The organism is Streptomyces sp. NPDC029164, from assembly GCF_055563995.1.
This window is the reverse complement of sequence record NZ_JBVHWW010000001.1, coordinates 363,171-417,778: the sequence shown is the minus strand read 5'-3', so window position 1 is coordinate 417,778 and position 54,608 is coordinate 363,171. Positions and strand designations below refer to the sequence as shown.

Below are 54,608 nucleotides of genomic sequence, written 5' to 3'. Positions count from 1 at the left end.
CCAGTACCTCGGTGGTGGTGCCGGACCGGGTCAGGGCGACGACCCGGTCGTAGCGGCGGTGGCGGGGGAACTCCGAGGCGGCGAAGGCGTCGGTCTCTCCCTGCCCGGCCTCCTCGCGCAGGACGGCGGCCGCCTGGGCCATGAAGTACGAGGTCCCGCACCCGACGATCGCGGTACGCTCCCCCGGCTGCGGCAGCACCGCCCGCTGGGCCGGGGCCAGTTCGGCGGCCCGCTCCCAGCATGCGGGCTGTGTGCCCAATTCGTACGCGACGTGACTCATACAGGCTCCCTCGTGCGACAGGCGGGTCTGAATGCGTTTTCCTGCAAGGTATCGGGCGGTTTCACGCAACTTCAAGCATCCACGGGGTGATCGACTGAGTTAGTGTCGCCGGGTGGGCCGGTGGCGACCGAGGGAACTCACCGGCGGGCGTCGTGGAACGAATGTCGCAGGAAAGACCGAAGGGGGCGGCCGATGACGCGCAAGGAGCGCTGGCAGACACTGCTGGACCTGCTCGTGGAGCGGGGTGAGCTGGAGGTGGAGCCGGCGGCGGAGGCCCTCGGAGTGTCGGCCGCGACCATCCGCCGCGACCTCGATCAGCTCGCCGAGCAGCAACTGCTGGTCCGCACGCGCGGCGGGGCCGTGCTGCACGGGGTCTCGTACGAACTCCCGCTGCGCTACCGGACCTCGCGCCGCGCCGCCGAGAAGCGCCGGATCAGCGAGGCGGTGGCGGCCCTGGTCGCCCCGGGCGAGGTGATCGGCCTGACGGGCGGCACCACGACCACCGAGGTGGCGCGGGCCCTGGCCGGCCGCCCGGACCTGGCCCAGGGCTCGCCGGCGCTCACGGTGGTGACGAACGCCCTCAACATCGCGGGCGAGCTGGTGATCCGACCACAGTTCAAGATCGTGCTGACGGGGGGTGTCGCCCGCCCCCAGTCCTACGAGCTCACGGGCCCCCTCGCCGAGCAGGTGCTCGGCCAACTCGCCGTGGACACCGCGGTGCTCGGCGTGGACGGATTCGACCCGGCGGACGGCGCGGCGACCCGGCACGAGGACGAGGCCTCGGTCAACCGCCTGCTGTGCGAGCGGGCCCGCCGGGTGGTCATCGCGGCCGACTCCAGCAAGCTGGGCGTGCGTGCCTTCGCCCGCATCTGCGCGACCGCGCAGGTGAACGTACTGGTGACGGACACCGGCATCCCGGCGGAGGTGGCGGCCCGCTTCACGGCGGCGGGGGTGGAGGTCGTCCGGGTCTGAGGCCCCCGGCCGGCCGCGGCCGGGGGCCTTGCTCCACCCGCTCCCGGGGCGCTAGGGCTGGGGGCTCACCGCCACCCACTGGGACTGCGGGGTCATGCCCTGTGCCGGCGCGGGACAGATGACAGTGGAGCCGTTGGACGCGCAGTGCAGGGTGTGGACCGTTCCGGCCGTGGTGATGATCTTGTAGAACACGTCGCTGCCTTGGGAGTCCACCGAGATGTCGCACACGGGGGAAGCCGTCGGGTATCCCGTGATGGCGCTCAGGTTGGTCCAGCCCGGGGTGTTGCCCGGACCCGACACGATGTTCGGGCTGTCCGGGGCGCTGTTGGTGGCGGCCCGCCTGCCGGCGTACGGCACTCCGTTCACCAGTGCGGCGAGGAACTGCTCGTTGCCGTTCGACTTTGTCGAGTCGACGCCTGTGCCGCACGCCGTGGTGGTCGCTGTCGCGGTGACCGTGGCCGTGGCCGTGGCGGTCACCGTCGCCGTGGCCGTCGGGTAGGCGGTGACCGTCCTCGTCACCGTGACGGACGGTCTGGCCTTCGGGGTCTTGCACTTCCGGTTCTGGTGATGGTCATCGTCGTAGTCGTCGTCGCAGTGCGGATCGGCGGCGTACGTCGTGCCGGTGCCGGACTGGCTGGTCGCGGCGGCGGCCACCGCCACCGCGGGGGTTCCCACCGCGACGGTCACCGCTGCCGCGATCGCGACAAGTCTGCGGATCCCCTTCAGCCCGCCGCGGGGCGTCGGCCCGTCCTGCGGGGTCGCGCTGTGCTCAGGATTCATGCGAGTGCTCCTGCCCTCGGACATCCCCGGGGCGTTCCCCGGGTCTGAACGTGAGCGTGACCCGTACGGACAGCGACACCGCCTACCGGCCCGCCGGACACGCGCGCAGGCCAGCACATCGGCCCAACGGCGACCGTCCGAAGGCGTGCCCCTCAGTGACCCGGCACCCGTTCCGCCTCCCGGACCAGGGCGGCCAGGACCGGGGCGATCAGGGGATGGGTCTCGGCGCCGCGGCGGGTGGCGGCGAAGACCCGGCGAGTGGCGGCCGGGCCGGTGACCGGGCGGACCTGGACCTCCTTGAGGTCCATGCCCCGCAGCGCCGAACGGGGTACGAGGGCCACGCCGGCCCCGGCGCCCACGAGCGCGGTCACGGCGCGGAAGTCGTCGGAGGAGTGGACGAACCGGGGCTGGAAGCCCGCCAGTTCGCAGGCGAGCAGCGTCACGTCGTGGCACGGGTTGCCGGGGTACTGGCCCACCCAGTCCGCGTCGGACAGGTCCGCCAGCGACACCGCGGGCGGGTCGGCCAGCGGGTGCCCGGCGGGCAGCACCGCGTCGAAGGGCTCCGCGTACAGCGGGAGGACCGACAGCCGGGCGTCGTCCGCCCCCGGGCCGCCCCGGTACTCGACCGCCAGGGCCACGTCCGCCTCGCCGTCCAGCAGCAGCGGCAGGCTCTGGTCGCCCTCCGCGTCACGGACCCGCAGCCGGATGCCCGGCCGCTCCAGCGCGAGCCGGGCGATGGCCGGGGCCAGGACCTCCGCGATCCCCGTCGCGAAGGCGGCCACGGTGACCTCGCCCGCCGAGCCGCCCGCGTACGCCGCGAGTTCGGCCTCCGCCCGCTCCAGCTGTGCCAGCACCTCGTGGGCGTGGCCGAGGAGGATCTCACCTGCCGCGGTGAGCCGTACGCCCCGGCCGCTGCGGGTGAGCAGCGCGTGGCCGGTCTCCTGTTCCAGCGCCGCGAGCTGCTGGGAGACGGCCGAGGGGGTGAGGTACAGGGCTGCGGCCGCGGCGGTCACCGTACGGTGGTCCGCCACGGCCCGCAGGATGCGCAGCCGGCGGGGGTCGATCACCCCTCCATTGTCGCAGGCCACGCAGGGCCCCTCGGCCGCTCGGGCCTCGCGGATCCCTCGGGCCTCGCGGGCCTCTCGCGCCTCTCGGGCCTCTCGGGCCGGTCCGGCCTTGCAAGTCGCTGAGGCCCATCAGGCCACTCGGACCTCTCCGGCACCTCAGGCCACGCAGGCACCTCAGGCCGGTCAGGTCGCTCAGGCCACGCAGGCCGGTCAGGCCGCTCAGGCCACGCAGGCCACGCAGGCCGCTCAGGCCGGTCAGGCCGGTCAGGCCGCTCAGGCCACGCAGGCCACGCAGGCCGCTCAGGCCGGTCAGGCCGGTCAGGCCGCTCAGGCCGCTCAGGCCGCTCAGGCCTTCTCGGCCGCCAGCGCCGCACGCGCGTCGGCGAACGCGGCCACCGCGCGCTCCACGTCGGCCGTCGAGTGGGCCGCCGAGAGCTGGACGCGGATGCGTGCCGCGCCCATCGGCACCACCGGGTAGGAGAAGCCGATCACGTAGACCCCGCGCTCCAGGAGCAGCTCCGCCATCCGGCCCGCCTCGGCCGCGTCGCCGATCATCACGGGGGCGATGGCGTGGTCGCCGGGGAGGATCTCGAAGCCGGCCTCGGTCATCTTCGTGCGGAAGAGCGCGGTGTTGGCGGCGAGCTGCTCGCGCAGGTCGCCGGCGGACTCCAGCAGGTCGAGGACCTTGAGGGAGGCCGCGGCGATGACCGGGGCGAGGGAGTTGGAGAAGAGGTACGGGCGCGAGCGCTGGCGCAGCAGCTCCACGATCTCGGCGCGGGCCGCGACGTAGCCGCCGGAGGCGCCGCCGAGGGCCTTGCCGAGGGTGCCGGTGATGATGTCGACCCGGTCCATGACGCCGTGCAGCTCGGGGGTGCCGCGGCCGCCGGGGCCGACGAAGCCGACGGCGTGCGAGTCGTCGACCATCACCATGGCGTCGTAGCGCTCCGCCAGGTCGCAGATCTCGGCGAGCGGGGCGAGGTAGCCGTCCATGGAGAAGACGCCGTCGGTGACGACCAGCTTGCGGCGGGCGCCGCCCTCGGTGGCTTCCTTGAGGCGGGCTTCGAGCTCGGCCATGTCGCGGTTGGCGTAGCGGAAGCGCTTGGCCTTGCTCAGCCGGATGCCGTCGATGATGGAGGCGTGGTTGAGGGCGTCGGAGATGACCGCGTCCTCGGCGCCGAGGAGGGTCTCGAAGACTCCGCCGTTGGCGTCGAAGCAGGAGGAATAGAGGATCGTGTCCTCCTGGCCGAGGAAGGCCGACAGCCGCGCCTCCAGCTCCTTGTGCACCTCCTGCGTGCCGCAGATGAAGCGGACGGAGGCCATGCCGTAGCCCCAGCGGTCCAGCGCGTCCTTCGCGGCGGTGACGACCTCGGGGTGGTCGGCCAGCCCCAGGTAGTTGTTGGCGCAGAAGTTGAGGACCTCTCCGGGGGTGCCGCCCGCGGTGACGGCGACCGCGGCGTTCTGCGGGGTGCCGATGACGCGCTCGGGCTTGTGCAGGCCGGCGGCGCGGATCTCGTCGAGGGTGGTGCGGAGGTCCTCGCGGACGGTCTCGAACATGTGCGGTTCTCCTTGTGCGGCGGAGGGCGGCGAGGGGACGAGGAAGGGGGGCCGGGCCCCGCGGAGGTGGAGGTCCCCCTGGACGGAGTCTGGGGGAGAGAGGGTGCGGGGCCCGGCCGGAGGGAGATGGTTCAGGGGCCGGAGGGCGGTTACGCCGTCCAGTCCAGGATGATCTTGCCGCTGCGGGCGGTCGACGCCTCGTCGAAGGCGGCCTCGAAGTCGCGGTGCGAATAGCGGCCGGTGATCACGGGGCTGAGGTCGAGCCCGCCCTCCAGCAGCACGGTCATCGCGTACCAGGTCTCGAACATCTCACGGCCGTAGATGCCCTTGATCGTGATCATCGAGGTGACGACCTTCGCCCAGTCCACCGGGAACTCCTGCGCGGGCAGGCCCAGCATGGCGATCTTGCCGCCGTGCGTCATGTTGTCGATCATGTCGCGCATCGCCTCGGCGCGGCCGGACATCTCCAGGCCGACGTCGAAGCCCTCGCGCAGGCCGAGCCGCGTCTGCGCCTCGGCGATCGAGGACTCGGCGACGTTCACCGCGAGCGTGGCGCCCGCCTTGCGGGCGATCTCCAGCCGCTCGGGGCTGACGTCCGTGATGACCACGTTGCGGGCGCCGGCGTGCTTGGCGACGGCCGCCGCCATGATCCCGATCGGGCCGGCGCCGGTGATCAGCACGTCCTCGCCGACCATCGGGAAGGACAGGGCCGTGTGCACGGCGTTGCCGAAGGGGTCGAAGATCGCCGCCACGTCCAGGTCGACGACGGTTCGGTGGACCCACACGTTCTGCGCGGGCAGCACCACGTACTCGGCGAAGGCACCGTCGCGCCCGACGCCGAGTCCGATCGTGCTGCGGCACAGGTGACGGCGGCCGGCCAGACAGTTGCGGCACTTGCCGCACACCAGGTGGCCCTCGCCGCTGACGAGCGCGCCGATCTCGATGTCGCGGACGTCCGCGCCGAGCGCCGCGACCTCGCCGACGAACTCGTGGCCGAGGACGAGGGGGGTCTTGACCGCGCCCTGCGCCCAGCCGTCCCAGGCCCGGATGTGGAGGTCCGTTCCGCAGATGCCGGTGCGCAGCACCTTGATCAGCACGTCGCCGGGGCCGTACTCGGGCTCGGGGACGTCCATCAGCCACAGTCCGGGCTCGGCCTTGTGCTTGACGAGTGCCTTCATGGGGTGGCTCCAGGCATGCGGAAGGGGGCGCCGCGGGCGTGCGGGCCCGGACGGCGTCGGTGACGGGCACCAATCTGCCGATCGGCGCGGTGATCAGTCCATCGAGACTTTCTTAAGCGGGTCGACAGCGCAGCTTCACGCCTATGCTCCTCAGGTGACGGGGCAGGGTCCCGCGCCGGTACAGGTGCGGGGAAAAGGGGAGGTGAGGGGCGTGCCGAGTCTGCGCAGCAGGGCGCTGTCGGCGGCGCTGATCGCGGCGGGACGCCGAAGACGGTTCGGGAGCGCCGAGGCGGTACGGACCCGGGTGGCGGAGTCCGCCCGCCGGCCGGCCTCGCATCTGCCGCCGCGTTCGCTGGGGCGGGTCGCTGACATCTCGCGGACCTTCGTCGGGGCCTGGCCGGTGTACGACGTCTCCCCGCTCGGGAGGGAGCCCGCGGCGCAGGTGCTGTACGTGCACGGCGGCGGGTACATCAACGAACTGGTCCGCCCGCACTGGGCGCTGATCCGGACCCTGGTCACGCAGGCGCGGGCGCGGGTCGTCGTACCGGCGTACATCCTCGCGCCGCGCGGTACCGCCGACCGGACCGTCCCGGTCGCCGCCGACCTGCTGAGCGGCCTGATCGCGGGCGGCGGTGGCGGCGGGACGGTGCTGATCGGGGACTCGGCGGGGGCGGGGCTGGCGCTGGCGGCCGCGCAGCGGCTGCGCGACCGCACCGGGGCGCAGCCCTCCCGGATCGTGCTGATCTCGCCCTGGCTGGACGTGACGATGAGCCATCCGGACCAGGCGGCCATCGAGGCGGCCGATCCGATGCTGGCCCGCTCGGGGCTGCGGGAGGCCGGCCGGCTGTACGCGGGGACCCTGGCCGCCGACGATCCCCGGGTGAGCCCGCTGCACGGGGGCTTCGCGGGGCTGGCGCCGCTGACGGTGTTCACCGGGACCCGGGACGTGCTGACCACGGACAGCCGGGAGCTGCTGCGCCGGGCGCGCGCGGACGGGGCCGAGGTGGATTTCCACGAGGCCGAGGGGCTGCCGCACAGCTACCCGCTGCTTCCGGTGCCGGAGGGGCGGGCGGCGCGCGACCGGATCGTCGAGCTGATCAGGGCGACGGCGGAGCTGTGACCTGTCCGTCCCGACCTGTTCGTCCTGACCTGTCCGCCCACGCCGGGGCGCCCTACGACGGGGTGCCCTACGCCGTGCAGGTCATCAGTGAGCTGATCGGCCAGGACCGGTACCCCGTCCAGTACGCCTCGTCGCGTACGGCGTCGGCGGGCGGGGTCCGGTTCGGCTGCCAGCCGACGGTGACGAAGCCCGCCTCGACGGCCGCTTCGGCGAGGTCGGCGTGGGCCCATTCGCGGAACTCGAAGGGCACCGGCGGCTCGGTCAGGAAGTGCGCCTTCAGCAGCGGCGCGTCGCCGTCCGGGATCCGGTCGAGGATGCGGACCCCGTACGGCGACCAGTCCACGCGCGGGAACGCCCCCGCGTTGGGCACGATGGCCAGCAGCCGCCCGCCGGCGCGCAGGTTGGCGCGGACGGACCGGAACATCGCGTGCAGGGACCTGCGGTCGGGCGCGTAGCTGAACACGTACGCGGCGGTGGCCAGGTCGAAGGGGCCGAGCTGGGGAAGGCCGGCGGCGTCGGCGACGTGGTACTCGACGTCCGGCCGGTCCTTCGTGGCCTCGTGCTCGCGGGCCAGCCGGATCATCTCTTCCGAGACGTCCACGCCGACGGTCCGGCGGGCCCCGCCGCGGGCCAGCAGCCGGGTGTTGTAGCCGTATCCGCAGGCCAGGTCGAGGGCGTCGAGCCCGCGCACCCCGCCGAGCGCGTCGAGGGCTCCGTGCAGCGTGTAGGTGTCGGCCGCCGAGAAGGCCGCCGTGGTCTTCGACTCCGCGTAGCGCTCGCCGATGGTGTCGTACTGGAACCGCATGCTCTGCCTTCCGGGGGCCTGCCGCAGGTGGGACGCGTGGGACGCGTGCGTATCGTCCCCCGCGGTGCGGCCGGGGGCGGGCCGTACACCCGTACGTCCCCCGGACGAGGGAGGCGGTCGGCCTATCGCGGCTCCCGGTCCGGCGGCGGCACCAGCTCGCGGGCGCAGGCGCGCAGCCAGGCGTGCGCCGGGTCGGCGTCGTGGCGCGGGTGCCGGGCCATGCCGAAGGGCAGCGGCGGCAGGTCGAGCGGTATCTCGAAGGCTGGTCTCGCGCTTCCACGGGAACCCGCAGGATCCGGCTCAGGTCGCCGCCTTCACCGACGCGATGGGGGGCCGCGCTGCGCACGGTGGCGGTGGTGCTGTTGTGCGCGTCGGCCGCGGTGGTGACCGGATACCGGGCGGGGCGGCGCGGGGGCGGCCGGGATGCAGTGGCCGCCGCCGAGGGCGCATCCTGACTGTGTGATCGCGAGAGCGGACGGCGGCGGCGTCCCGGCCCCTGACGCCATGACTCAGGCACTCGCCCGGGCGACCGTGAGCGCCGTGCAGGCCGTGGGTGGGTACGCGGGCGGGGTCTACATGCGCTCGCCCACCGCCGGCCTCCTGCTGCTGGCGGTGTTCATGGGACTGCCGCTGCCCCTGTTCCGCCCGTGGTGGCGGATCCAGGTGAACCGCCCGTACCCGCCCGCCGAGGCCTACCGCACCGGGCAGGCCGTGCATCTGGCCGACGCGGAGTCGGCGGTGGGCCGGTTCCCTCAGCTCGTGGCCAGCCTGCCGTTCCCCTTCGCCTCGCTGTACGAGCCGGTGACCGCCGGATCGCAGCGGTTCGGCGTGCTGCTGGTGCTGCGCCCGGCGACCCCCGGCATCCCGGTCGGGGCCGCCGACCGGGAACGGTTGCGGGAGGCCGCGGACCGGCTGGCCCGGGACCTCGCGGAGCTTGCCGCCGCCGGGACGCCCGTGGCGTGGGAGGGCGACCCGGTGGCGGTGCCGACGCCGCCGCCCGACACCGGGTCCGCCGGCGCCCGCGCGGCCCTGGACCGGCTCGCGCTGGCGGTGCTCTCCCTGGACCGGCAGGGCCGGATCGGTTTCGTCAACAGGGCGGCCGAGGTCCTGCTCGGCCTCGCCGGCCCCCAGCTGTACGGGAAGGTGCTGTGGGAGGCTCTGCCGTGGCTGGGGCACCACGCCTACGACGACCACTTCCGGGCCGTCTTCATGTCCGGCGAGCCGGCGCACTTCCCGGCCCGTCGCGGCCGCCACCCGCCCGGGGAGTGGCTGTCGGTGGACCTGAACCCGGCTCCCGACGGTGTGACCCTGACGCTCGGCAGCGCCGAGAAGCCCGCCTACGCACCCACCTCGGCGGTCGGGCCGGACGCGGGCCTGGGTTCGCCCGTCGACCCGACCTCCGCGCTGTACCGGCCGGTGGCCCTCGCCATCGCGCTGTCGGAGGCGGTCACGGCCCGGCAGGTGTCGGCGGTGGTCACCGAGGAGCTGCTGCCGGCCTTCGGCGGCCGCCAGCTGGCGATCTACCTGCTCGACGAGCGGCACCTGTACCTCGCCTGGGAGACCGGTTTCCCACGGGGCTTCCTCAACCGGTTCGACGGGGTCTCGCTCGATGTGCGGCTGCCGGGCGTGGAGACGCTGACCACGGGCCGGCCGATGTTCTTCGAGTCGATGGAACATCTCGCCGCCGCCTATCCCGGCATTCCGCTCGACGCCGACGTCGGCGCCCGCGCCTTCCTGCCGCTGATCGCCTCCGGCCGGCCGGTCGGCTCGTGCATCCTGGGCTTCGACTCCCCCCGCGGCTTCAGCTCGGAGGAGCGTACGGTCCTCACGGCGCTGGCCGGCCTGATCGCCCAGGCCCTGGCGCGGGCCCGGCGCTACGACAGCGAGGCGGCCCTCGCGCGCGGGCTCCAGGCGGCCCTGCTGCCGCACCGGCTGCCGGTGCGCGAGAACGTGGACACGGTCGGCCGCTACCTCGCGGGCACCGCGGGCATGGACGTCGGCGGCGACTGGTACGACGTCGTCGAGACGGGTCGCGGGCTGCTCGCCCTCGTCATCGGGGACGTCCAGGGCCACGGAGTGGCGGCCGCGGCGACCATGGGTCAACTCCGCAGCGCCGTACGGGCCTTCGCACTCAGCGGCAGTACGCCGGAGCAGGTGATGAGGGGCACCAACCAGCTGCTCATCGACCTGGATCCGGGCCAGTTCGCCAGCTGCTGCTACGTGGTGCTCGACCCGGCGTCGGGCGCGGTGCGGGCCGTCCGGGCCGGTCACCCCCAGCCGCTGCTGCGCCACCCCGACGGCCGGACCGAGGTGCTGGACCTGGCGGGCGGGGTGGTGCTCGGCATCGACCCGGAGGCCTCGTACCCGGTCACGGAACTGCGGCTGGAGACGGGCGCGGTGCTCGCCCTCTACACGGACGGGCTGGTGGAGACCCCGGGCATCGACATCGACGACGGGGTCGAGCGGCTGCGGGTGGCCCTGGCGGCGGCCCGGCCGTCCCCGCTGACCGAGACCGCCGACCGGCTGATCGGCGAGGCGGACGGGACAGCCGACCGGCCGGACGACATCGCCCTGCTGCTGGCGTCCCGCAGGGCCGAGCACGCGTAGGACGCGTAGGACCCGTCAGCCGGCGTTCGCGGACCGGCCGGTGGACCCGCGTGGGGGCCCGCCCGTGAACCCGCCCGTGAACCCGCCCGTGAACCCGCCCGTGCCGTCCGTGCCGCCCGCCAGGATCAGCGCGGTGTTCACCAGGCCGACATGGCTGAACGCCTGCGGGAAGTTGCCGAGTTGGCGTCCGGTGTGGGGGTCGTACTCCTCCGCGAGCAGTCCCACGTCGTTGCGTACGGCCAGCAGCCGCTCGAAGAGGTCGCGGGCCTCCTTCTCCCGGCCCGTCAGGTACAGGGCGTCGGCCAGCCAGAACGAGCAGGCCAGGAAGGCTCCTTCGTCGCCGGGCAGTCCGTCGACGGCGGGACCTTCGGTGGTGTAGCGGCGGACCAGTCCGCTGCGGCCCAGCTCCGCGCGCACGGCGTCGACGGTGCCGATGACCCGCGGGTCGTCGGGCGGCAGGAACCCGGTCCTGGGGATGAGCAGGGTCGCCGCGTCGAGCTCGCCGGAGCCGTAGTACTGGGTGAAGGTGCCCCGCTCGGGGTCGTAGCCCTTGGTGCACACGTCGAGGTGCACCGCGTCCCGCATGGCGCGCCAGCGTTCGACGTCGCCGGGCATCGAGGAATCGTGCTCCAGAGCCTGTACGGCCCGGTCGGCGGCGACCCATGCCATCACCTTGGAGTGGACGAAGTGGCGGCGCGGGCCACGGACTTCCCACAGGCCCTCGTCCGGCCGCTGCCAGTTGCGCTCCAGGAAGTCGAGGAGCGCGAGCTGGATCCGCCAGGCGTGGCGTTCGGAGGGCAGCCCGGCGGACCTGGCGACGTGGAGGGAGTCGATGACCTCCCCGTACACGTCCAGTTGGAGCTGGTCCACGGCCGCGTTGCCGACCCGGACCGGGGCGGAGGAGGCGTAGCCGCCCAGCCACGGGAGTTCGCTCTCGGGGATGCGCCGCTCGCCGGCGATGCCGTACATGATCTGCAGGTCGGCGGGGTCTCCGGCGGCCGCGCGCAGCAGCCACGCGCGCCAGGCACGGGCTTCGTCGAGGTAGCCGGTGGCGAGGAGGGAGCCGAGGGTGAGGGTGGAGTCGCGCAGCCAGCAGTAGCGGTAGTCCCAGTTGCGGACGCCGCCGAGTTCCTCGGGGAGGGAGGTGGTGGAGGCGGCGACGATACCGCCGGTCGGGGCGTAGGTGAGGGCCTTGAGCGTGATCAGCGAGCGGTTCACGGCCTCCTTGTAGGGGCCCTCGTAGCGGCACTGCGAGCTCCACTCCCGCCAGTCCGCGAGGCCCTGTTCGAGGGCGTCGAAGGGGTCACAGGGATCGGGGCACGGTTCGTGCGAGGGGTGCCAGGTGAGGACGAAGGCCACGCGCCGGCCGGCTGGGACCGGGAACTGGGAGCGGGTGCTGTTGGCCTCGCCCCAGGTGCGGACCGGCGGGTCGCTGCGGAACCAGACTGCGTCCGGTCCGGCGACGGCGACCCGGTCCTCCTCGACCCGGCGCACCCAGGGGACGACGTTCCCGTAGTCGAAGCGCAGGCGCAGGGTGCTGTGCATGCGCACGGTGCCGCTGATGCCCTCGACGATGCGGACCACGTCGGGGGCCCCGTCGCGCTGCGGCATGAAGTCGATGACCTTGACGGTACCGGTGTCGGTCACCCAGTACGACTCCAGGACGAGCGTGCCGTCGACGTAGGCCCGGCGGGTGCACGGTTCACCGTCCTCGGCGTCGACGGGGGCGATGCGCCAGTGGCCGTTCTCCTCGTCGCCGAGGAGCTTGGCGAAGCAGGCGGCCGAGTCGAAGCGGGGCAGGCACAGCCAGTCGATGGACCCGTCACGGCCGACCAGTCCGCTCGTCATCAGGTCGCCGATGAGTGCGTAGTCTTCGATGGGTTGTGTCATTGGTGCGCTCTTCCCGCGAACGCCCGGGGCCAATCAGCTCGGGCCCCGGACACCCCCGTGCGCGCTGCGTCAGGCTCTGGGGACCTTTCCCCTCGCGCGTTTAGTCGCGTACGAGGAGCAGCACCGCGGCGAGGACCACGCCGAGGGCGACGGCGAGGGCGCCGTGGGCCAGGCGGTGGCCGCGCAGGACGGGCAGGAAGCGGTCGACGGCGTACCGGCCGGGTCCGGTGAGGGCGAGGGCGGCGGCGCCCGCGGTCAGCAGCAGTTCGTACTCGATGCCCTTGGGGGCGAAGAAGGCGTCGGTGCCGTGGACGGCGATCGCGTTGATGAGCGTGCCGACGATCGCGGCGCCGGCGAGCGGGGTGAGCAGGCCGAGGGCGAGGCCGAGGCCGCCCAGGGTCTCGGTCAGCCCGGCGAGGACGGCCATGGCGTCACCGGCGGGGTATCCGCTGGCGGTGAAGAACTGGCCGGTGCCGCTGATGCCGCCGCCTTCGAACCAGCCGAAGAGCTTCTGCGTGCCGTGCGCGGCCATCGTCAGGCCGAGGACGAGGCGCAGGAGGAGCAGGCCGGTGTCGTGGCCAGGGGTGGAGAGGGTGGCGCTCTGGGGGCGTGCGGCCGGTGTGGCGGCCTGCGGCTTCGTCGTGGTGACGGAGGGGCTGGTCATGGGGGGTCCTTCCGGTCGGGCGGCCCGGTGGAGCCGGCAGAGAGATGTTCAAATTCGAACCGATGATCGCCGACCCTAACCATTGATTCAAATTGGAACAACCCGTGTAGGCTGGCGGCATGGCAGAACCGAGATGGCTGGACGAGCGCGAGATGCGGGCCTGGAGCGGCTTCCTGGCCGCATCGGCCCTGGTGAACCGCCGTCTCGACCAACAGCTCAAGGACGAGGCCGGCCTCTCGCACCCCCAGTACGAGATCCTCGTGCGGCTCGCCGCGGCACCCGGGCGCGAGCTGCGGATGACCGAGCTCGCCAACGGCCTGATCAACTCCAAGAGCGGGCTGACCTACCAGGTCACCCAGATGGAGAAGGCCGGACTGGTCCGCCGCCGCAGCTGCCCCTCCGACGTGCGCGGCGTCTTCGCCGTGCTCACCGACGCCGGCAGCGCCAAGCTGGAACGGGCCGCGCCCGGGCACGTGGCGACGGTCCGGGAGATCCTCGTCGACGTCCTGACCCCAGGACAGCTCGACGCGCTCGCCGACGGGCTGGGCGAGGTCGGCCGCCGGCTGCGCGAACAGGGCGCCTGAGTGCGTCCGGCCGCCGTGCGGGTATCGAGTGCCGGTTTCGGGGTATAGGGGCGCCATGGACGGAAAGGTCTGGCTCACCTTGTTCACGGTCGTCGCGGTGGTGCTCACGATCGCCGCGGCCGTGCTGCTCGTACGGGTCTTCAAGGCGCGGCGGCTGCTGCTCGACGCGGGGATCCCGCTGCGCGACAAGGCCCTCTTCTGGGTCGCCGTGATCTACACCGTCTCGCCGGTGGACCTGATTCCGGACCCGGTGTACCTCGATGACATCGGCGTGCTGCTGCTGGCGTTGCGCTCGCTGAACGCGGCGGCCGGGGCCGCGGGGGCCGCCCGCGCGGCGAAGGAGCCGGACACCGTCGGCTGAGGCCGGTACGGGGCGGCGCCGTACGGGCTCAGCGGTGCTGGTCGACGAGGACCGGATCGCCGTCCGGGCCGGGTCGAGGCCGGGGAAGCCGCCCGGGCCGGGTCGAGGCCGGGGAAGCCGCCCGGGCCGGAGCCGGATTCGTCGGCCTCCGTCATGAACCCCGCGCCGCTTGCCTTCAGCTCCCGCTGCAGCTCGCGGAGGTCGGTGAACGAGTCGAGCGGCTGCGCGTCGCCGTCCCAGCCCGGGCCTGCGCCGGGTCCCCGCCGAAGGCGGTGCCCTAGCGGACGCCCCGGGGCCGGAACTGGACGCTGATGCGGGGCCCGACCGCCCGGACCGACTTGGGCACGGCGTGCTCCATGGTGCGCTGGCAGGAACCGCCCATGACGACGAGGTCGCCGTGACCGAGGGGCAGCCGCAGCAGGGTGGGGCCGCCGGCCCGGGGACGGAACGCGAGATCGCGCGGGTCGCCGACGGAGACGATGGCGACCATGGTGTCCTCGGTCGAGGAGCGGCCGGTCCGGTCGCCGTGCCAGGCGACGCTGTCCCGGCCGTCGCGGTACAGGCACAGGCCGGCGGTGATGAAGGGTTCGCCGAGTTCGGCGGCGTAGTGGCGGGTGAGCGTCTCGCGGGCCTCGGCGAGCGAGGGGTGCGGCAGCACCTCGCCCTCCCCGTAGAAGGCGAGCAGCCGGGGCACCTCCACCTCGCGCTCGTACATCTGCCGCCGCTCCGCGTGCCAGGGCACGTCGGCGGCCAGCCTCTCGAAGAGCGCGTCGGCGCCGCTCAGCCAGCCGGGCAGGTGGTCGACCCAGGCCCCGGCGCCGAGCTCGGTGCGCCGCAGGCCGCCGAGGGGGCCGAGCCGGATCTCGTCACCCTGGTCGAAGAGGGAGCCCTGAAGCCCCTGGACTGCGTGCATGCCCCCAGCCTAACCCCATGAACCGAACGTATGCACGAATACTCGGGCTCGGCCCCTCACCGGCCGGGCGGGGCCGGTGCAGGCCGTCCTCCCACCGTAGGTCCGGCCCCGCCGCGCCGCACTCGGTCAACTGCCACCCGCGCGGACGACGTACGGCCGGGTGAGGACGGTGACGGCGACGGAGACCGCGGCGACGACGGCGATCGCGGCGCCCGGGGCGAGGTACTGGGCCAGGCCGCCGGCGAGGGCGGCGCCGAGGCCCTGCCAGGTCATCCGGCCGGCCGACTCGACCCCCTGGACCTGGCCGCGCACCGGGTCGGGGGTCAGGTCCAGGAGCTGCTCCTGGAGGGGCAGGGTGGCCGCGAACCCGGCACTGGCGAGGAACACCGCGACCGCGACGGCCGGGAGGGGCGGGTGGAACGCGAACAGCAGGAAGGGAACGGCGAGCAACAGCCGCAGGGCGAAGGCGTGGCGGCGGCGCTGCCCGGCCGTCAGGAGCCGGCCGACGGCCAGGTCCCCGAGGAGCATGCCGGCCGATCCGGCGGCCAGGAGGGTGCCGGCGTGGCCGGGGTCGTAGGAGATGAACAGCGCTTCGCAGCCGACGATCAGACCGTTGGGCACCCACAGGTTCAGCAGCAGCGCCCGCCGGCCGGGGTGGGAGAACAACTCGGTGTTCGCCGTCCAGGTCTGACGCAGTCCGGGGCGACGGGTGAGCCGGACCGAGCGTTCGCGGACGGTGGCCGCCACGACGGCGAGGCCGAGGGCGGTCAGGGCGGCGGCGACGAGGAAGACCCCGTACGGGCTCAGGTACGACAGCAGTACGGCGCCGAGGGCGTAGCCGAGGATCGCCGTGCCGCCCGAGGTGATGTTCATGAGCGAACGCGCCGCAGCGTAGGCGGAGTTCGGCACGATCTCGGCGAGCAGCCCCAGCCGGGTGCCGGTCCCCAGGGACTGGAAGAAGCCCAGCAACAGCAGCAGCGCGAACCGGACGGCCAGCGGCAGCCCCGGCACGGCCTGGGCGCAGACACCGATCAGCGAGGCGGACTGGAGCGCGACGATGGTCCGGCGCGGCCGGTTGCCGTCCGCGATCGACATCAGCGTCAGCGCGCCGAGCACCGTGGCGAACGTGGCGCCGTACATGCTCACGGCCGTCAGGAACGGGGAACGGGTCTGCTGGTCGACGAGGGTGCCGAGGGCGAAGCCCGACAGGGTGCTCGCGGCGACGGTCAGGGTGAAGCCGGCGTAGAGGCCGGTGAACTCCCGGTTGCGGAGCAGGTCGCGGTAGCCGGTGGCGGGCGCGGGGGACGGCGTGGAGGGCGGCTTCGAAGCGGGCTTCGGGGCTGAAGGGGAAGGAGAGGAAGGAGAGGAAGGAAGGGAAGAAGGCATGAAAAAAGCCTCCGGACACGTGCACGGGGCACGCACGCCGAAGGCCAACACCGGGATTCTAGCAGTCAGCAGCCTTTTCCGTACCACTCCTTGGACACTCCCGGCCCCCGCACCCGGCCAGGGGCGCGATCTTCCCCGCAGCCGCGTGTGATCAGAGACTCAGGCACTTGGCCGCAGGCCCGCCGCACGGTAGCGTCACCGCGACATTTGCACATAGCGACGACGGCGAGACGGAAGCCCGGTGTGAATCCGGCATGGTCGCGCCACTGTGTGCTGCGGTGACATCCCCTCCGGGGGCGCCGTGGCGAGTCAGACCCGAGGACCGTCGTCCTGCACCACCGTATGGGACGCGTGTTCCCCGAGGAGGTTCCATCATGGCCGAGGCTGTCGCTTCCGCTGCCGTATCCACCCCCGCCGGCTCCCTGTCGGCTCCGCTGCCTGTGCGCGCGGTGCTGCCCTGGGCGCTCTTCGTCGGTCTCCTGATGCTCGTCGCCCTGTACTTCGTCGGCGCCGAGCAGGGTGCCACGGCCGTGTTCGCCGGCGAGGGCGTGCACGAATGGGTCCACGACGGTCGTCACCTGCTCGGCTTCCCCTGCCACTGAGAGGCGACGCACATGTACGCCTCCACTGTCAGAGGTCTGCTGGTCCGCGGAATGCTCGCGGGCCTGATCGCCGGGCTGTTCGCCTTCGCCGTCGCCTACGTGGTGGGTGAGCCCCCGGTCCGGGGTTCCATCGCCGTGGAGGAGGCCGCGGCCGCCAAGGACGCGGCGGGTGCCCCGAGCGCCCACGCCGGGCACGGCGGCGGCGGCGCCGCCCCGGCCGAAGCCTCGGAAGAGGAGGAGGAACTGGTCAGCCGGCCGGTGCAGTCCACCTTCGGCCTGGCCACCGGTGTCCTGGTCTACGGGGTCGCGCTGGGCGGCATCGCCTCGCTCGCGTTCTCGTTCGCCCTCGGCCGCGTCGGCGGGTTCAGCCCGCGGGCCACGGCGGCGCTCACCGCGGCCGGTGCCTTCGCGACCGTCTACCTGGTGCCGTTCCTCAAGTACCCGGCCACGCCGCCGGCGGTCGGCAATCCGGACACGATCGGACAGCGCACCACGCTGTTCTTCCTGATGATCCTGCTGAGCGTGCTGCTCGGCGTCGGCGCGATCATCCTCGGGCGACGGCTGGCACCGCGCCTGGGCAACTGGAACGCGACGCTGACCGCGAGCGGCGCCTTCGTCGTCGCCGCAGCCCTGGCGTTCGTGTTCCTGCCGGACAACAGCGACGCGGTCCAGCCCGGTTTCCCCGCCGCCCTGCTGTGGGAGTTCCGGGTCGCCTCGCTGGCCGTCCAGTTGGTCCTGTGGGCGGTGTTCGCCATCGTCTTCGGCGTCCTGGCCCAGCGGCTCCTGGCCGCGCGCGCCGACGGCGCGGAGGCGACGGCCCGGCAGCCGGCGCCCGCGCTCGGCTGATCCGCCGCACTGCCCGCACCACGGGCCCCGTCACCCCTGCCGGGGCGGCGGGGCCCGTGGCATTGTCCGGTGGCCGCCCTACGATGTGCGTATGAGCGCAGGCACGGATCTGGCAGGTGCACAGGTCCCGCGGGAACGGGGTGACCGGCTGGACGTCGCCGCGTCCGTTCTGGCCCTGCTCGCGGACCGTACCCGGCTGGCGCTGATGGAGCGGCTCGCCCGGGGCGAGGCCGATGTCACCACGCTCACCGAGGCGTGCGGGGCGGCCCGGCCCTCGGTCAGCCAGCACCTGGCCAAGCTCCGCCTCGCCGGGCTGGTCACCACCCGCAAGGACGGCCGCCGGGTCGTGTACGCCGTACGCCACGGGCACCTGCGACGGCTCGTCGACGAGGCCCTGAACGCCGCCGACCACCAGCTCGGTTCGCTGCCCCCGCACGACTGATACGCGGGCCGTCGGGGCTTCTGCTCGCGAGGCGCCCCATAGGTGCACAGGTACGCACACGTTGGCTACGCTGACGTGGAGTCATCGACCCGCCGACCGGACGGGGCCGCCCGTGCTGTCCGTACTGCGCAACGGCACCTATCGCCGCCTGTTCGCCGCCCAGGTCATCGCCCTGGTCGGGACCGGCCTCGCCACCGTCGCACTGAGCCTGCTCGCCTACGACCTCGCGGGTTCCGACGCCTCGGCGGTCCTCGGCACCGCGCTGGCGATCAAGATGATCGCCTACGTCGGCATCGCGCCGCTGATCGCAGCGGTCGCCGGCCGGATCCCCCGCCGCACCCTCATGGCGGCGATGGACCTCACCCGCGCCAGTGTGGCCTCGGCCCTGCCGTTCGTCACCGAGGTCTGGCAGATCCATCTGCTGGTCTTCCTGCTCCAGGCGGCGTCGGCGGCCTTCACCCCGGCCTTCCAGGCCACCGTCCCCGAGGTCCTGCCCGCCGAACGCGACTACACCCGGGCCCTGTCGATGACCCGGCTCGCCTACGACCTGGAGAGCCTCTTCAGTCCGGTACTGGCCGCGGCGCTGCTGACCCTGGTCTCCTACGACTGGCTGTTCGCCGGTACGGTCCTCGGCTTCCTCGGCTCGGCCGCGCTCGTCGTCGCCACCGTGCTGCCCCGGCCCGCCGCGGTCGAACGGACCGGTGGCGTCCGCACCCGGGCCGGCTTCGGCATCCGCCTCTTCCGGGCCACTCCCCGACTGCGCGCCCTGCTCGCCCTGGACCTGGCCGTCGCGGCCGCCGGGGCCCTCGTCTTCGTCGGCACCGTGACCCTGGTCCGCGGCCACTTCGGCCGCCCGGCCGGCGCCGTCTCGCTCGCCCTGGGCGCGTACGGCGCCGGATCGATCCTGACCGCGCTGGTCCTGCCCCGCCTCCTGCAACGGGCCACCGACCGTACGGTGATGCTCCGCGCCGCCTTCGCCCTCCCGGCGCTCCTGGCCGCCGCGGCGGCCGTCACCTCGACCGCCCCGGGCTCCTGGTCCTGGCCCGCGCTCCTCGCGGTCTGGGCCGCGCTCGGCGCCGCCTGCTCCGCCGTCCTGACCCCGGGGGGCCGCCTGATCCGCCGCTCCACCGCCGACGCGGACCTGCCCGCCGCCTTCGCCGCCCGCTTCTCCCTCTCCCACGGCTGCTGGCTGCTCGCCTACCCGCTGGCCGGGTGGCTCGGCGCGGGGGCGGGCCTGCCGCTTGCCGCGATGGTCCTGGCGGCCGTCGCCCTCGGTTCCACCGCGGCCGCCGCCGCGACCTGGCCCGCGCGTGACCCGTACCGCCTGGAACACGTCCACCCGGACCTGCCGCCCGGCCACCCCCACCTCGCCGACGCGCACCCCTCCGGCGCCGGCTGGCGCCACGACCACCACTACGTCATCGACCGCCACCACCCCCACTGGCCCTGACGGCCCGGCAGCGCGACGAAAACCACTGGCGGGCCCCCGGCGAGGTGGCTACGATCGCCGCGATGACCACACATTCCGCTCACAGATCGGGGGTCCCGTCCGCGCAAGGTGAGTGCTGATGCTCACTCAGACCGCGTATGGGGATTCCCGCCTTTCGTTCTGGCTGCGCGTACGCGAGTACGCCGTGCCGCCGTCCATGATCGAGACCGCGACCGCCCGGCGTTCCGTCGGGGACTGGGCCGGGGCCTGCGCCGCCGCAGGTGTCGACGTCGATCTCAACCTGCGTTCCGTGGCCCGCTCGTACGGACACGACCTCACGGCCCGGATCCGGGCCGACCTCCGCCATCTGGCACCCGACCTGTTGCGCTGGCACATGCCGCGCATCGCTCCCGACGGGCTGCTGCGCCCCGATCTGACCCTCTCCCTGGCCCGGTACGAGGTCACGGAGCGGGCCCGCACGCATGCGGTCCACCTCGTCGCCCGAACGGCTCCGGCCTGGGCGGACGCCGGTCAGCGGATCAGCCTCGCACTGTGGGACGGATCCGGCGACCGCGGTGATCGACGCCCGCGCGCCCGTCCCGGACGGCGGTTCCGCCTCGACCTGCACCGCCACTTGTGGGACGCGCGCAGGACCGGCGAACTGAGGGTCCGCTCCGGGGCCGACCGGCCCCCGCAGGACCCGGGGCTGCGGGATCTGCTCCCGCCGGGGCACAGCTGCGCCGTGGACCGCTGGGCCGCCGAGGCGGAGCTCCTGCTCCGTGCCGAGGGCCGGGCCGCCGGAGCCGTCACCGTACGGTTCGGTGGCCGGCGGCGACTGGTCGTGGACCTGCACGCTCCCGGGGACGGGGCCGGTGGGGCGCCCGCCCTGCGGATCGGGGTGGCGCCCGCGGACGGGAGTGCCTCCGCGCTGCCGGTCCTGCCCGACGCGGCGGTCCGGGTGCTGCCCGACCTGGAGCTGCTCCGCGCCGGTGCGCTCGGCGCCGACCGGCTGCACCCCTTGGTAGCCGCCGCCCTCGTACCGGGTCATCCGCCGGTCCGTCCGTCCCGGATCCCGGACCCGGCGGGGCAACCGCGGCTCGTCGAATGCCGGGGAGCCCGGCACCGGATCGGCCTGGTCGACGGGGTACTGGCCCCGCTGGACCACGACCCGGCCGAGATCCGCCGGGAGGAACTGCTGGCGGCGCTGACGGGTACTCCGCTCCCCTGCCTGCGGGCCATCGACGCGGCGCACCGGCATCCGGACTGCCTCACCGGCGTCCGCGAACGCCTGGACCACGGTGACACCGCCGGCGCGCTGGCCGTCGTCGAGGGTCTGCTGGGCCCCGGCGCGCTGCTGCGCGCAGGCGCCCTGCGGGATGCCCTGGAGGCGGCCGCGCGGCGGCGGATCACCTACGGGCTGTTCCGGGCGGGGCTGGCCGGGCCCGGACCCGGCCGCATCGAAGGGGGCGCCCGCCGCCCCCGGCAGTACCGGCCGCACCCGCGCCAAGCCCTGCGCTGAGCGGGGGCTTCGGTCCCCGCGCCCGTTCCCTCCACCGCTCACGAGACCACAAGGTGATCGAACATGCCCGCACACACCCCGTTGGCCGACCCGGCCGGCGCCTCCCAGCTCGACGTCGCCGGTGAGCTGCTCTCGCTGCTCCGCGACACCACCACCGAACCGCGCTCCGACGCCCAACTGGAGGCGCTGACCCTGGCCGTGGCCGCCGACCTGCCCGTCCTCCTGTGGGGCGAGCCGGGGATCGGCAAGACGGCGGCCCTGACCCAGCTCGCCGAGTCCCTGGACCTTCCGCTGACCACGGTCATCGCCAGCGTCCACGAGCCGTCCGACTTCTCCGGCCTGCCCGTCCTGGGCGACGACCCCGCCGAACAGGGCGTCCCGATGGCCCCGCCGGACTGGGCCGTCCGCCTCGTACGGGCCGGCCGGGGGCTGCTGTTCCTGGACGAGCTGTCCACCGCGCCGCCCGCGGTGCAGGCCGCGCTGCTGCGCCTCGTACTCGAACGGCGGATCGGCGCGCTTCAACTGCCGCCCGAGGTCCGGATCGTGGCCGCCGCCAACCCGCGGTCCTCGGCCGCCGACGGCTGGGAGCTGAGTCCACCGCTGGCCAACCGGTTCGTCCATCTCCAGTGGACGCACGACCACGAGGTCGTGGTGCGGGGGCTCGGCGGGACGTGGCCCCGGGCGGGCCTGCCGCACCTCGACGCTCAGGCACTGCCGGCGGCCGTGGACCACGCCCGCCGTGCGGTGTGCGGTTTCCTCTCCGCCCGCCCCACGCTCGTGCACCGGCTGCCCAGCAGTGAGACACGGCGGGGCGGCCCGTGGCCCTCCCCGCGCAGCTGGGACATGACACTGCGCCTGATCGCGTTCGCGACCGCCGCCGGCTCCTCCCGGGAGGTGTTGTCCTTGCTGGTCAGAGGCACCGTAGGGGACGGTCCGGCCCTTGAACTGCTCGCCGGACTCGACCGGATGGACCTCCCCGACCCCGAGGACCTGCTCGCCGACCCGGCGGGCGCCGTCCTGCCCGAGCGGGGAGACCTGCGCCAGGCCGCGCTCGACGCGGTGGTGGCGGCGGTCCGCCTGCGGCCGGAGAAGTCCCGCTGGGACGCGGCATGGGCCCTGCTGGTCCGGGCCCTGGAGACCGGGGCCCCGGACCTGCTGGTCGTCCCCGCGACCACGCTCGCCACGCTGCGCCGGGAGGACTGGGACGTTCCGGCGTCGATCGAGCGGCTCGCCGGCGTGGTGACCCTGTCCCGGCGCGCGGACCGGGCGGCGGACCGGGCCGCGGCGCGGATCGCGGTTCCCGCGCGGGCCGGGCGGTGAGCCCGGACGCACCGGGGGCCCTCGACCTCGACAAGCTCTTCGCCGCCCGGCTGCACGCCGCCGGGGTCCGGCCGTACCTCGCGACGGCACTGTTCGCCCTGCACACCGTGGAGTCGCGGCGGGTGCCCACGATGGCCGTCGACCGGCACTGGCGGTGCTACGTCTCCCCCGCGTTCGTGGACCGGACGCCGGTGGAGGAGCTCGCCGGGGTCTGGGTGCACGAGGTGTCGCACCTCCTGCGCGACCATCACGGGCGCGGTGACCGGTACGCACGGGCGCAGGGACTGACCGGCCCCGGAGAACGGCTGCGGATGAACATCGCGGCGGACTGCGAGATCAACGACGACGCGTTCGGAGACGGTCTGGTCGGGCCCGAGGACGCCGTCACGCCGGAGGCGCTGGGGCTGCCTACCGGCCGGCTCATGGAGGAATACCTGCGCCGCTTCCGGCTCTCGGCGCTTACGGAGAGCCTGGCCTGGCTGGACTGCGGCAGTGGCGCCGACGGACTGGACCGGGAGTGGGACCTGGGCCCGGACGGCGCGCACGGGCTCAGCGCGCAGGAACGGGACGCGGTCCGGTTCCGGGTGGCCCAGGGCATCAACGGCCGTCCGGGAAACACCCCGCGGGGGTGGCAGCGGTGGGCGGAGGAGGCGTTCCACCCGTCGCAGCCCTGGCGGGATCTGCTGGGGGCGGCCATCAGGTCGGCGGTCTCCGGTTCGGGCGCCGGCGAGGACTACAGCTACGGCCGTCCCTCCCGGCGTTCGGCCGGGGTGCCCGGGGCGGTGCTGCCGAGCCTGCGGCGCAGGCCGCCCCGGGTCTCGGTGGTCATCGACACCTCGGCGTCGGTCAGTGACGCCGAACTGGGCAGTGCGCTCCTGGAGGTCGCCTCGATCTCCCGCGCGGTGGGCGGCCGGCGCGACCTGGTCACCGTGGTGCCGTGTGACGCGGCGGCCCGGATCGTGCACCCGCTGTGCCGCGGCGAGGGCATCCCGCTGCTGGGCGGTGGGGGCACGAACCTGCGGGAGGGTTTCACCAAGGCGCTCCGGACGGGGCCGCGGCCGGACGCGATCGTGGTGCTGACCGACGGCCAGACGCCCTGGCCGGACAGCCGGCCGCCGTGCCGGACGGTGGTGGGGCTCTTCCCCCGCGGGCGGACGGACCAATGGGACGAGGAGAATCCGGACTACGTGCCGGACACACCGCCGGAGTGGGCCCGGGTGGTGACCATCGGGTCGTGAGCGGGGGCCGCTCTCCGGTCCAGGAATGCCGTGGTCGTCGCCACGCAACGGGCGGCGTCGTCGAGCCACGGGTAGTGACCCGCTCCGGGCTGTACGACGAGGGTGGCGTCGGGGAACAGCTCCGCGAACTCGGTCACCGCCCGGGGTGGGCTGTTCAGGTCGTACTCCCCGGCGAGCAGCAGTACGGGGGCCTCGAAGACGGCGAGCGCGGCGCGGGTGGCCTCCGGATCGAAGGCGCCCTCGGCGGCGAAGAGGGCGACGGCCTCGCCGTTGGTGGGCCGGCCGGCCGCGTGGTGCCGCTGCGCCTCGGCGTCCCAGCGGCCGCAGAAGAAGGGCGCGACGGCCTCCCAGTCGCTGCCGGTGCCGTCCGCGATCGCCTCCAGAGCGGCGAATGCGGCCGGGAACCACGGCTCGTCGCTCCGGAGCAGCGCGAGCTCGCGGCGCGTCTCCCCGGTGACGGCGATGCCGACGGCCCGGACTCCGGGGCCGATCAGGGCGAGCCTGGCGACCCTCTCCGGGTGGCGGGCGGCGTACCGCGCCGCGAGGTTCGCGCCGCCCGAGTGGGCCAGCAGGTCGATCCGGGAGAGCCCGAGGTGTGCGCGCAGGGCCTCGACGTCGCCGACCAGGCGGTCGCAGCGGTAGGAGGCGGGGTCCTCGGGAACCGCGGACCGGCCGGTGCCGCGAAGGTCCAGGGTGATGAGCCGGCGGTGCGCGGACAGGCCGCCGAGGTCGCCGAGGTAGCGGGAGTCCGAGGGACCCCCGGGAAGGCAGACGAGCGGTTCGCCGTCGCCGGTCACACGGTAGGAGAGCTGGGTTCCGTCGGGAGCGGAGAAGGTGGGCATGTCCCGGATCCTGCCACCCATAACCAGGTTGTACAACCTGGTTATGGCGAGATGGCGCACCGGTGTATAACCGAGGCATGACAGGGGAAGAGGACACGCGCCACCACCCCGGGGCACTGACCGAGGAGCAGGCCGGGCGGATGTTCGCCGGCATGAACGAGGTCATCCGCGCCGGAGAGGAGATGCGGCAGCTGCGCACCGAGATGATCCGTGTGCTGGCCGGATGGGGCTGGACCCAGGACCGGATCGCGCGGCTCGCCGACATGAGCCAGCCCGCCGTGTCCAAGCAGGCGGCGAAGCACAGGACGGACGGGCCGCCGACGCCGATGGGGCTCGCCCTCGACCAGTACGACACGCCCTGGCTCGAAGGGCGTCTGTGGGGCCTCGCGGAGGAGATCTCCGAGGCGTTCGGCGACACCGCCCGCTGTGCCCGGCTCGTCGACGCCCTCGCCCGGGGGAGGAAGCGCTTCACGCCCGGGAACGTCGACGCGCTGCGCCGCCTGGTCGAAGGGGACCTGCTGCTGCACCGGGCCGAGCTGCCCGCCGGCTACCGGAGCGCGTACGACGAGATCAGCCGCGGCCTCGACGTCCCGCCGAAGGCCGCCGCCACCGCCGCCGCCACCGCGTCGGCCTCGATGCGGCGCGCCCTCGCCCACCGCATCCAGCGGGACGACCTCCGTTCGCGTAGGCCGGACGCGAACTAGACCGGCTTGCGCGAACTAGACCGGCTTGAGGGTGGCCGCGCCGAAGGAGACGTCGAAGCGGTCGCACCAGATGGCGAGGCTGGTGTAGTCGGCCGGGTTCACCCCGGCCGGAACGGGGTAATTCTGGTCTCCCTTGTTGCCCTTGAGGGCGCCGAGGCTGACGTGCTTGCCGTCGTCGAAGACGCGCCAGCCGTCGACGCCCTCGATGACGGGCGCGTCGGTCAGCCAGACCCTCAGGTCGGGACCGTTGCTCGTGTCCAGGTCCTCCACGCGCAGGACGTGGGAGCCGTCGGCGAGGCGGAGGAGCTTGACGGTGCCTGTGGTGGCGTGCTCGTGGCTGATCAGGCTGCCCTCGGCCACCGTCCGCGGCGCGGCGGACGGGTTCGCCGACGCGCCGGGGTTCGGGGCGGCCGAGACGGAAGGGGCGGCCTCGCTGACCGACTCCTCCACCCACAGCTTCCAGGGCTCGAACCAGTACAGGCCGAAGGCCAGCCCGGCCGCCGCCACCGCGGCACCGCCGATCAGCAGCGGCCTGCGCCGCCGCCCCTGCTCACGTACCATGGTGGATCCTCTGTCATGCCGCTGCGCACCGCCGCCCGTTGTGGGGTCGGCGCCCGGAGGTGGTCCCGCCCGGTGCGGTCATCAAACCACGCTCCTGCCGGGCGGGCGAAGCCGGTCAGAGCTCCCAGGAGCGTGGGCGCGCGAGCGCCTCCCACTCCGCACGGAGCAGGGAGAGGACGGCGACGTCGAGGCGGCGCCCCCGGTGCAGACAGGCCGAGCGCCGCACGCCCTCCTGGACGAACCCCGCCTTGGCCAGGACGTTCAGCGCGGCCGTGTTGCCGGTGTGGGTGACGGCCTGGACGCGCTGCATGGGCAGTTCACCGAAGGCGAGATCGGTCAGTGCGTCCACGGCGTCGGCGCCGAGGCCACGCCCCCGGTGCCGCGGGTCCATCACCAGGTGGATCTCCGCCGTGCCGTCGGCCATGTCCTGGTCGACCAGGGCGATGTGGCCGATCGGCGTGCCGTCCGGGAGCAGGATCAGGAAGTCGTCCCGGTCGTGTTCGTCCCGGTCCCGCTCCAGACGTTCACGGACCGAGGTGAGGGAGCGCGGCCAGAAGCCGATCTCGAAGGCGGCCACGGGGTCGGACCGCCAGGCGTGCATCACCTCGGCGTCCTCGGCATCGAGCGGTGCGAACCCGACCGTCCTGCCCCGCCAGCACAGCACGCGGTCGGCTGTCACGGGCGCGTCGTCCAACTCGTTCTCGGTCACGGGCGGATGCTACGGGCGGCCGGAACGGGACGACGAACGAATTTCGCCGCCGCTCACCCCGCACACACAGTCCTCGCATCCACCAGCCGTTATGTACGTGGGGACACGCCCGTGCCTCAGCACATCAGCCTCCGCCCGCTGGCCTGGGGAGCTTCGGTCTCTGTCATCGGTCTCTGTCAGCGGACTGCTCCTGACCGGTTGCGGAACATCCGCCGACAACGACGTGCTCAAGGACGCCCAGCCGCGCTTCACCACCTCGAAACGAGACTACGGGCGGGTGGCCGTGACCAGGTAGTAGTCCAGGATCTGCTGCTCCCAGGCGGCCAGGAAGTTCCGGGGCCAGGTGCCGGGTTTCCAGAGGCGGGCGAGCCACCGGTCCCAGCCGGGCCAGACCTGCGCTCCGATCGAGGCGACCTCGACGTCGGCGAATCCGGCCTCGCCGAGGGCCTCGGCGAGCCGGGTGACGGGCCGGGCGATGTCCAGGCCGCTGGCGAACGAGTCGAGGAGTCCCGCGAGCCGCTCGGCGTGCGAGGGCGCGCCGTCGACGGTGAAGAAGCTGGCGACCGCCACCCGCCCGCCCGGGCGCAGGACCCGCGCCGCCTCCTGGGCGAAGGCGGACAGGTCCGGGAAGTGCTGGGCCGCCTCGACGCTGATGAGCGAGTCGAACTCCGCGTCGCCGAGCGGCAGGCTCTCCGCCGCCCCGAGGACGAAGCGCAGCCGGTGCGGCTGCGCTTCGAGGTGCGCGGCGTTCGCCTTCCGGGCCCGCTGGAGCTGCTGGGGGTGGATGTCCACGCCGGTCATCGCGGCGGGCCCGTACTCGTCGAGGGCGAGGGCGCAGCCGAGGCCGAGACCGCAGCCGATCTCCACGGCCTTGCCGCCCGCCGGGGCCGCGGCGTCGAGCACGTGCCGGTAGAGGTCCTGCTCGCTCCGGATGCGGTCACCCTGCGACAGCGGCCGTTCGAGATCGACGGACTGCCAGAAACCGAAGTTGATGAACCCGCCGGCGAACACCGGCACCGCGCTGAGATCGGCCGGTCCGTACGTCTCCCAGACCGCGGGGCGTACGACCGGAGCGGGCTGCTCGGCAGATCCACGCGACAACTCCCCACCACCCTCCTCGTGACGGAGCGTCCTGCCCCGAGGTCATCAGTGTGGCCCGGGAAGCACCCCTCACGACAGAGGACCCCCACCGGTCCCCCTACAGGGGGAATGGTTCGCTGTCTGCCGAAATCATGGGGCATCCTGGGACGCATGAACACCTCGCATGCCGGAACGCCGGCGGACGAGCCGGCGCCCGCCGCCCGTCTCGCCGCCTTCGCCTCGGCCCTGGCCGACGAGACACGGGCCGCCATCTGCATGACGCTGCTGGAGGGGCGGGCCTGGACCGCGGGCGAGCTGGCCCGGATGACCGCGGTCGCGCCGTCCACCGTCAGCGGCCATCTGTCCCGGCTGCTCGACGCGGGCCTGTGTGTCACCGAGCGGCAGGGCCGGCACAGTTACGTGCGCATCGCGGACGCCGCGACCGCCCGCCTCGTCGACCAGCTCGCCTCGTACGCGATCCCGGACCGGGACGCGGCGCACGCGGTCCCCGTGGTCTCCGCACCGGACCCGCTGGCCCGCGCCCGTACCTGCTATGACCACTTCGCCGGCCGGTTCGGCATGGCGGTGACCGACGCGATGGAGCGGCGCGGACTGCTGCGCACGGAGGGCGTCTTCGAGCTGACGGACGAGGGCCGGTCCTGGTGGGCGGAGGCGGGCATCGGCCTCGCCCACGAGGGGCGCAGGCCGCTGGCGAGTTCCTGCCTGGACTGGACCGAGCGCCGCCGCCACCTGGGCGGGATCGCCGGGGCGCGGCTGTGCGCGCACGCGTTGGGCGAGGAATGGGTGGTGCGGCCGGCCGGCGGCGGCCGGGCCCTGGACGTGACCCGGGCCGGGGAGCGGGCCTTCGGCGAGCTGCTGGGGCTCACTCCGGACGCGTGGAGCTGACCCGCGTCAGCATCCGGATCAGGATTCGGATCAGGATCCAGAGCAATATTTCGGTCGACAGCGAAATGTTGCGGTCGTAGGGTGCATGTATGACGTTCCGCTCGGGTCGAATCCCGCCCCCCGTGCTCACGATCGGCGCCGTCTCCTTCACGGTGTTCGCCTGGGCCTCCGCCTTCGTCTCCATCCGCAGCGCGGGCGCCGCCTACTCCCCCGGGGCGCTGGCCCTCGGCAGGTTGCTGGCCGCCTCGCTGGTGCTCGCCGTCCTGCTCCTGGTCCGCCGCCAGGGGCTGCCGCCCCGCGAGGCCCGGCGCGGAATCCTGGTGTCGGGCCTGGTCTGGTTCGGCGGCTACACGGTCGCGCTGAACTGGGGTGAACGTCTGGTCGACGCGGGAACGGCGTCCCTGCTCGTGAACACCGGGCCCATCCTCATGGCCCTCCTCGCGGCCCGCCTCCTCGGCGAGGCGCTGCCCCCGCGGCTGCTCGCGGGCATGGGCGTCTCCTTCGCCGGAGCGGTGGTTGTCGGCCTGTCCATGTCGTCCGGTGAGGGCGGCTCGACCTCGGTGCTCGGCGTCGTCCTGTGCCTGCTCGCGGCCGTGGCCTACGCTTCGGGGGTCGTCGCGCAGAAGCCCGCGCTCTCCTACGGAACACCCCTGCAGATCACCGCCTTCAGCTGCCTGACGGGAGCGGTGGTCTGCCTGCCGTTCGCGGGGCAACTGGCCTCGGAACTACCGCACGCGCCCCTGTCGGCCACCCTGAACATGCTTTACCTGGGCGTGGTGCCCACCGCCCTCGCCTTCACCACCTGGACCTACGCCCTGGCCCGCATGCCCGCGGGCAAGCTGGGCGCGACGACCTACGCCGTACCGGCCATCGTCGTCCTGCTGAGCTGGGCCTTCCTGGGCGAGGTACCCGCCTGGCTGTCCCTGCTCGGCGGCCTGCTCTGCCTCGCCGGCGTCGCGGTGTCCCGGTACGGACCGCGCTCCCCGCAGACTCCCGTACACGAGCGGCCGCTTCCCGCGGACCGTCCGGAACCCGGCCTGACCGGAACGCACGAAAGGCACTCCTCATGAAGATCCTCACGGTCGGCGCGGGCGCCGTCGGCGGCTTCTTCGGCGCCCGCCTCGCCGCGGCGGGCCAGGACGTCTCCTTCCTGGTCCGGCCGGCCCGCGCGAAGGCCCTCCGGGCGCGCGGACTGCGCGTCGAAGGCCAGGGGGAGAAACTCCACCTGACACCGAGGCTGGTGACGGCCGACGCCCCGGGCGGGCCGTACGACCTGGTCCTGCTCTCGGTGAAGGCGACCGCCCTGCACACGGCCCTGGCGGACATCGAGCCCGCCGTCGGCCCGGACACCGCCGTCGTGCCGCTGCTCAACGGGGTCGCCCACCTCGACGCGCTCACCGCGCGCCTCGGGGCCGGAGCCGTCCTCGGCGGGGTCGCGAAAGTGGTCACCACCCTGAGCGCGGAGGGCGACATCCTGCGCATGGCCCCGCCCGCGGTCATCCTGACCGGTGAGACCGACGCCCGGCCCTCGGCCCGTGTGGAGCGGATCCGTACCGCCCTGGCCGACGCGGGCATCGACTCGCCGGAGACCGGGGACATCGTCGCGGCCATGTGGCACAAGTGGGTCTTCATCTCCACGCTGGTGGCCCTGACCTGCCTGATGCGCGGCACGGTCGGTGAGGTCAACGCCGTCCCGGGCGGCACGGCCCTGGGGCCGTCCCTGCTCGCCGAGGCGGCAGCGGTGGCCGAGGCCGCCGGCCACCCGGTGCCGGAGTCCGAACGCGCCTTCACCACCTCGACCGTCACGGCCTCCGGCTCCCCCCTCACCCCCTCCCTCTACCGCGACCTCGTGGCCGGGGCGCCGACGGAGGCCGACCACGTGCTGACCGATCTCACCGTCCGCGCCCGCGCGTTGGGGGTGGCCACTCCCCTGCTGGACCTCGCCGCCCTGCACCTGCGCGTCCACGAGCACCGCCTCTCCGCGGCGCGTTCCTGACAGGGGAAGGGCGCCGGACGGGCGCCGGACGGGCGGCCTACCGGCCCGGGCGGGCTTCGGGCAGGATGACCCGGCGCACCGAAGGCCGTCGCCCACGGCGATGGCCTCTGCCAGGCCCGAGCGTGATCCGGAGGTCCCCGTGACGTCGTACGACGACCAGGCGCGGCGTGACGAGCTGTACCGCGACCCGTACCCGCTCTACGACCGCGCCCGCCGGGCCGCAGGGCTGACGTACGTACCCGAGTTCGCCGCGTGGCTGGTGGCGCGCGACCGGGACGTACGGGAAGTGCTGCTGCGCGCCGAGGACTTCTCCTCGGCCAACTCCCTGCTGCCGGACGTCGCGCTGTCGGAGGCGGCGCTCGGTGTCCTGCCCCGGGGCTTCGGCCCCCGGCCGACCGTCGTGTCCTCGGACGGCGCCGCCCACCGGCGCCACCGGACCCCGCTGAACCGGGGGCTGTCCGCCGCCCGGGTGGCGGCGCTGGTGCCGTACATCCGCGCGTGCACGAGCGAGTTGGTGGACGGCTTCGCGGCGGACGGGTCGGCGGAGCTGGTGGAGGCGTACGCGCGGCGGTTGCCCGGGATGGTGGTCGGGCGGCTGATCGGGCTGGACCCGGCCGACGTGCCCGCCGCCGTGCACGGCGGCTACCGGGCCGAGGAACTGCTGTTCCGGCCGCTGTCGCCGCAGGAGCAGGCGGCTGCCGCCGAGGACGTGGTGGCGCTCCAGCACCTGCTGGACGGGTACGTCCGCGACCGGCGCGCGAAGCCCCGGGACGACATGTGTTCCACCATGGTGGCGGCCCTCGCCCCCGGCGACGCCGAGCTCACCCTCGAACAGCGCCACGAACTGGTGACGAGTCTGCAGAACCTGCTGATCGCCGGATTCCTCACCACGAGCGCCCTCATCGGCACCACGCTGCTGCACTTGCTCGGTGACCGGCGGCAGTGGCGGATGCTCCGCGCCGATCCGTCGCTCGTCCCGGCGGCGGTGGAGGAGGCCGCCCGCCACGACACCGCCATCCAGGCCTTCCGGCGGGTCACGACGCGGCCGGTGACCCTCGCCGGGACGGAACTCCCGGCGGGGGCCACCGTGCTGGTGGCGTACGGTGCGGCCAACCGCGACGAGGAGCGGTACGAGCGGCCCGCGGAGTTCGACATCACCCGGCCCGGGAACCGCCACCACCTCGCGTTCGGGCACGGAGCCCACGGCTGCCCCGGTTCCCAGCTGGCGCGCGAGCAACTCCGTCTGACACTGGATCTGTTCACGCGCCGGCTGCCGGAGCTGCGGCTCGACGAGGACCGTCCGCGACCGCGGATGCGGCCCACGCTGATCCACCGCTCGCCGCAGGCCCTGTACGCGACCTGGTGAGCCGGCGGCCGGGCCCGCCGTGCGACCGGCGGCTCAGTCGTGCAGCAGCTCCTCGCGCAGGCTGCCCAGTGTGCGCGAGAGCAGGCGGGAGACCTGCATCTGGGAGAGACCGAGCTCCGCGCCGATCTCCGCCTGGGTCAGCTCCTCGCCGAAGCGCAGCTGGAGGATGCGGGTGGAACGTTCGTCCAGGTCGGCGAGCAGGGGCGCCAGCGCGTGCCGGTCCTCGACCGCCTCCAGGGCGGGGTCGATGTCGCCCAGGGTCTCGGCGAGGCTGCGCGGAGCCTGCCCGGCCGCGGGCCCCTGCGCGCTGCCGGCGGTGTGCTGCTGGGGCGCGTCGATGGACTGGGTGGAGTAGCCGTTGGCCGCGACCAGGCCCTGGCGGACCTCGTCCTCGGTCAGGCCCAGGTGCGCGGCGAGCTCCGCCGGGGTGGGCGGGTGCTCCGACTCGGAGGTCAGCGCCTCCGTGGCCTTCGCCAGCTCCACGCGCAGTTCCTGCAGCCGGCGCGGCACGCGCACGGCCCACGTGGTGTCCCGGAAGTGGCGCTTGATCTCGCCGGTGATGTACGGCACGGCGAGCGTGGCGAACTGCGTGTTGCGCTCGGGGTCGTAACGGTCGATGGCCTTGATCAGGCCGATGACGCCGACCTGCACGACGTCCTCGTTCTCGGGGCCGCCGGGGCGGTCGCGGAACGGTCGGGCGACGAAGTGCACGAGGGAGATGTTCATCTCGATGATCGTGTTGCGCACGTACTGGTACTCGCGGGTGCCCTCTTCGAGGCTCCGCAGCCGTTCGAAGAACAGCCGGGTCAGCTGCCGGGCGTCGCCGGTCGGCACTTCCCGCGGGCGGGGCACGGAGGGCAGCCCGCTGAGGGCAGGGACGGATCCGGCCCCGCCGGTGGCGGTAGGGGCCGTCGTCGGGGGCGTGGCCGGGCTCGTGGCCTCGGCCGTGGCCATGGGGGTCATCGTCGTCGCTCCTTGGGCACGGGTGCTTGCGGCGCGTTGCGCGACTGCTCGGGTCATGCGGAAGTCCGCTTCCGCTCACCTGCACCCTGCCGGGGCCACGGACACACGTCAAGTCATACCGGAAATTCATTTCGGGATTTGCTTTTCGCGGGTCGCCGTCCAAGGATGGCCGCGTGGAGAACGAGCACACCGGTTCCCGTCGGAACCACTGGACCTTCCTGACGAACCACGCCCGGGTGCTGATCGCGATCGCGCGCGACCCGGGGGTCCGGCTGCGCGACCTCGCGGCGATCTGTGACCTCACCGAGCGCACCGTGCAGACGATCGTCACGGACCTCGAGGCAGACGGATATCTCACACGGACCCGGGACGGCCGGCGCAACCGCTACGCGATCGCCCCCGGCGCGCGCTTCCGCCACCCGGCGGAGGCCGGCCGCGAGATCGCCGGGCTGCTGGCCTACCTCGCCGGCCCCCTGACCGGGCCGGCAGCGCCCGGCGGGCCGGTGTCCCCCGCCGGGGCCGCCGCGTCGCCCGGTGAGGACAGAGCAGCGGGCGAGGCTTAGCGTGGCTGGTGGGGGGCAGCCACCCCGGGCGCACGCCCACGGCAGGAGGGTCCGCCATGAGCACAACAGGCCACGAAACTGGAGCCCCGCACGAGGACCGGCAGGCGGAAGCCTACGAAGTGGTCTTCGCGGCCACGGACCGGCCCGGGGAGGACGTGGTCCGCATGACCCGCACCGATGCGACGGGGCCGGGCGGCCACCCCGTCTACGAGGACGCCACCGGCATCCTCCGGGCGGAGATCAGCAGCGGGGGCGAGGTCCGCGTGCTGGCGACCGGCGGCGGTCAGGACCCGGCCCGCGCCCTGCGCGCCCGGGCGATCGCCTGACCGGCGGCGCCGTGCGGGTGGCGGACCGACGGCCCGGCACCGGCACCTGACGGTGGGCGGCGGCGGCCCTCAGCCGACCTGGATGCCGATCACGCACGTGTCGTCGTCCGTGTCGGACCGGCTCTCGGCGAGCAGCCGGTCCAGCCGCCCGTCCAGATCCCCGGCTCCGGCGGCCGCCGCCTGCACCAGATGGCCCAGTGAGTCCTGGACCGAGCAGTCCCGCCGTTCCACCAGGCCGTCCGTGAACATCAGCAGGGTGTCGTCCGGTTCGAGCTGCACCTCCCGCTCCACGTACGTGACGTCCGGCAGCGCCCCGAGGAGCAGGCCTTCGATCAGCGGGAACGCGTCGGCCTCGCCCCCGCGCAGGAGTACGGGCGGCAGGTGGCCCGCACGCGCCCAGCGCATCACCCGGGTGCTCGGGTCGAAGAGCCCGCAGACGGCGGTGGCCGTCACGTGCTTGGCCAGGTGGTGGGTGACCGTGTTGAGCCAGGACAGCAGCTGGGCGGGGCCCGCGCCGGTGACGGCGAGGCCGCGCAGGGCGTTGCGCAGCACGACCATGCCGGTGGCCGCCTCGATGCCGTGGCCCGCGACGTCACCGACGGACAGCATGATCAGTCCGGAGGGCAGGACCACGGTGTCGTACCAGTCGCCGCCGACGAGCGACTCGGTCTCCGCCGGCCGGTAGCGGACGGCGACCCTCAGGCCCGGCGCCTCGATGGCCGGTGGCGTGGGCGGCATGATGGCGTGCTGGAGCTGGAGGGCCAGCCGGTTGCGTTCCGCGGACTCCGCCTCGCTGTGGGCGAGCTGGTCCCTGGTCGCGGCCAGCGCGACCTCGGTCCAGTGCTGGGCGGAGATGTCCTGGTAGGCGCCGCGTACGGCGTGCAGCCGCTGGTCCGCGTCGAGTACGGGCTCGGCGACGACCCGGATGTGGCGGGTGATCCCGTCGGACCTCTGGAGGCGGAAGTTGACGGAGGAGGGACGGCGGTGGCGGAGCACCGCCCGCAGGAAGCGGTCGAGGGCGGCGGAGTCGTCCGGATGGGCGTGCCCGGGCAGTTCCCGCAGCCGGACCGGGGGCGCGGTGGCGGGGAGTCCGTGCAGGGCGTAGAGCTGCGCGTTCCAGGTGGTCTCCCCGGTGGCGAGGTTCTCCTCGAAACCGCCGATGCGGCCCAGGCGCTGGGCGTGCTGGAGGAGGTTGGCCAGCCGGGCCCGCTCGTCCTCGATCCGCCAGATCAGCAGGACGGCGGAACCGTGCCGGCTGACGCTGATGTCCGCGACCGAGGTGAGCGGGATCTGGTCGACGAGCGCGGTCAGGCTCATGCGTTCGGCTCTGAACGGCTCCCCCGTCGCGTGCACGCGCTCGATGATGTCGAACAGCCCGCTGTCGCCGGCGGCCATCGGGTAGGCCTCCAGCAGCAGCGCACCGTTGATGTCGCCGCGCGGCCGTCCCACCGGGTCGACGAACCGGCTGCCGGCGTGCCGGATCCGGAAGTCGCCGAGCCGGCCCTCGGCGTCGAGGACCGGGGTGAGCACCACGGCGGGGTCCTGCAGGCCTTCGGCGAGGTCGATGAGCTCCGCGACGTCCGGGAGCACCCCTTCGGTGGCCGCGGGCTCGTGCGGGGGCGAGGCGTCCATGGTCCGGGCGCACAGCTCGGCGAGGGCCTCGACCTGGCGCTCGATCCGCGGCGGCTGGGGCGCCAGGGGCTGCGGCCAGCAGATCTCCAGGACGCCGTGGATCCGTCCGCCCGTCCCCGTAGGTACGGCCATCCGGCCGCCGTCGGGCCAGTGCAGGTGCCCGATGGAGGGCAGCCCCTCGCGCTTGAGGCGGGCGAGGGTGACCAGGCGGCGCTCGCGCAGCGCGAGGCGGGCGACGGTGGAGACGCCCGGGGGGACGTGGCGCCAGCGGACGGCCTCCCTGGGCGGGAAACCGGCGTGGCCGGCGAGGGCCAGCGAGCCGTCGGGCACCGCGGTCCACACGGCGACGGCGACCGCGCCCAGCGGGCTCAGGGCGTTCGTCAGGAGGGACTCGGCCACCGCCTGGGTGTCGGCGTCGGCCGCCAGCATGCCGCTCTCGGCGGTGCGCAGCCGGACCGACACCGTGGAGTACGGCTCGGTCGGGTCCTCGTCCGTCCCGGCGCGCTCGACGAACGCGGCGGCGATCTCGCTGACGTGGTCGCGGGACGCCTGGTTGACGATGTCGGCGGCGAGTTCGAGCGGGGACGTCCCGCTCTCCCGGCACAGCAGGTCGAGCTGGCGCGCGGCCGCGGCCGGCGTGCAGTGCAGCTGCCCGATCAGGATGCCCTTGGCCAGCTCGACCAAGGCGCGGCCGTCGGCGGCGGCTTGTGCCTCCAGGACCTCCCGGCGCAACCGTTCCACGGTGGCGACGAGCCGTCCCATCGGGGTCGCGGCCTGGTGCGGGGGGGCGCCGGCCGGCTGGTCGCCGACCGGCGTCGGCCGCGGGAGCGCGCCGTTGTGCCGCTGCGTGTCCCCGGTCATCGCGTGAGCCAGTACCGGACGCGGCCGATGAGGTCGTCGGCGTCCACCGGCTTGGTCACGTAGTCGCTGGCGCCGGCGGCGAGGCTCTTCTCCCGGTCTCCGGGCATCGCCTTGGCGGTGACCGCGATGATGGGCAGGCCCGCGTACGCCGGCATCCGCCGGATCTCGGCGGTGGCGGCGTAACCGTCCATCTCGGGCATCATCACGTCCATGAGGATGAGGTCGACGCCCGCGTGGTGGGTGAGGGCGTCGATGCCCTTGCGGCCGTCCTCGGCGTGGACCACGCGCATGCCGTGGAGTTCCAGGACCCCGCTGAGGGCGAAGAGGTTGCGCGCGTCGTCGTCGACGACGAGGACGGTGCGCCCGGCCAGGTCGCCGTCGAGGACGCCGACCGCCTGCTGCCGCAGGGTGTCGCCCTGTACGAGGGGCAGCACGTCCCCCGGCTGTTCGGCGGACAGGTGGAGCGCGATGCGTTCCCGCAACTCGTCGAGGCTGGACAGCACTTCCACGTGGCGGGCCGCGGGCCGCTCCCGCAGGGCCTCCTCCTGACCGGTCCTGCCCCTCGGGTTGTTGTGGGCGAGGACGGGGAGCGAGGAGAGGGCCGGATCCCCGTCGAGCGCGTCGAGGAAGCGCAGTGCCTCGCCGTCGGGCATGTCCAGTTCCAGGACGACGCAGTGGAAGGAGTCGGACGCCAGGGCGGCGGCGGCCTCCCGTGAGCTCGTGACACTGACCACGTGGATGCCGGCGTGCTCGCGCGTCGCCTGATGGCGGGGCGCGAAGTCCCGGCCGGCGCTCTCGGCGACCAGGGAGAGCAGCCCGCCCGGCCGCTCCTCGATGACGAGCAGGCGGCGGGCCCGCCGCTGCGCCGGGAGCACGGGGGTGCCGGGACGGCCCGGACCGGCCTGCCCGGACGCGTACGCGTACGAGGGCTCCGCGGGGGCGTCGGGATCGGGGGCGTCCTCGTAGTCCGCGCGGCTGACCGGCAGGAAGAGGGTGAAGGTGCTGCCCTGGCCGGGTGTGCTCTCCGCGGTGACGGCCCCGCCGAGCAGCTGGGCGATCTCACGGCTGATGGAGAGCCCGAGGCCGGTGCCCCCGTACTTGCGGCTGGTGGTGCCGTCGGCCTGCTGGAAGGCCCCGAAGACGGACTCCAGCTGCTGCGCGGGGATGCCGATGCCCGTGTCCCGTACCCGGAAGGCCAGCATGGGCCCGCGCCGGGGAAGCCCGGCGGGCATCTCGGAGGCCGCCGCCGGTTCGATGCGGAGCTCGACGCCGCCGCGCTCGGTGAACTTGACGGCGTTGGACAGCAGGTTGCGCAGGATCTGGCGCAGTCGCGAGTCGTCGGTGAGCAGGTCGTCCGGGGCGTCCGGGGCGGTGGTGACGGTGAAGTCGAGGCTCTTCTGGGTGGTCATCGGCCGGAAGGTGGCGTCGACGTACTCCAGCAGCTGGGGCAGGTCGACCCGCTCCGGGTTGATGTCCATCTTCCCCGCCTCGACCTTGGACAGGTCGAGGATGTCGTTGATCAGCTGGAGCAGGTCCGAGCCGGCCGAGTGGATGATGCCCGCGTACTCGACCTGCTTGGGGGTGAGGTTGCGGGCGGGGTTCTGGGCGAGGAGCTGGGCGAGGATGAGGAGGCTGTTGAGCGGGGTGCGCAGCTCGTGGCTCATGTTGGCCAGGAAGTCGGATTTGTAGGTGGAGGCCAGCGACAACTGCTGGGCGCGGGTCTCCAGTTCCTGCCGAGCCTGCTCGATCTCCAGGTTCTTGGCCTCGATGTCACTGTTCTGGCTGGCGAGGAGGGCGGCCTTCTCCTCCAGCTCGGCGTTGGAACGCTGGAGTTCCTCCTGCTGGACCTGGAGTTCCTCCGAGCGGGCCCGCAGCTCGCCGGCGAGCCGCTGGGACTCGCCGAGGAGCTCGTCGGTCCGGGCGTTGGCGACGATCGTGTTGACGTTGGCGCCGATGGTCTCCATCAGCTGGGCCAGGAAGTCGCGGTGGACGGGGGTGAAGGCGGTGAAGGAGGCGAGTTCGATCACTCCGAGGACCTGCTCGTCCACCACGATCGGGAGGATGATCAGGCTGCCGGGAGTGGTGTGGCCAAGCCCGGAGGAGATGACGTAGCCGCCGGGGACCTGGTCGGTGGCGATGATCCGGTGGCTGCGGGCCGCCTGCCCGACGAGGGACTCGCCGAGGGCGAACGTGACGCGCTCCTCGGCGTCCGCGGAGCGTCCGTAGGAGCCGACGAGGGTGAGCACGGTGCCGCCGGGACCGTCCTCGGCGAGGTAGAAGGCGCCGTACTGGGCGGCGACGAGCGGCGTCAGTTCGTCCATGACGAGTTCGGCGACGGCGGCGAGACCCCGGTGGCCCTGCATCAGGCCGGAGATGCGGGCCAGGTTGGACTTGAGCCAGTCCTGCTCCTGGTTGGCCCGGGTGCTCTCGCGCAGCGAACCGACCATGGAGTTGATGTTGTCCTTGAGTTCGGCGACCTCGCCCGAGGCGTCGACCGTGATCGAGCGCGTCAGGTCGCCCTCGGCGACCGCGCTGGCGACCTCGGCGATGGCCCGGACCTGCCGGGTCAGGTTGCCGGCCAGCTCGTTGACGTTCTCGGTCAGGCGCTTCCAGGTACCGGAGACGCCCTCGACCTCGGCCTGGCCGCCGAGCCGGCCCTCGCTGCCGACCTCGCGGGCGACCCGGGTGACCTCGGCGGCGAAGGCGGACAGCTGGTCGACCATCGTGTTGATGGTCGTCTTCAGCTCCAGGATCTCGCCGCGGGCGTCCACGTCGATCTTCTTGGACAGGTCGCCGTTGGCGACGGCGGTCGTGACGAGGGCGATGTTGCGGACCTGGCCCGTGAGGTTGTTCGCCATGGAGTTGACGTTGTCGGTGAGGTCCTTCCAGGTCCCCGCCACATGGGGAACGTGCGCCTGGCCGCCGAGCCGGCCCTCGGTGCCGACCTCGCGGGCCACCCGCGTCACCTCGTCGGCGAAGGCGGACAGCGTGTCGACCATCGTGTTGATGACGCCGGCCAGCGCGGCGACCTCGCCCTTCGCCTCCACCACGATCTTCTGCGAGAGGTCTCCGCGGGCCACGGCGGTGGCGACCTGGGCGATCGACCGCACCTGGCCGGTCAGGTTGGACGCCATGACGTTGACGTTGTCGGTGAGGTCCTTCCAGGTGCCGGAGACCCCCCGGACCGTGGCCTGGCCGCCGAGGTTGCCCTCGGTCCCGACGTCGCGGGCCACCCGCGTGACCTCGTCGGCGAAGGCGGACAGCTGGTCGACCATCGTGTTGATGGTCTCCTTCAGCTCCAGGATCTCCCCGCGCGCGTCCACCCGGATCTTCTGCGTCAGGTCGCCCTGGGCCACGGCGGTGGTGACCTCGGCGATCGAGCGCACCTGGGCGGTGAGGTTGTCGGCCATGACGTTGACCGATTCCGTCAGGTCCTTCCACGTCCCGGAGACGCCCATGACGTCCGCCTGGCCGCCGAGCCGGCCCTCGGTGCCGACCTCGCGGGCCACGCGCGTGACCTCCCCGGCGAACCCGGAGAGCTGGTCGACCATCGTGTTGATGGTCTCCTTCAGCTCCAGGATCTCCCCGCGGGCCGTGACGTTGATCTTCTGCGAGAGGTCGCCCTTGGCCACGGCGGTCGCGACCTGGGCGATCGAGCGCACCTGGGCCGTGAGGTTTCCGGCCATGAAGTTGACCGAATCCGTGAGGTCCAGCCAGGCGCCCCCGACGCCCGGCACATCGGCCTGGCCGCCCAGGGTCCCCTCGGTGCCCACCTCGCGGGCCACCCGGGTCACCTCGGAGGTGAACAGCGACAGTTGGTCGGCCATCCCGTTGAAGACGGTGGCGATCTCCCCGAGCAGCCCGTCCGCCGTGTCGGGCAGCCGCGTGCGGAAGTCCCCGTCGCGTACGGCGGTCAGCCCGGCCAGCAGCTGCCGCAGCTCCGACTCGCCGATCCCGCCCTCACCCGGCAACGGCGGCATCCCGTTCAGTGAATCCGTGCCCGCCCGCTCGGCCATCCGCCAACCTCACTCTCGATCTCACCCGCACCGACACCCGGGCACCGGTCGGGTGAAGGCTAACGCCACCGAAGGGACGGCGAACCCCAGTCGATCACACCGGAGGCAGCGCATCCGGATCCGGGGCGCACCATCGGCAGCCCGCCCGTGCGCCGGCCCGCCCGTGCGCCGGCCCGCCCGTGCGCCGGCCCGCCGGGCTCACGCCCCCAGGGCGTCCTCGACGCTCGCGTGCAGGGAGAGCACGGTATCGGCGCCGGTCACGGCGAACAGCCGGCGCAACTGCTCGCCGGGGGCGGCGATGCGCAGGGCGGTGAGGTGGTGCAGACGCAGCAGCAGGTTCAGGAAGGAGGAGTCTCCGAAGGTGATGGCGCCGGCGTCCAGCACCACCAGCGGGTACCGGTCCGCGGCGGCGGCGAGGGCCTCCTCCAGCGGGGCCAGTGTGTCCTGGTCGAGCTCCCCGTGGGCCGCCACCACCCAACCGGTCCCCGCCGGGTAGGTCTCCCCGACCACACCCTGCTGGTGCGCGTCCCTTGCTCCGGTCATGTCCGCCTCCCCGGATCGCCGCCTGTACGTCTCTACGTCGTCCTCAGGGAGTATGCCTGCTCATCGCGCCGACGCGGCCGCCCCCGTCCGCGTCGGCGCTCCTTCGGCCGCACGGGCCGGCCCGTCAGGTAAAGCAATGTCACCGAGGTGTGTGGAAACGCGAAGTCGGGGCAGAAGGGCCCGGGCAGCCGTCAGTCAATCGGGAGGGAGCGGCCACCATGTCTCGCTCGTCCACCGCAGTAGGCCCCATTCGTGCAACAGAGGCGCACGTCCCTGCTTGTGACCGAGGGACCGCGGGAGCGCCAACGCAGGACGAGGACCTGTTCCACGTCGAGAACGCCCGCGAGATGGCGCCCGCCGACGCACGCGAACTGTCGCGGCTCTTCTTCGGGAGGCTGCGCACGCTGGAGGAGGGGACGCGCGAGTACCAGTACACGCGCAACACCCTGATCGAGATGAATCTCTCCCTCGTGCAGTTCGCCGCACGACGGTTCCGGTCCCGGGCGGCCGGCGGCGGTCTCGACATGGACGACATCATCCAGGTGGGGACCATAGGCCTGATCAAGGCCATCGACCGCTACGACCTGGAGCGCGAGGTCGAGTTCTCCACCCTCGCCCTCCCGTACATCACCGGTGAGATCAAGCGCTACTTCCGCGACACCACCTGGGCCGTGCACGTCCCGCGGCGCCTGCAGGAACTGCGCATGGAACTCGCCAAGGCCCAGGAGACCCTGACCGACGACCTGGGCCGGGCGCCGACGGTCAAGGAGGTCGCCCGGCACCTGAAGCTGTCCGAGGACGAGGTCATCGACGGGCTGGTCGCCGCGAACGGCTACACGAGCGGATCCCTCGACTCGGCCGGCGCGGAGAGCGACGCACCGTCCACGACGAGCCCGTCGACGCGGCCGCTGGCGGAACGCCTCGGTGAGGTGGACCCGGCCATGGAGCTCTTCGAGGAGTTCCACACCCTCGCGCCCCTGCTGGAGCAACTGGACGAACGCGACCGGCGGATCCTGCGGATGCGCTTCGGCGAGGAGAAGACCCAGGCCGAGATCGGCGCCGAACTGGGCGTCTCGCAGATGCAGGTCTCCCGCATCCTGTCCCGGACCCTGGCCCGCCTGCGCGCCGGCATGCTCACGGTGTAGGGGCGGGCCATGACCTCCCTGCGGACCGGAACGGGTGCGGGAACGGGCCCGGCGGCCCCGCTGAGCGCCCTGCCGCTGCCGGGCCGCCCCGGCGCACGCCTCAGCGGCAGCTGCGACCTCGACACCCGGCAGGCCCTGTCCGCGGCGCTCGGCGTCGTGACCGGGATCCCCGGCCCCGTCGTCCACCTCGATCTCTCCGCCGTGGGCTTCCTCGACCCCGTCGCGGTCGCCGCCCTGGTGCAGGCGTCGGCCGCCCTCAACGGGCAGGGGCGGCGCCTGCTGCTCCACGACCCGCCATACTCGCTGCGCAAGGTAGTGGAGATGTTCCCGGACGAATGCGCCGCGCTGGAGGTCGCAGCATGATCACTGTTCCTGCGCCCGACGGGTCCGGGGCCTTCGTCCACCCCGCCCTGTTCTACCGGGATCTCGGCGAGTACCTCACGGGCGTGGGCGGTTTCGTACGGGCCGCGCTGTCGGCCGGCGAGCCGGTCCTCGTCGCCGTGCCGGGCCCGCGCCTGGACGCCCTGCGCGAGAGCCTCGACACGAGCGGGACCGAGATCGCCTGGACGGACATGACGGAGCTGGGCCGCAATCCCGGCCGCATCCTGGCGTCCCTGCAGGACTTCGCCGACCGGCACGCGGGCCGGGCGGCCCGGATCGTCGGCGAGCCGATCTGGCCCGGCCGCTCCCCCGCGGAGGTGCTGGAGGCCACCCGCCACGAGGCCCTCATCAACACGGCCTTCGCCGGCCGGCCGGCCACCATCCTGTGCCCGTACGACGTACGGGGGCTGGCGCCCTCGGTGGTGGCCGACGCCCGGCGCACGCACCCGACGCTGATCGAGGAGGGCCGGGACCTGCCGAGCCCGGCCTACACCGACGCCTCCAGGGTCGGCGCGGACTGCGATCTCCCGCTGCCCGAGCACGACGGCGACGTGTCCCGGCTCGACTACGCCCCCGGAGGGCTGGCCGAGGTGCGCGAGCACGCCGAGAACTGGGCGCGCGCCACGGCCCTGACCCCGGCGCGGCGCGGTGACCTCGTCCTGGCCATCAGCGAGGCGGCGGCCAACTCCCTCTCCCACGGAGGCGGGAAGGGCACCCTGCGGCTGTGGACCACCGCCGGAGCGGGAGGCGGAGCCGGAGCGGGAGTCGTCGCCGAGATCCACGACGGCGGCCGCCTGGCCGACCCCCTGGCCGGGCGCCGGCGCCCTTCCCTGGCGTCGGCCGAGGGAGGCCGCGGACTGTGGATGATCCACCAGCTCTGCGATCTGGTCGAGGTCCGTGCCACGGAGAGCGGCTTCACGCTGCGGCTGCACATGGCGACGCTCTGAGAGCGGCGGTCCCCTAGACTGTCACGGGCACGTTCCGAGAGCAGAGTCCAAGAGTCGACGTGGGGGTGAAAGACCACAGTGGAGACCATCGGTCCGGAAACGGGCGATACCGTGAGCGCCGCCGTTCCCGTCCGGGGGCAGCGCCGTCGGCTTGCCCTGACGGGCGTCCGCGGCTCCGTGGCCAAGGGCCGCGACTTCACGCGCCAGGCCCTGCGGGACTGGGGCTGGGACGGGACCGAGACCTCCGAGGACACCCTGCTCCTCGTGTCCGAGCTGCTGACCAACGCCTCGCTCCACGCCGGCGGTTGTCATGAGCTCGTGCTGACGGCCGGGGAGTGCCTGCGGATCGAGGTGTGCGACGGCACGACGACGCTGCCCTACCCCAACCCGGCCCCGCAGCGCGGCCTCCCGGGCGGCCACGGGCTGCACATCGTGGAGCGGCTGTCCGACCGCTGGGGCGCGCAGGCGCACGCGGACGGCAAGACCGTCTGGGCCGAGATCGAGGCCGCCCGGCTGGTCTCCGGCAGGCCCACGGAGCGCTGACCTCCGGTCCCGCCTGACCCGCCCGACCCGCGTGTCCGCCAGTCCCGCCTGTCCCGCCAGTCCCGCCTGGCCGGACCGCCCGCCGGCTCGGTACCCGGCTCGGTGCCCGGAGCGTGAATCGGGCCGCCGCGGGCAAACGCGCGTCATGACCTCCCATCAGCTCACCCCCCTGTCCCTCACCCCGGCGCCCGGGCCCGCCTGGGTGCACCTGCTCGTCATCGGCTTCGCGCTGATCGTCCTCGTCCACACCCTCGCCCGCCACCGCTGACCCCGCGTCCACGGGGCATCCGGGGTGCATGGAAACCTCTTCGGCACGGCCGGGCGGCTCGTGGCGCCCGTGGCATGGACCGTTACGGGGCGGCCGTCGGCACCTTCCAGGTCGTCGTCGACCTGGAGAAGGACGCGGCGCTGCTGCCGGACGCGATCCGCGGGACCCGCACCCGTACGTGGGCGCCGGCACCGTCGGCGGCTACGTCGACCTGGGCGCGCTGGACGAGCGGAGCGTCACGGTGAACGGCGACCGCACCAAGGCCTCGATCCGGCTGCCGCACGCGGTGCTCGGCACCGCGGCCCTCGACCCCGACCGCTCGTACGCGGTGTCCCAGCAGCGGGGCCTGCTGGACCGCATCGGCGATCTGTTCTCCGACAACCCCGCCGGCGAGCAGGCCGTGCAGAAGCCGGCCGCGCAGCACATCGACGAAGCGGCCCGCGACAGCGGTCTCGTCGAGCGCGCCGAGCAGAACACGACGTCGATGCCGGAGGGCCTGCTGCGCTCCCTCGGCTTCCACGAGGTGACGGTGGTGTACGGCTGAATCCCGCGCCGGCCGCGGCGTTTTCCGCTCCGGGCCGGGTAGCCGCGCCGCAAGACGTCCTGACGGACGACCCGCACCCCAGGGTGCGGGGCCGACCACACGGAAGAGGTGCACATGTCGCACGTCGAGGAGTACGTAGAGGTCAACGTCCCCGTACGCACTGCCTACAACCAGTGGACGCAGTTCGAGGAGTTCCCCGCCTTCATGGAGGGGGTCGAACGCGTCGACCAGCGCACGGACACGCTCACCCACTGGGTGACGAACGTGAACGGTGTGCAGCGCGAGTTCGACGCGCAGATCACCGAGCAGCTCCCGGACCGGCGCGTCGCGTGGATGACGGTCGACGGGGAGGCCCGCCAGGCCGGGCTGGTCGTCTTCCAGCCGATCGACGCCACCACCACCAAGGTCGTCCTGCACATGAACTGGGTGCCCGACGGTCTGGCCGAGACGGCCGCCGACAAGCTCGGCTTCGTCAAGCGTCAGGTGATGGGCGACCTGAAGCGGTTCAAGCTGTTCATCGAGTCGCGCGGGGTCGCGACGGGAGCGTGGCGCGGCGAGGTGTGATCCCGGACAGCGGGGCGGGCAGGGCGGTACCGGCCTTGTCATCAAGGGGGTTACCCGCCTAAGGGAGGCGGATTCCCCGGGTATCTCGGCCAAGTTGTCCGTACGCCCCTGCAAGCCCCCCGCAGTGACGTTCCATCACCCCTGATCGGGGGCACCCGTGGTGCCGTTGGTTCGTCTACCGAGGAGAGCACTGATGACGAAGGTCCTCGTCCTGCACAGCGTCAGCCTGGTCAGGTCGGCACTGGCCGCCCTGCTGAGATCGGAAGGGCGCTTCGAGGTCACGTCGGCGGGCTGGAGGACAGCGGTGCGCCAGGCCGAGTCCTTACGACCAGACGTGACGGTCGTCGACCTCGACTGTCCGGGGACCACGGCCGTCCTGTCCGACGACGGGCGCGCGGACCGACAGGTCCTCGCGTCCCCGTCGCCGGTCCTGGTCCTCGCGTCGACCGGTGCGCCGGGTTCGCTGCACCGGGCGTTCCGGGCCGAGGCCCTCGGCTACGTCGACAAGGACGGCTCGCCGGGACGGCTCGTCCGGGCGGTCCGGAAGGTCGCCGCGGGGGAACGGTTCATCGACGCCTCGCTGGCCTCCGCCTTCATGGAGGCCGACCCCGTACCGCTGAGCCCGCGGGAACTCAGCGTGCTGGCCCGGGCCGCGGAGGGCGATTCCATCGCCGAGATAGCCCGCACACTGCACCTGGCGAGCGGAACGGTACGCAACTACATGGCCGCGGCGACCCGCAAGACCGGCGCGCGCAATCTCATCGACGCGATCCGCATCTCCCGGCGGGCCGGCTGGGTGTGACCCGCGGCCGCCGCGGACGGGTGCGTTCAGGGCCGCCCGGCGGTGCCGGCCGGCCGCGTCACCCGTCGGTCCCGTTCCACCCGCCCACCAGATCGCGGTACAGCGGCGACCTGGCCGGGAGTTCCGCGTGCGTACCGCACACGGCCCGGGTCCCGTCGAGGACGAGGACCCGGTCGGCGCGGGCCGCGGACGAGACCCGGTGGGCCACGACGACGAGGGTGCCCGGGCGCGCCGCGAGGGCCCGTTCCGCACGTTCCTCCGTACGCGGGTCCAGGTGGCAGGTGGCCTCGTCGAGCAGCAGCAGCGGGGCCGGCGAGAGGTAGGCGGCGGCGAGCGCGAGGTGCTGGCACTCCCCTCGGGACAGCAGCCGGGGGGACACCTCGGCGTCGAGGCCGCCCAGCCGCTCCACCAGGTCCTCCAGCCCCAGGGCGCTGATGGCGCGCCGCACCGGGGCGTCCCCGGCCCCGGGGGCACCCGGGTGCGGGGACAGGTGGGTGAGGTTCTCCCGCACGGTGCCGGTGAAGACGTAGGCCTGCTGCGGCAGCAGGGTCCGCCGCGGGTCCGGTCCCGTGGCGGCCGGGTCCCTGCGGGCGGCCGCGCCGGCGACGAGGACCGTCCCCGCGTCGGGTGAGAGCGTTCCGGCGAGCAGCGCGGTGAGCGTGGACTTGCCGATGCCGCTCGGCCCGACCACGGCGAGGTGCTCCCCCGGCCGCACCACCAGGTCGAGGGCGTCGAGTACGGGGGCGGCGCCGGGTCCGTAGGCGAAGGTGACGTCCCGGAGCTCGGCCGCGGCGGTGGTCTGCCGGCCGGTGTGGACGAGCGCGGGCGGCTTGGTCGCGCGGCGGCCGTCCGGCTCCCCCGGCGGCGGATCACAGAAGCGTTCGAGGACCACCACCAGCCGGGTGCCGGCGGAACCCAGCGCGGTCATCAGCGAGTTGAGGGCGGGCAGCAGTGCCTGCACCACGTACGTGAGGCCGCCGGCCAGCGTACCGGCGGTGATCCCGCGCCCGAGCAGCCAGGGCGTGGCGGCGAGGAGCGCGATCACCGGCAGCCGGCCCGCCGTGGCCAGGGCCAGGGTGCGCACCGCCGCCCAGCGCGCGAGGGTCCGCGCCAGCCGCTCCTGGGCGGCGATCAGCGGCTCCACGCGGGCTCGTGCCGCCTCCTGTGCACCGCAGGCGACGACGTCCCGCAGGCCCTCCCCCAGTGCTCCCACCCGGTCCGCCAGCGCCTCGTCGGTGTCCAGGGAGCGGCGTTGCGCGGACGCCATGGGGCGCAGGGTGGCCAGGAAGGCGGCCACGCCCAGCAGCAGTGGGGGCACTACGACCAGCAGGAGCACCGGGTCCAGGGCTGCCATGCCCGCGAGGACGCCCACGGCGGTGAACGCGAACGAACGCACCGTCAGGACCAGCCCGGCGAAGGAGTCCCGGGCCATCTCCGTCTGCTGGGTCAGCCGGGACACCGCGCCCGTGTCGGGGGCGCGCACCGGGTCGGCGACGGCGCGGTCCAGTGACTGCCGCACCGCCCGCCGGACCAGGCCGTCCCGCAGCGGCTCCACGAGGTCGGCGAGTCCGGCGAACACACCGCGCAGTGCGAACCCGCCGAGCAGGGCTCCGGCTCCGGCCGCGGCCAGCCAGGCGAGACCGGTGGCGGTGCGGCCGGCCAGGAAGCCGTCGTCGAGGGCGCGGGCCACGCCGTAGCCGCCGAGGAAGGTGTGCGCGGACTCCAGCAGCGACCAGGCCGCCAGCCGTCCCGCGGCACCCTTGCGGCCGTGCAGGAACCGCCGGCCCTCGGGGGCCACCCGGCGCCAGGCCTCGCCCTCGCCGCCGGCCCCTCCGGCCCCGCCGGCCGCTCCGTCGCCTCCGGTCACCGCGCCGCCTCCGACACCGCTTCGGATACGGGCCCCGTCTCCGCTTCGGTCGCCGCTTGCCCGTCCGCCGCGAACACCGCCCGGTAGGCGGGTTCCTCCCCCCACAGTTCGGCGTGGGTGCCGGCCGCCCGCATCCGTCCCTCCTCCAGCCATACGACGAGGTCGGCGCGGACCGCGGACGAGAGGCGGTGCGCGACCACGATCCGGGTGCCGGGCCGGACCCGGTGGGCGAGCGCCCGCTCTACCTCCCGGGCGGTGACGGTGTCGAGGCTGGAGGTGGCGTCGTCCAGCACGAGGAGCCGGCCCGCGTGGCAGAACGCCCGGGCCAGGCCCAGGCGTTGGACCTCACCACCGGACAGGGGGGCGTCGGCGAGGCGGGTGCCGTACCCGTGGGGCAGGCGCCGTACGAACGGGTCGGCGCCCGCGGCACGGGCCGCGGCGCGCACCGCTTCGGGGTCCGGGGCCGGACCGGCGCCGAACCCGATCGCCCCGCCGACCGTGTCCCCGAGGAGCACGGGCCGGTCGAAGGCGTGCCCGACCTCGCGGCGCAGCGCTTCGGCGGTCAGCTCCCGCAGGGGTACGCCGTCCAGCAGCACCTCGCCCGCGTCGGGGTCGGTGAGCCGGCCGGCCACGGCGGCGAACACCGTCTTGCCGGCGCCCGACCTGCCCACCACCGCCACCGTGGAGCCTCCGGGGACCACCAGGCTGATGTCGTGCAGGACCGTCGTCCCTCCCCGTACGACCCGCACCCCGCGCAGTTCCAGGGTGCCGGGGCCGCCGTCCGGCAGCTCCGCCCGGCCGTGGCCGAGTACGGGCAGTGTCAGCAGGTCGGCGGTCCGGCGGGCGGCGGCCCGGCCGCGGACCACGGCCGCCAGGCCGCCCGTCACGGCGCCGATACCGGCCGCGAGGCCGGCGTACCGCAGGACGGCGAGGAGTTCGCCGACCCCGATGGCCCCGGCCGACAGGCGGATGCCGCCGACGGCGAGGACCGCGTACAGGAGCATCGGCATGAGGGCCGCGGACCGGGCCGTGGTGCCGCCGTAGACGTGCCACATGCGCCTGCCCTCGGCGCCGAGTTCGGGCAACCGCGCGAGGATCCGGGCGCGTTCGCGGTCGGCGGTACCGGCGGCTGCGATCGTGCGCGCTCCGGCCAGCGCCTCGACGAGACGGCCCGCGGTCGCGAGCTGGACCTGCTGGTAGCGGGCGATGCTGGTACGCGTGTCGCGGGTGAAGGCCCGCAGCAGGAGCACCAGCAGCGGCACGCCCGTGAGGAAGGCGAGCGCCGTCCACAGGTCGATGAGGAAGAGGGCGACCACCGCGCCGAGCGGCGGCAGCAGTGCGGCGGAGGCGTGCGCGACGGCGGCCGGGACCTTCCCGGCCTCGGCGGCGTGCGCGGTCAGCCGCGCGGCGGTCTCGCCTGGCGCGTGGCGGGCCGCGTGGTGCGGGGCCGTCCGCAGCAGTCCGGCGAGCCCGAGCCGGCGCAGCCGGGCGGTGGAACGGCCGTCCACCTCGCCGGTCAGCCGTGCGGCGACGGCGTCCAGTGCCACCTCGGCCACGATGACCGCGGCGCACAGCAGCGTCCAGGCGGGGCCCGACGGGTCGCGGCGGAGCAGCAGGTCGAGGGTGTGGCCGAGGACGGCGGGCTCGGCGAGTGCCGCCGCGGCGGCCGTCACGGCGCATCCGAGGACGGCGGCGGTGCGCCCACCACTGTGCCGGGCCGCTGCCACGAGCGCCCGGTCGGCGGTGCGTCCCACGGCCGGCTCCCGCGCCGTGTAGGGCAGCACGTCGGGCACCGCCTCGGCCGCTGCGTCAGTCGCCGCGTCGGTCGCCGCGTCGGGAGGGCTCATCGGCGGATGCCTCCAGAGATGTGGTGCGGGCCCGGGCGGCAACCCCCCCGGCCCCGAGGTGACCTGGGTCAGTGACAGGTCGTGAGGCTCAGGCTGCTGTCGCCGCAGAGCAGCAGGCTGGCGCGGCTGCCGCCGCCACCGCCACCGCCCATCGCCTCGGTGGTCTCTTCCTTCGGGGTCTCCATCGACTGCAGGTCAAGAAGCGTCATGTCAGGTTCCTCTTCTTCTCTGAGGTGGTGCGATGGGTCACGGCCCCGGACGGGACCGGCTTGGGGGCCGCCGCGCGCTCGCGCAGCGGCGGGAGGAACGGCAGGTGCGCGCGCCCGCCGGGCGCGGCGCTGCCGAGGGCGAGGAGAGCGCCGGCCGTGCCCGTGGCGAGGTCCATGGACAGCCGCATCATCTGCTCGCCGGGGAAGGCCAGATGCCCCTGGTACGGCACGGCGTGCCGGGCCAGTGCGTCGATCTGGCGGGCGACGGCTCCGGGCCCGGTGCCCGGGCCGGGTGTGGTCGTCCGGGCCAGGTGCAGGACCATCCCGGCGGCGCCGCGCAGCAGCCCGGGCTGGGCGTAGAAGGTCGCCTGCGCCGCCCGTACGATCTCTCGCCGGGCCTGTTCGAAGCGCTCGTCCGGGCCGTGCTCCAGCCAGTCGTCGAGCACCATGCCGATGCCGACGCTGCCCTCGCCGAGGTACGGCATCGTGCGCCAGCCCTCGTTCACCTGGAGGGTGCCGAACGCGCTGGTGACGCAGCGGTCGAGGTCGCGGTGGAGCGCTTCGGCGGCCTGGATCAGCAGTTCCTTGTCGCCGGTGCGCTCGTACAGCCGCACGAGGAGCAGGGCGGTGCCGGAGTTGCCGTACAGGAGCCCCGCGCGCCGGGACCGCCGCTCCGGCCGGACGATCAGTTCGGCGCAGCGCAGGGCGGCGGTGTGCAGCCCGCTCTCGCCGGTGGCGGTGCCGAGCGCGTCCAGGGCCAGGCCGATGCCGGCCAGCCCGCTGTGCAGGTCGGCGCCCGCGCTCTCCCAGGGCTGGTCCAGCAGCAGGCCGGCGAGGGCGAGGGCGCGGTCGTGGTGTCCGAGCCGGTGCAGGGTCCAGGCCGTGCCGGCCAGACCGTCGTAGAAGCCGAGCGGGGTGCCGGAGGCGGGTTCCGCGGTCTGGTCGAGCAGCCATTCCTCGGCCTCGGGCCAGGGGCCGGCACCGGTCTCGGCGAGGGCGTGGAGGACTCCGGCGATCCCGTAGCCGAAGCCGACGCCTCCGCCGGCGGCCGCGAACTGGGCGATGTCGCCCGGGACGAGGCGGTCCTCGCGGTCCGGGGTGGCACTCGCCCGCAGCGCCGCGGTCATCGACGTACGGGTGGCGGGCCATTGCCCCGGCTCGACGGGAAGGTACGGTCCGGCCGGTGCGGGCAGTCGTCCGCCCGGCGCGCCCTGCGGGACGCCGGACAGGATCTCCTCGACGGCCTCGTCGAGGAACCGCCGCGGTACGGGGAACTGCTCGGCGGCGACGGCGGCCAGATGCGCGGCCTTGGCCCGGTCCAGGACGAGCAGGCTGGTCAGCGGGAGGAACAGGGCGAGCCGCAGGCAGGCGAGGGCGTAGCGGTCCACGGAGAACCCGCGCCGCTCGGCCGGGGCGACGAAGGCGGGGTTGGCCACGGTCTGCCGCAGTCCCTCGTCGACGTGCGCGGCGGCTTCGAAGTCCAGGAGCGCGACGGTGGGTTCGCCGCTCTCGTCCTCCGCGACCATGATGTTGAAGAGGTGGAGGTCGTTGAAGACCACGCCGCGGGCGTGCACGGCGTCGACGGCCTCGGTGACCCGCCGGTGGATCGTGAGGGCCCACTCGGTGTACGAGGCGAGCTCCGCCGGGTCGGGATCCGCCTCGATCAGGGGGTGGCGTCGGGCGAAGTAGGTGTTGAGCGGTTTTCCGGCGAGGTGTTCCAGCACCAGGAAGTGGTGGTCGCCGACCGTGAACGTGCCGCGGACCGCGGGGACGCAGTCCAGGCCCGCCAGCCGTTCCAGCGCGGCCCGTTCGCGGTGCAGCCGGGTCACGGCGTCGGCGCCGTCGGCCGCGAGGCCCGCGTACGGCCGGGCTTCCTTGAGGACCACGGACTCGCCGGTGCGGCTGTCCTTTCCGACGTAGACACCGCCGCCGTTGGAGAAGTGCAGCGCCCGCTCCACCGTGAAGGGGATGTCGGTCAGGGTGACCGCGGAGCGCACCGCGAGGTGCGGCTCCAGGAAGTCGGGCAGTTCGAGCCACTCGGGCGGCTGGAAGGCCGGCCCGCGCGGGTCCGGTACGAGCCGGCCGTCGGGGGCCTCGATCGCCGGGACCAGTTCGCCGTGCTCGTCGTAGCAGTGCCGCAGGGTGAAGCTGCCGTAGCGCAGGTGCACCGGTCCGGCGCCCCACCGCAGGTCGCTGAGGATGTACGGGCCCGCCGCCCCCGCCAGCGCGGCGTCGAGGTCCTCCGCGATCCGGTGGCACTGCCCCTCGTCGGCCGGGTAGACCGTGATGAACTTCCCGCTCGCGGCGCGGTCGGCGTACTTGGCGTTGCGCAGGTGCAGCAGGTAGCGGCTCGGTATGAACTTGAAGGCGATGCCCCGGGCGGTGCAGTACTCGTACACCTTCGTCAGGAGCGACTCGGCGTTGTCGAGCGTGGCCGATACGTGGATCTTCCAGCCCTGCGAGGGCAGTTCGGCGTCGACGGGGCGCAGGGCGTACCAGTCGCCGCTGCGGTGCGAGCGCCACCCCGCGGGGACGGGGGCGTCGGCCGCCGCGTAGTTCTCACCGGCCCGCCGGTACGGCGCGTCGTAGAACCAGCGGTCCGTGTCGCAGAAGGCTGCGTACCCCTTGTTCACACCTGCTCCCTCGGTCGGTGGCAGACCGAAGGTGTCACGCCCGGCGGACGTGGCGACAGTCACCGCTGTCACCGATGGGGTGTGCAGTACTCATGAGTCACAAGTCAGGTGTCACGAGGCTTCGTTGACGTCCGACGGCCGGGCGGACGGCGGCGGGGCAGGCGGGGGCGGGGCAGGCGGGCGTGGGGCAGGCGGTGCCACCAGTGCCTGCGGCGCGGGTGCACGGCCCGGCCCAGCCGGCGGCCGATCAGCAGGTACCCGAGGAGCGCTCCGGCCGTGTTGAGGATGACGTCGTCGATGTCGAAGACGCGGCCGGTGACGAGGGCTCCCTGGGTGAGCTCCACCAGGGTCATCAGGCAGAGCGTCACGGCGGCGACCCGCAACAGCCCCCGGGCCGGGGGCAGCAGGACGGGCAGGAGCACGCCGAAGGGCACGCCCAGCAGGAGGTTCCCACCCAGCTGGCGCACCGCCTCGATCGTCGACGTCCCGTCCAGGTAGGCGTTGATCGAACGGCCGGGGTGGACGTTGCTGTGCACGAGGGCCGCCGAGGCGGCGGACGGTTCCAGCGTCAGCCGGCCCAGGACCACGCTGAACGCGACGGTGCCTGCGAAGGCCGCCACCATGGCCAGTGCCCGGACGGCCGGGTGCGCCGGCCGGCGCCGCCCCCCGGAGACCGGTACGGCCGCTTCCTCCGCCTGCTCACCGCGCCGCGCTCGACTCCATGTCATACGGGCGCGCCTACCCTGCGAACGGGGAGGTACCCGGCCCCGGCTGACGGTCCGCCAGCCGGGAGGCCTCGATCTCCGCCCAGACGACCTTGCCGGTGCCGTGGGCGTAGGAACCCCACCGGTCGGAGAGCCGCTGCACGATGTGCAGGCCGTGGCCGCCGGGGACGCCCGGCCGGGACACGGCCCGGGGGCGTGGCAGCGCCCTCGCGCCGTCGAGCACATCGATGCGCAGGGTCTCACCGGCGGTCAGGACCAGTTCGTGGCAACCCCGCGCGTGCAGGGCCGCGTTGGTCACCAGCTCGGACACGACGAGCAGGGCGTCCTCGGCGCACTCGCCGCGGTCCCAGCCCCAGTCCCGCAGGGTCTGGCGCGTGAAGTCGCGGCCTTTGGCGACCGCGCCCCGGACGGTGCGCAGGGCGAGCCGGCGGCGCTGGCCGGTGACCGGTACTCCCGCACGCCGAGGGCCGCCGGCGACCGTTCCCGTCGTGTCCACTGCGCCTCATCCCGACCGTTGATCTGCTGTCTGTGTCGGACGGAGCCGTGCGGCTCCGTCCGCGGACCACCCGGACCGGTTACCAGTAATGGCGCCGGCCGCCGACCGCGTGCCCGACCGAACCCAGGATCCACAGCACCGCCCCCACCACGAGCAGGATGACCCCGAGGGTCCACAGGATGGAAATTCCGGTCAGGAATCCCACGATCAGGAGAATCAGTCCGACGAGAATCATGATGTCCCTCGTTCTCATGTTGGGAATTCGGCGGAGCAATTGGATCCGCCGCGGCCTCTCGGACCGCGTCTACCCTCGAACTTCGGATGCGAACAGGACGGCGGTCACGGAAATGGGCCCGAACTCGTCGAGTTCGGGCCCATTTCGGCGCCGGGTCAGACCGGGCGGCGGCCGAGGGGGCCACCGGCCGAGTAGTAGTACGTGCCGAGCGCCTCGCGGTAGTCGACGTCGCCCAGGTGCTTGTCGCGGTGGAATTCCGGGGCGTTCTTGATCTGCTCCTTGGTGCCGTCGACGTACACCTTCTCCTCGTCCGCATCGATGCGGATCACGGTGCTCGCCGGGAGCAGGACCTCCTTGCCGAAGATCCACACGCCGGTGTCGACGACCAGGTAGGCGTCACCGACCTCGTAGGAGTGCTTGTCCACCTTGCCGATGTCGCCGTCGGTCGCCTCGACCTTGTACCCGGTCAGATCGGCACCGGCCAGGTGGCCGGCGGTCGACCGGTAGGTCCACACATGTTCGGTCACGCGAAAACAACTCCTCCGACGGACAGGGGACGACGAGGTCTTCCTGCGTCCCGTCCCTCTTCGATGGCGTACGCGGGGGCATCGGTGCCCCGCCCGGACTCGGCTGCCCCGCCCCCGGCGCTTCATTCACCGGCAGCGTACGGAGGGGGGGGGGGGGGGGGTGGTGGTGGGGGGGGGGGGGGGGGGGGGGGGGGGGGGGGGGGGGGGGGGGGGGGGGGCGTGTTGGTTTTCTTCTTTTTTTCGGGCTCCT

The 54,608-nt window shown here is 73.7% G+C and carries 52 protein-coding genes and 1 pseudogene (1 of these 53 only partly in view); 27 read left to right on the top strand and 26 right to left on the bottom strand.

Going from position 1 to position 54,608, the window contains the following annotated elements; all coding sequences use genetic code 11:
- On the bottom strand, positions 1–280 hold the start of the coding sequence (locus ACZ4VT_RS01850; RefSeq protein WP_467945692.1) for an SIS domain-containing protein. It extends 623 nt beyond the left edge of the window; the window shows 280 of its 903 coding nt (coding positions 1–280); it begins with the start codon at positions 278–280; the stop codon falls past the left edge of the window.
- Positions 281–472: 192 nt separating this feature from the next.
- Between ACZ4VT_RS01850 and ACZ4VT_RS01845 the strand changes: the two genes are divergently transcribed.
- Positions 473–1,252 carry a DeoR/GlpR family DNA-binding transcription regulator gene (locus ACZ4VT_RS01845; protein ID WP_467945690.1) on the top strand — a complete coding sequence of 260 codons (780 nt, stop codon included), beginning with the start codon at positions 473–475 and terminating at the stop codon, positions 1,250–1,252.
- A gap of 51 nt (positions 1,253–1,303) precedes the next feature.
- On the opposite strand, the gene ACZ4VT_RS01840 is transcribed toward ACZ4VT_RS01845, so the two are convergent.
- The 4 genes from ACZ4VT_RS01840 to tdh all read right to left on the bottom strand — a co-directional run bounded on the left by ACZ4VT_RS01840 (position 1,304) and on the right by tdh (position 5,831).
- Positions 1,304–2,032, bottom strand: a complete 729-nt coding sequence (locus ACZ4VT_RS01840; RefSeq protein WP_467945688.1) for a hypothetical protein — start codon at positions 2,030–2,032, stop codon at positions 1,304–1,306.
- 152 nt (positions 2,033–2,184) lie between these two features.
- Positions 2,185–3,099, bottom strand: a complete 915-nt coding sequence (locus ACZ4VT_RS01835; RefSeq protein WP_467945686.1) for a LysR family transcriptional regulator — start codon at positions 3,097–3,099, stop codon at positions 2,185–2,187.
- A 345-nt stretch (positions 3,100–3,444) separates the two neighbouring features.
- Positions 3,445–4,653, bottom strand: coding sequence for a glycine C-acetyltransferase (locus ACZ4VT_RS01830; RefSeq protein ID WP_467945685.1), 1,209 nt, complete (start codon positions 4,651–4,653; stop codon positions 3,445–3,447).
- Between the two features lie 149 nt (positions 4,654–4,802).
- Positions 4,803–5,831: an L-threonine 3-dehydrogenase gene (tdh, locus tag ACZ4VT_RS01825; protein WP_467945683.1), complete on the bottom strand. Its 1,029-nt coding sequence runs from the start codon at positions 5,829–5,831 to the stop codon at positions 4,803–4,805.
- Between the two features lie 211 nt (positions 5,832–6,042).
- Between tdh and ACZ4VT_RS01820 the strand changes: the two genes are divergently transcribed.
- On the top strand, positions 6,043–6,951 hold the full coding sequence (locus tag ACZ4VT_RS01820; RefSeq protein ID WP_467945681.1) for an alpha/beta hydrolase fold domain-containing protein: 909 nt from the start codon (positions 6,043–6,045) through the stop codon (positions 6,949–6,951).
- Positions 6,952–7,018: 67 nt separating this feature from the next.
- On the opposite strand, the gene ACZ4VT_RS01815 is transcribed toward ACZ4VT_RS01820, so the two are convergent.
- Complete coding sequence (locus ACZ4VT_RS01815; protein ID WP_467945679.1) at positions 7,019–7,756, bottom strand: class I SAM-dependent methyltransferase; 738 nt, start codon at positions 7,754–7,756, stop codon at positions 7,019–7,021.
- A 504-nt stretch (positions 7,757–8,260) separates the two neighbouring features.
- Between ACZ4VT_RS01815 and ACZ4VT_RS01810 the strand changes: the two genes are divergently transcribed.
- Positions 8,261–10,363 carry a PP2C family protein-serine/threonine phosphatase gene (locus tag ACZ4VT_RS01810; RefSeq protein WP_467945677.1) on the top strand — a complete coding sequence of 701 codons (2,103 nt, stop codon included), beginning with the start codon at positions 8,261–8,263 and terminating at the stop codon, positions 10,361–10,363.
- 15 nt (positions 10,364–10,378) lie between these two features.
- Here the strand turns inward: ACZ4VT_RS01810 and ACZ4VT_RS01805 are convergent, their stop codons facing one another.
- The gene (locus ACZ4VT_RS01805; RefSeq protein WP_467945675.1) at positions 10,379–12,253 is read right to left on the bottom strand and encodes a glycoside hydrolase family 15 protein; all 1,875 of its coding nucleotides are present in this window, start codon (positions 12,251–12,253) and stop codon (positions 10,379–10,381) included.
- A gap of 100 nt (positions 12,254–12,353) precedes the next feature.
- A complete protein-coding gene (locus tag ACZ4VT_RS01800; protein ID WP_467945674.1) occupies positions 12,354–12,917 on the bottom strand; it encodes a DoxX family protein in 564 nt (187 codons plus the stop codon).
- Between the two features lie 119 nt (positions 12,918–13,036).
- Between ACZ4VT_RS01800 and ACZ4VT_RS01795 the strand changes: the two genes are divergently transcribed.
- Together ACZ4VT_RS01795 and ACZ4VT_RS01790 are read left to right on the top strand one after the other, a co-directional pair.
- Positions 13,037–13,501: a MarR family winged helix-turn-helix transcriptional regulator gene (locus ACZ4VT_RS01795; protein ID WP_467945672.1), complete on the top strand. Its 465-nt coding sequence runs from the start codon at positions 13,037–13,039 to the stop codon at positions 13,499–13,501.
- A 55-nt stretch (positions 13,502–13,556) separates the two neighbouring features.
- On the top strand, positions 13,557–13,862 hold the full coding sequence (locus ACZ4VT_RS01790; RefSeq protein ID WP_467945670.1) for a YkvA family protein: 306 nt from the start codon (positions 13,557–13,559) through the stop codon (positions 13,860–13,862).
- A 277-nt stretch (positions 13,863–14,139) separates the two neighbouring features.
- Here ACZ4VT_RS01790 and ACZ4VT_RS01785 read toward each other — a convergent pair whose 3' ends face one another.
- Both ACZ4VT_RS01785 and ACZ4VT_RS01780 read right to left on the bottom strand, forming a co-directional pair.
- A complete protein-coding gene (locus ACZ4VT_RS01785; protein ID WP_467945668.1) occupies positions 14,140–14,775 on the bottom strand; it encodes an alpha-ketoglutarate-dependent dioxygenase AlkB in 636 nt (211 codons plus the stop codon).
- A gap of 126 nt (positions 14,776–14,901) precedes the next feature.
- Complete coding sequence (locus ACZ4VT_RS01780) at positions 14,902–16,161, bottom strand: MFS transporter (RefSeq protein ID WP_467945666.1); 1,260 nt, start codon at positions 16,159–16,161, stop codon at positions 14,902–14,904.
- Positions 16,162–16,535: 374 nt separating this feature from the next.
- Here ACZ4VT_RS01780 and ACZ4VT_RS01775 point away from each other — a divergent pair, with 374 nt between their 5' ends.
- The 7 genes from ACZ4VT_RS01775 to ACZ4VT_RS01745 all read left to right on the top strand — a co-directional run bounded on the left by ACZ4VT_RS01775 (position 16,536) and on the right by ACZ4VT_RS01745 (position 23,557).
- The gene (locus ACZ4VT_RS01775) at positions 16,536–16,763 is read left to right on the top strand and encodes a CbtB domain-containing protein (RefSeq protein WP_030708804.1); all 228 of its coding nucleotides are present in this window, start codon (positions 16,536–16,538) and stop codon (positions 16,761–16,763) included.
- A gap of 12 nt (positions 16,764–16,775) precedes the next feature.
- On the top strand, positions 16,776–17,609 hold the full coding sequence (locus tag ACZ4VT_RS01770) for a CbtA family protein (RefSeq protein WP_467945664.1): 834 nt from the start codon (positions 16,776–16,778) through the stop codon (positions 17,607–17,609).
- Positions 17,610–17,700: 91 nt separating this feature from the next.
- Positions 17,701–18,051, top strand: a complete 351-nt coding sequence (locus ACZ4VT_RS01765; RefSeq protein WP_467945662.1) for an ArsR/SmtB family transcription factor — start codon at positions 17,701–17,703, stop codon at positions 18,049–18,051.
- A gap of 112 nt (positions 18,052–18,163) precedes the next feature.
- Entirely contained in the window at positions 18,164–19,501 is a 1,338-nt protein-coding gene (locus ACZ4VT_RS01760; protein ID WP_467945917.1) for an MFS transporter, read from the top strand.
- 118 nt (positions 19,502–19,619) lie between these two features.
- A complete protein-coding gene (locus tag ACZ4VT_RS01755; RefSeq protein ID WP_467945660.1) occupies positions 19,620–20,999 on the top strand; it encodes a hypothetical protein in 1,380 nt (459 codons plus the stop codon).
- A 63-nt stretch (positions 21,000–21,062) separates the two neighbouring features.
- A complete protein-coding gene (locus ACZ4VT_RS01750; protein ID WP_467945658.1) occupies positions 21,063–22,319 on the top strand; it encodes an AAA family ATPase in 1,257 nt (418 codons plus the stop codon).
- The gene (locus tag ACZ4VT_RS01745; RefSeq protein ID WP_467945656.1) at positions 22,316–23,557 is read left to right on the top strand and encodes a vWA domain-containing protein; all 1,242 of its coding nucleotides are present in this window, start codon (positions 22,316–22,318) and stop codon (positions 23,555–23,557) included. The genes ACZ4VT_RS01750 and ACZ4VT_RS01745 overlap by 4 nt, the downstream gene beginning before the upstream one ends.
- Here the strand turns inward: ACZ4VT_RS01745 and ACZ4VT_RS01740 are convergent.
- A complete protein-coding gene (locus ACZ4VT_RS01740) occupies positions 23,503–24,399 on the bottom strand; it encodes an alpha/beta fold hydrolase (RefSeq protein WP_467945654.1) in 897 nt (298 codons plus the stop codon). The two genes, ACZ4VT_RS01745 and ACZ4VT_RS01740, sit on opposite strands and share 55 nt — an antisense overlap.
- 77 nt (positions 24,400–24,476) lie before the next feature.
- Between ACZ4VT_RS01740 and ACZ4VT_RS01735 the strand changes: the two genes are divergently transcribed.
- Complete coding sequence (locus tag ACZ4VT_RS01735; RefSeq protein ID WP_467945652.1) at positions 24,477–25,103, top strand: sigma-70 family RNA polymerase sigma factor; 627 nt, start codon at positions 24,477–24,479, stop codon at positions 25,101–25,103.
- 15 nt (positions 25,104–25,118) lie between these two features.
- On the opposite strand, the gene ACZ4VT_RS01730 is transcribed toward ACZ4VT_RS01735, so the two are convergent.
- The 3 genes from ACZ4VT_RS01730 to ACZ4VT_RS01720 form a co-directional block, all read right to left on the bottom strand.
- Positions 25,119–25,664, bottom strand: coding sequence for a DM13 domain-containing protein (locus ACZ4VT_RS01730; protein WP_467945650.1), 546 nt, complete (start codon positions 25,662–25,664; stop codon positions 25,119–25,121).
- A 115-nt stretch (positions 25,665–25,779) separates the two neighbouring features.
- The gene (locus ACZ4VT_RS01725; protein WP_467945648.1) at positions 25,780–26,373 is read right to left on the bottom strand and encodes a GNAT family N-acetyltransferase; all 594 of its coding nucleotides are present in this window, start codon (positions 26,371–26,373) and stop codon (positions 25,780–25,782) included.
- A 267-nt stretch (positions 26,374–26,640) separates the two neighbouring features.
- The gene (locus tag ACZ4VT_RS01720) at positions 26,641–27,474 is read right to left on the bottom strand and encodes a class I SAM-dependent methyltransferase (protein ID WP_467945646.1); all 834 of its coding nucleotides are present in this window, start codon (positions 27,472–27,474) and stop codon (positions 26,641–26,643) included.
- A gap of 150 nt (positions 27,475–27,624) precedes the next feature.
- Here ACZ4VT_RS01720 and ACZ4VT_RS01715 point away from each other — a divergent pair, with 150 nt between their 5' ends.
- The 4 genes from ACZ4VT_RS01715 to ACZ4VT_RS01700 all read left to right on the top strand — a co-directional run bounded on the left by ACZ4VT_RS01715 (position 27,625) and on the right by ACZ4VT_RS01700 (position 31,721).
- Entirely contained in the window at positions 27,625–28,359 is a 735-nt protein-coding gene (locus ACZ4VT_RS01715) for an ArsR/SmtB family transcription factor (protein WP_467945644.1), read from the top strand.
- Positions 28,360–28,448: 89 nt separating this feature from the next.
- Entirely contained in the window at positions 28,449–29,429 is a 981-nt protein-coding gene (locus tag ACZ4VT_RS01710; protein WP_467945642.1) for a DMT family transporter, read from the top strand.
- Positions 29,426–30,355 (top strand): 2-dehydropantoate 2-reductase, encoded by a 930-nt coding sequence (locus ACZ4VT_RS01705; protein WP_467945640.1) that lies wholly within the window; start codon positions 29,426–29,428, stop codon positions 30,353–30,355. The genes ACZ4VT_RS01710 and ACZ4VT_RS01705 overlap by 4 nt, the downstream gene beginning before the upstream one ends.
- Before the next feature lie 139 nt (positions 30,356–30,494).
- The gene (locus ACZ4VT_RS01700; protein WP_467945638.1) at positions 30,495–31,721 is read left to right on the top strand and encodes a cytochrome P450; all 1,227 of its coding nucleotides are present in this window, start codon (positions 30,495–30,497) and stop codon (positions 31,719–31,721) included.
- Positions 31,722–31,754: 33 nt separating this feature from the next.
- Here the strand turns inward: ACZ4VT_RS01700 and ACZ4VT_RS01695 are convergent, their stop codons facing one another.
- Complete coding sequence (locus ACZ4VT_RS01695) at positions 31,755–32,675, bottom strand: SigB/SigF/SigG family RNA polymerase sigma factor (RefSeq protein WP_467945915.1); 921 nt, start codon at positions 32,673–32,675, stop codon at positions 31,755–31,757.
- 182 nt (positions 32,676–32,857) lie between these two features.
- On the opposite strand from ACZ4VT_RS01695, the gene ACZ4VT_RS01690 reads away from it, so the two are divergent.
- Both ACZ4VT_RS01690 and ACZ4VT_RS01685 read left to right on the top strand, forming a co-directional pair.
- Positions 32,858–33,247 carry a helix-turn-helix transcriptional regulator gene (locus tag ACZ4VT_RS01690; protein ID WP_467945636.1) on the top strand — a complete coding sequence of 130 codons (390 nt, stop codon included), beginning with the start codon at positions 32,858–32,860 and terminating at the stop codon, positions 33,245–33,247.
- A 56-nt stretch (positions 33,248–33,303) separates the two neighbouring features.
- The gene (locus ACZ4VT_RS01685; protein WP_467945634.1) at positions 33,304–33,573 is read left to right on the top strand and encodes a DUF6296 family protein; all 270 of its coding nucleotides are present in this window, start codon (positions 33,304–33,306) and stop codon (positions 33,571–33,573) included.
- 69 nt (positions 33,574–33,642) lie between these two features.
- On the opposite strand, the gene ACZ4VT_RS01680 is transcribed toward ACZ4VT_RS01685, so the two are convergent.
- The 3 genes from ACZ4VT_RS01680 to ACZ4VT_RS01670 form a co-directional block, all read right to left on the bottom strand.
- Positions 33,643–36,066 (bottom strand): SpoIIE family protein phosphatase, encoded by a 2,424-nt coding sequence (locus ACZ4VT_RS01680; RefSeq protein WP_467945632.1) that lies wholly within the window; start codon positions 36,064–36,066, stop codon positions 33,643–33,645.
- Positions 36,063–40,046, bottom strand: a complete 3,984-nt coding sequence (locus tag ACZ4VT_RS01675) for a HAMP domain-containing protein (protein WP_467945631.1) — start codon at positions 40,044–40,046, stop codon at positions 36,063–36,065. Before ACZ4VT_RS01675 ends, ACZ4VT_RS01680 begins: the two co-directional genes overlap by 4 nt.
- A 234-nt stretch (positions 40,047–40,280) precedes the next feature.
- Complete coding sequence (locus ACZ4VT_RS01670) at positions 40,281–40,625, bottom strand: STAS domain-containing protein (RefSeq protein WP_467945629.1); 345 nt, start codon at positions 40,623–40,625, stop codon at positions 40,281–40,283.
- 218 nt (positions 40,626–40,843) lie between these two features.
- Between ACZ4VT_RS01670 and ACZ4VT_RS01665 the strand changes: the two genes are divergently transcribed.
- The 8 genes and pseudogenes from ACZ4VT_RS01665 (at position 40,844) to ACZ4VT_RS01630 (ending at position 45,819) form a co-directional block, all read left to right on the top strand.
- On the top strand, positions 40,844–41,770 hold the full coding sequence (locus ACZ4VT_RS01665; RefSeq protein WP_467945627.1) for a SigB/SigF/SigG family RNA polymerase sigma factor: 927 nt from the start codon (positions 40,844–40,846) through the stop codon (positions 41,768–41,770).
- Between the two features lie 9 nt (positions 41,771–41,779).
- The gene (locus ACZ4VT_RS01660) at positions 41,780–42,133 is read left to right on the top strand and encodes an STAS domain-containing protein (protein WP_467945625.1); all 354 of its coding nucleotides are present in this window, start codon (positions 41,780–41,782) and stop codon (positions 42,131–42,133) included.
- Complete coding sequence (locus ACZ4VT_RS01655) at positions 42,130–43,098, top strand: anti-sigma factor RsbA family regulatory protein (protein WP_467945623.1); 969 nt, start codon at positions 42,130–42,132, stop codon at positions 43,096–43,098. Before ACZ4VT_RS01660 ends, ACZ4VT_RS01655 begins: the two co-directional genes overlap by 4 nt.
- 111 nt (positions 43,099–43,209) lie before the next feature.
- Positions 43,210–43,641: an ATP-binding protein gene (locus ACZ4VT_RS01650; protein ID WP_467945621.1), complete on the top strand. Its 432-nt coding sequence runs from the start codon at positions 43,210–43,212 to the stop codon at positions 43,639–43,641.
- 145 nt (positions 43,642–43,786) lie between these two features.
- Entirely contained in the window at positions 43,787–43,909 is a 123-nt protein-coding gene (locus ACZ4VT_RS01645; protein WP_467945619.1) for a hypothetical protein, read from the top strand.
- A gap of 74 nt (positions 43,910–43,983) precedes the next feature.
- Positions 43,984–44,453: pseudogene (locus tag ACZ4VT_RS01640) on the top strand (DUF4230 domain-containing protein); the annotation flags it as partial.
- Between the two features lie 114 nt (positions 44,454–44,567).
- The gene (locus ACZ4VT_RS01635) at positions 44,568–45,017 is read left to right on the top strand and encodes an SRPBCC family protein (protein ID WP_319721307.1); all 450 of its coding nucleotides are present in this window, start codon (positions 44,568–44,570) and stop codon (positions 45,015–45,017) included.
- A gap of 193 nt (positions 45,018–45,210) precedes the next feature.
- Complete coding sequence (locus ACZ4VT_RS01630; RefSeq protein ID WP_362800281.1) at positions 45,211–45,819, top strand: response regulator transcription factor; 609 nt, start codon at positions 45,211–45,213, stop codon at positions 45,817–45,819.
- 58 nt (positions 45,820–45,877) lie between these two features.
- Here the strand turns inward: ACZ4VT_RS01630 and ACZ4VT_RS01625 are convergent, their stop codons facing one another.
- The 8 genes from ACZ4VT_RS01625 to ACZ4VT_RS01590 form a co-directional block, all read right to left on the bottom strand.
- Positions 45,878–47,686 carry an ATP-binding cassette domain-containing protein gene (locus ACZ4VT_RS01625; protein ID WP_467945616.1) on the bottom strand — a complete coding sequence of 603 codons (1,809 nt, stop codon included), beginning with the start codon at positions 47,684–47,686 and terminating at the stop codon, positions 45,878–45,880.
- On the bottom strand, positions 47,683–49,533 hold the full coding sequence (locus tag ACZ4VT_RS01620) for an ABC transporter ATP-binding protein (protein WP_467945613.1): 1,851 nt from the start codon (positions 49,531–49,533) through the stop codon (positions 47,683–47,685). Before ACZ4VT_RS01620 ends, ACZ4VT_RS01625 begins: the two co-directional genes overlap by 4 nt.
- A gap of 68 nt (positions 49,534–49,601) precedes the next feature.
- Entirely contained in the window at positions 49,602–49,742 is a 141-nt protein-coding gene (locus ACZ4VT_RS01615) for a SapB/AmfS family lanthipeptide (RefSeq protein WP_351288889.1), read from the bottom strand.
- On the bottom strand, positions 49,739–52,375 hold the full coding sequence (gene lanKC, locus ACZ4VT_RS01610; protein WP_467945610.1) for a class III lanthionine synthetase LanKC: 2,637 nt from the start codon (positions 52,373–52,375) through the stop codon (positions 49,739–49,741). The genes ACZ4VT_RS01615 and lanKC overlap by 4 nt, the downstream gene beginning before the upstream one ends.
- A gap of 104 nt (positions 52,376–52,479) precedes the next feature.
- Positions 52,480–53,103, bottom strand: a complete 624-nt coding sequence (locus ACZ4VT_RS01605) for a VanZ family protein (RefSeq protein ID WP_467945609.1) — start codon at positions 53,101–53,103, stop codon at positions 52,480–52,482.
- A 10-nt stretch (positions 53,104–53,113) separates the two neighbouring features.
- Complete coding sequence (locus ACZ4VT_RS01600; protein ID WP_467945607.1) at positions 53,114–53,596, bottom strand: ATP-binding protein; 483 nt, start codon at positions 53,594–53,596, stop codon at positions 53,114–53,116.
- 79 nt (positions 53,597–53,675) lie between these two features.
- A complete protein-coding gene (locus ACZ4VT_RS01595) occupies positions 53,676–53,831 on the bottom strand; it encodes a DUF6131 family protein (protein ID WP_467945605.1) in 156 nt (51 codons plus the stop codon).
- Between the two features lie 155 nt (positions 53,832–53,986).
- On the bottom strand, positions 53,987–54,358 hold the full coding sequence (locus ACZ4VT_RS01590) for a PRC-barrel domain-containing protein (protein WP_467945603.1): 372 nt from the start codon (positions 54,356–54,358) through the stop codon (positions 53,987–53,989).
- Between the last annotated feature and the right edge of the window lie 250 nt (positions 54,359–54,608).

What these genes read in the sequence shown, in the direction of transcription:
- ACZ4VT_RS01845 (WP_467945690.1), top strand. Translation starts at nt 473, where the DNA reads ATGACGCGCAAGGAGCGCTGGCAGACACTGCTGGACCTGCTCGTGGAG.
- ACZ4VT_RS01840 (WP_467945688.1), bottom strand. Translation starts at nt 2,032, where the DNA reads ATGAATCCTGAGCACAGCGCGACCCCGCAGGACGGGCCGACGCCCCGC.
- ACZ4VT_RS01830 (WP_467945685.1), bottom strand. Translation starts at nt 4,653, where the DNA reads ATGTTCGAGACCGTCCGCGAGGACCTCCGCACCACCCTCGACGAGATC.
- tdh (WP_467945683.1), bottom strand. Translation starts at nt 5,831, where the DNA reads ATGAAGGCACTCGTCAAGCACAAGGCCGAGCCCGGACTGTGGCTGATG.
- ACZ4VT_RS01815 (WP_467945679.1), bottom strand. Translation starts at nt 7,756, where the DNA reads ATGCGGTTCCAGTACGACACCATCGGCGAGCGCTACGCGGAGTCGAAG.
- ACZ4VT_RS01810 (WP_467945677.1), top strand. Translation starts at nt 8,261, where the DNA reads ATGACTCAGGCACTCGCCCGGGCGACCGTGAGCGCCGTGCAGGCCGTG.
- ACZ4VT_RS01805 (WP_467945675.1), bottom strand. Translation starts at nt 12,253, where the DNA reads ATGACACAACCCATCGAAGACTACGCACTCATCGGCGACCTGATGACG.
- ACZ4VT_RS01800 (WP_467945674.1), bottom strand. Translation starts at nt 12,917, where the DNA reads ATGACCAGCCCCTCCGTCACCACGACGAAGCCGCAGGCCGCCACACCG.
- ACZ4VT_RS01795 (WP_467945672.1), top strand. Translation starts at nt 13,037, where the DNA reads ATGGCAGAACCGAGATGGCTGGACGAGCGCGAGATGCGGGCCTGGAGC.
- ACZ4VT_RS01790 (WP_467945670.1), top strand. Translation starts at nt 13,557, where the DNA reads ATGGACGGAAAGGTCTGGCTCACCTTGTTCACGGTCGTCGCGGTGGTG.
- ACZ4VT_RS01785 (WP_467945668.1), bottom strand. Translation starts at nt 14,775, where the DNA reads ATGCACGCAGTCCAGGGGCTTCAGGGCTCCCTCTTCGACCAGGGTGAC.
- ACZ4VT_RS01780 (WP_467945666.1), bottom strand. Translation starts at nt 16,161, where the DNA reads ATGCCTTCTTCCCTTCCTTCCTCTCCTTCCTCTCCTTCCCCTTCAGCC.
- ACZ4VT_RS01775 (WP_030708804.1), top strand. Translation starts at nt 16,536, where the DNA reads ATGGCCGAGGCTGTCGCTTCCGCTGCCGTATCCACCCCCGCCGGCTCC.
- ACZ4VT_RS01770 (WP_467945664.1), top strand. Translation starts at nt 16,776, where the DNA reads ATGTACGCCTCCACTGTCAGAGGTCTGCTGGTCCGCGGAATGCTCGCG.
- ACZ4VT_RS01765 (WP_467945662.1), top strand. Translation starts at nt 17,701, where the DNA reads ATGAGCGCAGGCACGGATCTGGCAGGTGCACAGGTCCCGCGGGAACGG.
- ACZ4VT_RS01755 (WP_467945660.1), top strand. Translation starts at nt 19,620, where the DNA reads ATGCTCACTCAGACCGCGTATGGGGATTCCCGCCTTTCGTTCTGGCTG.
- ACZ4VT_RS01750 (WP_467945658.1), top strand. Translation starts at nt 21,063, where the DNA reads ATGCCCGCACACACCCCGTTGGCCGACCCGGCCGGCGCCTCCCAGCTC.
- ACZ4VT_RS01740 (WP_467945654.1), bottom strand. Translation starts at nt 24,399, where the DNA reads ATGCCCACCTTCTCCGCTCCCGACGGAACCCAGCTCTCCTACCGTGTG.
- ACZ4VT_RS01735 (WP_467945652.1), top strand. Translation starts at nt 24,477, where the DNA reads ATGACAGGGGAAGAGGACACGCGCCACCACCCCGGGGCACTGACCGAG.
- ACZ4VT_RS01730 (WP_467945650.1), bottom strand. Translation starts at nt 25,664, where the DNA reads ATGGTACGTGAGCAGGGGCGGCGGCGCAGGCCGCTGCTGATCGGCGGT.
- ACZ4VT_RS01715 (WP_467945644.1), top strand. Translation starts at nt 27,625, where the DNA reads ATGAACACCTCGCATGCCGGAACGCCGGCGGACGAGCCGGCGCCCGCC.
- ACZ4VT_RS01710 (WP_467945642.1), top strand. Translation starts at nt 28,449, where the DNA reads ATGACGTTCCGCTCGGGTCGAATCCCGCCCCCCGTGCTCACGATCGGC.
- ACZ4VT_RS01705 (WP_467945640.1), top strand. Translation starts at nt 29,426, where the DNA reads ATGAAGATCCTCACGGTCGGCGCGGGCGCCGTCGGCGGCTTCTTCGGC.
- ACZ4VT_RS01695 (WP_467945915.1), bottom strand. Translation starts at nt 32,675, where the DNA reads ATGGCCACGGCCGAGGCCACGAGCCCGGCCACGCCCCCGACGACGGCC.
- ACZ4VT_RS01685 (WP_467945634.1), top strand. Translation starts at nt 33,304, where the DNA reads ATGAGCACAACAGGCCACGAAACTGGAGCCCCGCACGAGGACCGGCAG.
- ACZ4VT_RS01680 (WP_467945632.1), bottom strand. Translation starts at nt 36,066, where the DNA reads ATGACCGGGGACACGCAGCGGCACAACGGCGCGCTCCCGCGGCCGACG.
- ACZ4VT_RS01675 (WP_467945631.1), bottom strand. Translation starts at nt 40,046, where the DNA reads ATGCCGCCGTTGCCGGGTGAGGGCGGGATCGGCGAGTCGGAGCTGCGG.
- ACZ4VT_RS01670 (WP_467945629.1), bottom strand. Translation starts at nt 40,625, where the DNA reads ATGACCGGAGCAAGGGACGCGCACCAGCAGGGTGTGGTCGGGGAGACC.
- ACZ4VT_RS01665 (WP_467945627.1), top strand. Translation starts at nt 40,844, where the DNA reads ATGTCTCGCTCGTCCACCGCAGTAGGCCCCATTCGTGCAACAGAGGCG.
- ACZ4VT_RS01660 (WP_467945625.1), top strand. Translation starts at nt 41,780, where the DNA reads ATGACCTCCCTGCGGACCGGAACGGGTGCGGGAACGGGCCCGGCGGCC.
- ACZ4VT_RS01655 (WP_467945623.1), top strand. Translation starts at nt 42,130, where the DNA reads ATGATCACTGTTCCTGCGCCCGACGGGTCCGGGGCCTTCGTCCACCCC.
- ACZ4VT_RS01645 (WP_467945619.1), top strand. Translation starts at nt 43,787, where the DNA reads ATGACCTCCCATCAGCTCACCCCCCTGTCCCTCACCCCGGCGCCCGGG.
- ACZ4VT_RS01635 (WP_319721307.1), top strand. Translation starts at nt 44,568, where the DNA reads ATGTCGCACGTCGAGGAGTACGTAGAGGTCAACGTCCCCGTACGCACT.
- ACZ4VT_RS01630 (WP_362800281.1), top strand. Translation starts at nt 45,211, where the DNA reads ATGACGAAGGTCCTCGTCCTGCACAGCGTCAGCCTGGTCAGGTCGGCA.
- ACZ4VT_RS01620 (WP_467945613.1), bottom strand. Translation starts at nt 49,533, where the DNA reads ATGAGCCCTCCCGACGCGGCGACCGACGCGGCGACTGACGCAGCGGCC.
- ACZ4VT_RS01615 (WP_351288889.1), bottom strand. Translation starts at nt 49,742, where the DNA reads ATGACGCTTCTTGACCTGCAGTCGATGGAGACCCCGAAGGAAGAGACC.
- ACZ4VT_RS01605 (WP_467945609.1), bottom strand. Translation starts at nt 53,103, where the DNA reads ATGACATGGAGTCGAGCGCGGCGCGGTGAGCAGGCGGAGGAAGCGGCC.
- ACZ4VT_RS01595 (WP_467945605.1), bottom strand. Translation starts at nt 53,831, where the DNA reads ATGATTCTCGTCGGACTGATTCTCCTGATCGTGGGATTCCTGACCGGA.